Raw genomic sequence first — 55,397 nt, forward strand, 5'->3', positions numbered from 1 at the left:
CCGCCCACCATCATGTCGGCCCTGCGCGAGCCGCAGCGCTGGGCCACCATCGACCTGGAGGTTCTGGGCAAGCTCGGCTCCTATACGGCCGTTGCGCTCTACGAGATCTGCATTCGCTATCGGGACAATCCGAGCGGCGTCACCAGTCGCAAGCCCGTGGCGTGGTGGGTCGACGCATTGAGCAACGGGCCAGGCCCGGAGCGGCGCGAGTGGCGCAAGTTCAAGAACGAGCGCGTGAAGGATGCGGTGGCCGAGATCAACAGCGACACGGACCTCGAGATCGAGCTCATCGAACACAAGCAGGGCAGGCTCATCCACGAGGTCCAGTTCGCCGTGCGGAAGAAGCGCCAGGCGTCGCTGCCGCGGCCCGCCTCGACGCAGCCCGTGGATGCCAACCTGATCCTGCGGGCCGAAACACTTGGCATCCGGGAGATCAAGCTCGAGGGCCTGATCAAGGAGTTCGGCGACGACCGTGTCCGCGATCAGATCGCCGTGCTGGAACGACGCGCCGGCAACAAGAGCCTGCGCGCCGTCGACAACGCCTTCTCCTACCTGCGCTCGCTGCTGCGCAACGAGGCGGAGCCCGATGCACCGTCGGGGCCGGTCGCCGCCGCCCCTTCGCTGCGCGCGGCCCCGCCGGCGCCTCCCTCGCCCGCGCAGCCCGCAGCCTCCGACGGTTCGACCTGGTTGCGCGAGCAGATCGAGGCCATGAAGAAAGAGGTCGCCGCACTCGAGCCGGCGCAGCTCAACCGCTGGGTCAATCGGGCCCTGCAGGATCTGGCGCGCAAGGGCGCACTGAATGCGGTCATCAGTCGCAGGGCTGCGCAGGGAGACGTCCTTCACGGCCTCCTCGGATCGGCGGTGGTCTACGCCTACGCCGATGCGACCTACGGCCCGGACTGGAAGGTCGATCGGCAGCTGTTCGACGCACCGGCCGGCAAATAGGCTCAGTCCACCTCGGCTCAGCCGCCTGACGTCAGGGCAGGGCGGTTTAGGTGTGTGCGCTCACTCACGGATGAATGCCCGTAAGAGAAGAGTGCATGATCCCAGGTGTCGCGTCCCGCGGCGCGCGCAGCCCTTGACGCCTGAGCTAGTCGCCGATGAGGTGGAGCACGATTTCGCGCCGATGGGGCCGCAGGCGGTGCTCCCACAGATAGATCCCTTGCCACGTGCCAAGCGCCAGTCGGCCACCCTGGACAGGCAGGCTGAGCTGGACCGCGGTGAGTGCCGAACGAATGTGCGCCGGCATGTCGTCCGGCCCTTCTTCGGTGTGGCGAAAAAGAGGATCGCCGTCAGGGACCAGGCGCGCGAAAAAGCGCTCCAGGTCCGCGCGCACCTCGGGGTCTGCGTTTTCCTGCACGAGCAGGCTGGCCGAGGTGTGGCGAACGAAGAGGGTGAGCAGACCGCTCTCGATCCCGCAACCATCGACCCAGCGGACCACTTGCTGCGTGACTTCCACAAGCCCTCGGGCGGCGGTCTCGATCTTCAGCGTCGTGCTGTTCTGGCGAAGCATGCCGCAGCATAAGGCGCTGGCGCGATCGTGTGCACCACGCCGGCGTGCCGCTGCGGCACGGCGAGGGGAGGGCGCGCGTCGGCCGGCATTCGCGCCGGGCGGTCACACTGGAACTTGCCGCGCACAACAAGGCACGAACCTGGTTGCCAGCGACGACGGAACCCACAAGATGCCGGAACTCCTCATCACGTCGGCGAAGGACGACGAGACAGGTCGACCTCAAGTCCCCGCCATCGCGGTCGTGGCGCGCTGCTGCAGATGAAAAGCAAGCGTCGCATGGGTGATGGCCCAATCCCAGGGAATTCCCAGGGGAATCCCGAGGGAGTCCCGAACCTACACGGACGCCCCGATTTGCCAGGCAGTCGGTTGATGATGGTCCGAAGGGTTCGCACCCGGATTGATGTTTGGCGCGGGCAAAGGTTGAAATCCCGCTGCCCTCGCAGGCAGATCAAGCGTCCAGTGGCACCCCTCTTCCAAAGTTGGCCGGGCCGAGCAGCCTTGCCGATCGGCCTGTCGTCGGCGCCGCGCGTTGGGTGAAGTGAAAAACTTCTACTCAAGGGGCGGGTCGTCGCCCAGGGATTTCAGCTCGGCTTCGAGTTCCGCGATCTTCGCCTCGGTGAGCTTCTTGTCTCCGACCGCCTTTGAGGGCGGATGGCCGCCCTTTCTGGACTCCGGTGATGAGGCCTCGCTCGCCTTTTCAAGGCTTGCCAACTGCTCGCGCATTTCAGCAAGCTCTTTCTCGATCACAGGTGCTGGCCGCTTCGTTGCCATCATGGTCACCTTGGGGCAGTGGGCTTGCACCTTTATACGCCGGGCGATCTGCCCGCGCCACATTCGGCCGGCTCGGCTGTCCGCGCATCCCGTCCCCCGTGGGTCCTCTCGCCTGGCGTCGCGCCAGCGGGACTTTCGGCGCGTGCCCAGGCGACTCGCGCCCATAACGGGCGCCGCAGTTGTCTACTCTACGTTAGGTGGCCCATTCACGAAGGTCCAGCTTCGCTCCGCACCACCGACAGCTTGGCGCCGCGCAACACGGCCACACGGGTGAGCGACCTACAGCGCTGTGGCGTGTACTCTTAGGGTCCCCCGCGGCTGGTGAACCATATTTCAGTTCGACAGTCCGCCGGCGCTGGTAGAGGATGGTCGCGGATTCATCGCAGCCCGCCAGATCTGGTGGTTCCTCGATGCCGGCGGGCTGTCCTTTCCCCGCGGCTGGGCCCTTCGCTGTGGTTGAACAGGTTGCCGTCCACGGCATCGCTCAGCGGTAGCAGCCGACCGTCCCGGCTTCGGAACACCCCGGATTTTTTCAGCAATGGAATGGACGCCCCCGGCCGCCTTCAGCAGCGCTGTGTCAGAGTGGAAGCGTTAGCCACCGATCCGAAGTCGCTGCTGCCGGAGTTCGCGGGCGGCGCCAGCCAACAGATCACAGGGCCGCAGGTCCAGCGTCACATATCCCCGCCGGGGCGGCGGCCGCCGCTGAGCATCGGGCAGGCCTCGCGGCCGAGCCAGCCAGCCTCCCGTACGACTGCTATGGGTAAAGCTAACGGCTCGTCGTCGCACCCCCGAAGCTGTCAGCAGCCAGGGCGCCATCGCGTCCCGCAATGAATTGTTCACGGGCAACCGCTACTGGATTGCGGTGCCCATCGGTCTCCAACCTCTTCATTGCGCATTTGGCGACATCGTCGGCATCAACTCGATCATCTGCCAGCCGATGAAACTCATCAGAGAAGGCAAGCAGCCATTTCTCCTCTGGTGTAAGGGTTCGCGGGTCCCAGACGAGCTCCTGGGGAGCATCGGGGTTAGTGCTTCGTTGAGGGCCTTTTGCTGGGCTGCGGGCCTCGATAGAAGAAGACCGTATCGATGCGGCGAACTGCCACGCCTGCCTATGATCTTCATCGAACTGCGTTTCAGAAGGGGCTGATCGTTGACTGGCCGCAATGACCTCCAGATCCGCCTGTGTGATAGGCCCCGCTCCTTTTGCGCGGGACGTGAGCGCCAAGTCCAGGGAAAACGCCCAATTGGTCGGAACATGCGGGTCCTTGCTGAGCATTCGTGCGGCAAGCTTCGCCGCTTTCGGCGTCAACAGCTGCACGCTCTGGTAACAATCCTTCCATAGCTCGGCGTCGTCAGGCATGGCGTTCTCCCAGTGGCTCGGCCCCAACGACACGCCGCGTGGAGCCTACGACGTGTAGGCACCCGGCGCTACATCGCGTGGGCTTCCTCGGATTGCGCCCCCGCAGCATCTCTAGCGACGGCTCTTGCCAAGACCCCACGCGCTGGTCCTGTCCTCTTTCCTGAGTTGCTGGCTACCTCGTCACCGATGCGACCGGCACGCTCCGATTGTTCGCCTCTTAACGTCGCGCGCCGGGACAGTGCCCCGGCGTGGGGTGCGCGGGTCCTCCACACTCAATGGCGGCGCGAGTTCCAACTTCTCAGAGATGCGCTCGCGGTACTCACGGGCACTGCCGTTCGTTGCCGTAAACCCGACAACTGCGGTTTTGACAGCAATGAACAGCGATGACCACCTTCGACGACCTGCAGTTTCGCCGGCCCGCGCTCGCGAAAAGTTATCTCGTGCTGCTTGATGCCCAACCCCGTCGTTCCTGGCCATGTTTGCGTCGGTTTGTCACCCCCCGAAACTCGAGGACGCTGGCCCGAGGCTCTTGGTCCAGGCGCGCTACCAGGCGATCGGCGCCGCTCCGTAGGCGACGAGCTTCGCGTTGACCGCTTCGAACGGATTCGGCCCGTTGATGAAGCCGGGGGCCACCGGGTGCGGCAGCGCGACCTCGCCGGCCCGCGTTTCCCAGGTGCCCGCCTGGGTGGCCGCGAGCTTTACGCCTTCGTTGGCGAGCAGGTTTTGCGCAAGTTGGCCGAGGCAGAGGAAAACCACCTGTCCGCTCGTTCGCGTCGCCATCGATCGCAGCACCTGGCCGACCACCGGCCGCCAGAAGGGGATGTGGCCGCGCGTCTGCTCCGGCGCGCCGCCGGACTGGTAGCGCGTGATGGTGAGCCCGGCATTGAGGAAGAGCACGCCCTGCGTCCGCTGCAGCCTGTCGAAGAGGGCGCGCGGCGATTCGAGCGCGACGGCGGGCGTCGCGATGTGGCGAACGAAGGTGGTCCAGCTCATCTTCAGCACGGCCGGATCGTTGGTGCGCGCCGCGACCATCATGCGCAGCAGCACGCGCAGGCTGCTCGCGACCGACGCCGCAGGCAGACCCCAGGCGTTGATGTCGCCCTGCTCGAAGGAGCGACCGGTCGCGCGGCTCAGCGCGGGGTAGGGGTCCTGGCCGATCAGGACGCAGCGCACCTTCGCGGGCGTGAGGCCGTCGAAAGCGCGGAACACGTGGGCATCGGCGCGCGCGCCGGGCAGAGGCTTGTCGCGCCGCGACGGGTAGATGGGCTGCAGGTCGTCGTAGGTGAGCGCGCTGCCAACGGCAGTCGGGTTGGGGCTGGCGCCGGCGAGCACCGAGCGCCAGGCGGGCGCGAGGTCGTTGCGCCAGTTGATGGTGAAGTCGTTCAATGCGTCGCGCAGGAGGGCCATGGTGCAGCTGCGTTCACGACCAGAGGTCGCGCAGCCCCTCCTTGATCGTGTCGGGGACGTTCTTCTGCGTGTCCAGCGCGTCAAGGTAGCCGGGATCGTCGACGACGCTCAGCGCATCGATGGCGAGCGGCATGACGGTGGCCGAGAGCTTCTTCGTTTCCGCGAACACCGGCCGCATCGCCGCGGCCCGCAGCGTGCGCCCGCCGGGCACGCGCACTGGCAGGTTGGCGCGCAGTTCGACGCCGGTGTCGAGGATCTCGTCGAGCGCCAGCCGCCAGGTGTTGGCGCCGGCGCGCGCCATCGCCACAGGCGAGATCGGTTGCGGGCGCTCGGCCCTGCGCGCGAGCGCGGGCAGACCACGCAGTGCGCGGGTCAGGCGATCGCCCGCGGCGGAGAGCGTGAGGTTGCGCGTCAGCGGATCTTCGGCCGGGTGCGCGAGGAACAGCATGCGGTTGGCGCCACCGACCTTGAGCGTCTCGCCGGCAAAGCCCAGCTTGCGCATCAGCGCCGCCTCGCCGATGCGGCCGACGCCGTTGATCATCACGAGCGCGAGGTCCGACTCCTTGGCGCGGACAAGTTGTTGGTAGGGGTCGCCCGCCGCGCCCTCGACCACGACGAGATCGGCGCGCTTGCCCACCTCGATGGTGCCGACCACGCGGTCCCAGTCGAGCAACCCAGCCGCCTCGCGCGTGACCATCGCGACCAGCTCGCGCGCCGTGAAGATCCCGCCGTTGGCCTCGCTGAAAATGTGCGCGACCTTGAGCTCGTTCAGGAGGTTGCGGCTGCCCGAGGGCGCCCAGTCGCAGCCGAGCGAGATCGGCACGCCCGCCGCCTTGGCCGCGGCGATGTCGGCGGTGCCGCCGTACAGCAGCATGTTGCTGAAGGGCGACCACACCATGCTGCCGCCGTTGGCTGCGAGGATCTCGAAGTCCGGCGCCTGCAGCGCCGCCGCGTGGATGCCGCAGAGCGCGGGCGTGATCGCCCAGCTGGCGCCGCCGATCTGTAGTGACTGGAAGGCGCGGCGCGCGGTCGCGTCGGTGCCTTCGGAGAGGTGCAACAGGTAGCAGCTCTTCTCCTTCTTCAGCCGCGTGAGAAAGGTCTGCGCGTCCTTGGCCGCCACGTCGGGCACGCGCGTCGAGGCCGCGGGCAGCGATGCTTCGTCGTCGGTGGCCTCGACGTTGCGCACCACGCCGCGGAAGTAGCGCCGGATGCCCGATTGGTTCGCCAGCGTGATGCCCTGGCCCGTGGTGGTGCCGCCGATCAGCGCCTTGGCCTCGACGTAGCGGCAGATGGACGCGAGCAGCTCGGGCGTGGCCGCGAGCGTCTGCATGGGCGCGGAGATCTTGCTGTGATACTCGGCGTGGCGGCCCCACTGGCCGCGGTTGCTGAACTTCTTCGGCACCTGCCACAGCGGCAGCACGTTGTAGGGCATGTGGTTGTGCAGGTCGATGAAGCCGGGGTAGATCGTGCCGCCCGTGTCGGTCACCGCCGTGTTGCCGAAGCCCGTGGGCGCCGGCGCCTGCGCCTCCTGCACCGCGACGATGTCGCCGTTGTGCGTGTAGACGCGGCCGTTCGCAATCACCTTGGCGTTACCGTTCATCGTGACGACGCGGCCTTCGAGCACGATCCTCGGGCTGTCCGCGGGATCGATGGGTTTCCTGGTGGCCATCGTTCAGTCGTCCCTGCCCACGGGCCGGATGTTGATGCCGTGCGAGCGGTCGAGCCGCCTCGCTCCTGAGCCGATGGTGGCGCGCGCGCCGCCTTGCGGGCTCGACGACGGCCCCTCGGTCTGCGCCCAGTTCGCGATGCCGTTCTGCAGTTGCAGCGAGTAGTCGAGCGCGAGCGCGTTCGAATCGAAGGGCGTGCCCGACTTGATGTTGCGGAAGTACAGGCGCAGCGTCGCCGCGGTTGCGCCAGCCGGCGGTATCGCCGCGCGCGTCGGCCGCGAGAGGTCGGTCTGCACCTGTGCCGTCGAATGGCACGACAGGCAGGACGAGCGCGGGTTGTCCACGGGCCCGTTGAGCCGCTTCTCGAAGCCCAGGTGCTGCGGAATCTGCAGTCCAGCATTGATCTTGGTCTGCTGCAGGGCCTGGCTCGTGCCTACGCGCGTCGGATCGTTGCCCCACATCAGGCCGACCGGCACCAGCCGGTCCCACGGCGTCGCGCCCGGTGCATTCCCGTCGTAGACGAAGGTGCCGAAGACCCAGCCGGTAGTCGAGGCCGCGCGGCTATCGCGCACCGCCACGTCGACCTGCAGCAGGCGCAGCGTGGGCCGCGGGTTTGTGTTGCGGCTACGGTTGATGTCGGCCTGCCATTCCACCGAGCCTGCGAGGTACGGCACCTGACTCACCGGCGCCTCGGTGAAGATCAGCTTGACGCTGACGGCGCCCACCGGAAACTTCGCGACACTCGGGTTCGGTGCGTCGGGGTCCTTCCACACGCGCCCCAGCGTGTAGCCACCGCGCGGGTTGTAGACGCTGACGGCCCAGTTCTCGAAGGTGCCCGTCTGGGTCGGGGCCAGTTCGCCGGGTCGCGAACTGCGCTCACGCGTGAGCCCCCGCACGAACTCGCGGCCGGCCGCGCCGATGTGCATCCACGGAGCGTGGTACCAGCCGCGCGTCGTGTTGTCCTGCACGACGAAGTCGACTTGCTTGTTGCCCTCCAGCGCGTAGTCGAGCACCGCCTTGATGTATTCGTTGGGCTGGGTGCGGAAGTCGAAGCTCATCCACGGGCGCGAGCCGACGGCGGGCAGCGTCTGCGGGTAGTCCTGCTTCAGCTTGAAGACCGGCCCGGCCCAGCCCGCTGGCGGCGTGTCGCGGGCGTCGGGAAACTGGGCCGACGCTGTCGCGCAGCAGAACGACGAGACCGCGACGAGTGCGGCCCAGGAGATGCGGAATGTCATGAGCGTGCTCCTTGTTGTCGTGTGAGTCGTGTCAGCGGCGGGCGTCCACGCGCCGCTTCTGCAGCAGTTCCTCGCCGCCGAAGCCGAACAGTTCGACCACCTTGGTGCCGGCCGGGTACGGCACGACCACCGGCGCTCGCGCGCGCAGGGCAAGGCTGGTGCCCGGACGACCGTCGAAGAGCAGGTCCAGCCGCGTCAGCCCGGCGTGGCGCACGGTGATCTCGCGCGCAGTCTTGCTCACCTCGACGATCAGGCTGCTTCGGCGCTGCTGCTTGAGGAGCTCGAAGCAATGGGCCAGCAGGTCCGCGTTGCCTGCAAGCAGGTCGTCGCGCGTCATCGCGTACGGCGTGCCGGCGATGCCGACGTCCTCGATCGGCAGGCCTTCCGACGGGCCCGCGCGTGTGGCGCGACGGAACGCGAAGGACATGCCGATGCCGTCCGGCAGCGTCGGCAGCTCGAAGTCGGTGCCGGCCATCAGCGGGCGCAGGTCCTCGTAGTCCCAGACGTTCGCGCCGCCGGCACCGGTGGCCTCGCCGACGCAGACGAAGGGGCCGATGGCGTTGTCCACGAAGCCGGCGCTGAACAGATCACCGGAGGAGTAGGTGGTTGAGTCAGCCACAAGAACGACCGGCCCGCCGTATTGCTGGCCGATCGCGTTGCACTCAGCGAAGCTCGTGATGGGCAGCGGCTGCGAATACAGCTCGCCATTGCGCACCGCCGCTTCGAGCGACTCCTTCCACGGCCCGAGCTCTTCTTCCATGCCCGGCAGTGCGGCGAGCGTGCGTGTGAAGGCAGTGCACAGGATCGAGAAGCGCGTCGGATGGATCGGTTTGGGCGTGAAGAGCTGCAGCGCCGATTCCGCCGCCAGGATGTAGCCGCCCGGGTTGCCGCGCACGTCGATGATGAGCCCGTTGTCCGGCAGCAGAGGGATGAGCCGCTGCAGCTCGGGGATGAAATCCTCCGGCGGGACGTCGAAGCCGTAGATGCGCAAGTAGGCGATGGCTCCCCCCGGCTGGGCCAGCGACACGGCCTTGAGCGTGCCCGTGAGCTCGGTGGCAACCACCTTGGCGGCCGGCGCCTTGCGACCGGACGACGACTTCGGCGCCGGCTGTGCACTGGCCTGCTCGCCGGTCAGCGCACCGGGCGCGAAGAGCAGCATCTTGGCGCGGCGCGCGATCGCTGCCGCCGGATCGACCGCGCGCGTGCGACGCAGGCGCGCGGCCGCACGGCCGGTAGGGTCGCCCGGCAGCATCTCGTCGATCTCGCCCGGGTCGACGACGCGCCAGGGAATCTTGATCTCCCGGGGCGAACCCGTCGGAGTGCCGTCGGCCGCGGTGCCGCGGTAGCCGACCACGACCCAGTATTCGTCCGGTGGCGGGCCGTACTGCAGCGAGCGCAGCGTCAGGCTCTGGACCGACCACGCGCGTTGGCTGTCGGTCCGTCCGCCGACCTCCTCGTCAGCGTGCCTGCGCACGGCCTTGTCGATCGGCACGCCGTTCCAGAACTCCAGCACCACGCCTGGCCTGAAGGCCGCGTCCAGGCCGGCGGCGACGCGGGTGACGACGTAGGTCGGCGAGGCGGCAGGGCCGAACATCTCGACCAGGAAGGGCAGGGCCGCAACCTTGGTCGACAGGCTCGCCGGGCCGGCGTAGCGCGTGTGCGCATCGCGCAGCCGCGTCACCACGCCCGCCAGCTCGATGTGGAATTCGTCACTCGACAACCGGTCGATCTGCGTGCGCAGGATACGCAGCCGCTGCACCGGGTCGACGCCGTAGCGCGCGCGCTTGAGCGGCAGGTGCGCGAACACACCTTCGATGACGCGCTCGACACCGTCGACGAGCCTCAACCGCTCGGCCTTCGTCAAAGAGGACGGTGAGAGAAACGGCCCGGTGAACGCGCCGGCAGCGCCCCCTGAAGGCGCTCGCCCGGCCCGTGTGGGCGCCGGCCCGCCGACAGCACCCGCCGCCTTTGCGGCGCGCGCAACGCGTTTGCCGCTTGCAGGCGCGATGGGCGCAGAGTCGACGATCTCGGCGAGCGCGATGCCCCGCTGCGCAGCAGCCAGCCGGTCTCGGACCATGATCACTCCTCCAGTTCGCAGGTTGGCGATTTGCGCCGAGGGACGCCCACGCCACCTCAAGCTCCCCGACGCGCATCGTGACGTGCCGCGGACCGTGGCGCATCAGACAAAGGGGGTATGTCCGAAGCACAATCGCCCAACTGCAGCCGGCTGCATAGCTTCGCGATGAAGAAGCAAGCCAGTGGAGGAATGCGTGACGGGGGGTCGCTCGGCACGCGGTCCGCAGACAAGGTGATGCCTCCCAAGAATTCCGAAGGGCTGCGCTGAAGGCACGGAATGCGTGACTCCCAGTGAGGGCGAAGATGCGCGCCGCACACTTCCCGAACTCGCGCGGCTGCCACGCAGCGCACCGCACTCATGAACCGTATCGACTCGTTGCTGATGCTGCACCACCTGCAACCGAGCGTGGCCATCCCGCGAGAGCAACGGGGCAGGTTGGTGGTGGCACCGTGCCCCACCCTCTGATCACGATCCATCACCCATGCCACGTCACTGGAAAACCGCGCATCGACATATTGACCGACAACGCTTGACATGCTGCACCGACAATGCACCTGCCGACCACGCGGGGTCCGGTCGAAGCCGTGGCGAGGACGGCGGCCAGAAGCCTGACCCTTCATTGCGTATGATCTCAGGCACTTCTGCGCCTGCGTACTGGCCGAACAAATGAAGCTGGATCCGTTCATCCGCGTCGATGAAGTACCGTTCTCGGCCACGAGAGAAGAGATCGTGAAGATGCGGGGCAATCCCGCGAGAACGCACCGAAACCTGGTCGGCCTCAATGAACTCGACTACGAAGCGGTCGTCTTTCGTTTCCAGGACTGCGGCAGGCTGGAAGAGATCACCATGCAAGCTCCTGTGGTCCATATCGGCAATCTGTCCGTGCCATTCGCTGCGCTTGCATCCTTCGTCCGAACCAACGATCCGTCGGCGTTCGGGAAGGCAGGCTTTCTCATTTCCCCCAAGTTCGGGTTTGCCTTCGATGCAGACGAGCCATACTGGGTCACCGCGCTTGCCGCGCACTGCCTCGACGCGTGGCGCGCCATATGAAGGCGGTGGCGGTCTGAGCGCGGTATCGCACCGCCCGGCTTGAAGCCTTTCGGACCGTCCGGGGTGCGGCGGTAGCCGCCTACCGGAGCGAATACTGCAGACTACTTCAGCAGCCGGCGGCCAGAAGCAACCAGTCTCGACGGCGCCCAGAGTCGACTGGAGAGGTCGCCAATCACGCTCTCCCGGCCAAGGCGCGCATTCGATCCGATGCGGTCAGCCCTTGATCAAGGTCAAGGTCGAGCCGCCGAACACGCCCAGAATGAGACCGGCCCTTTTATGACGATTGTGGAGGAGCTTCATGGACGACGAGATCAGACGCAAGATCCTGGCGCTGCTGGATCAACATCGAATCATGACGGTCGCGACGCTGCGCCCGGATGGCTGGCCGCAGGCAACGACTGTCGGCTACGTGAACGAAGGCCTGACCCTGTACTTTCTCTGCGGACTGGACAGCCAGAAGGCGAAAAACCTGGCGCGAGATGATCGGCTCTCGCTGACGATCGACCACGACACGTCGGATCTGATGGCGATCACCGGCCTGTCGATGGGTGCACGTGCGCATGCGGTGGATGATCGGGCCGAAGCGGAGAAAGTCTTGCGCCTGCTACCTCTGAAATACCCCGAGGCGGGGCCGCTGCCGATGAAGATGCCGACCCCGGACGAGGTTCGCCTGTTCCGCGTCACGCCCTCGGTCATCTCCGTGCTCGACTATTCCAAGGGCTTCGGGCATACAGAGCTCATCACCTGCTGATTGCGTCACGCCTCGGCGCGCAAGGCGTGATGAACCTCTTCCTCGCCGACGTCACGCGCCGCTGCGAACCCTGAGATCTGGCGGGCGCGGTGGACATGGATTGCGACAAACCGGAAATCACTCAGCTGCGTCATGGGCTCTGCCTCAGGAAAGCGCGCCAAGTATGCGGCTCGGCACGGCCCCCACTCCGGGCTGTGGCTCTCCAGCACATCGGCGTCGCCCGCCAGAGTCGCGCGTGGAAGCGCATGCACCGGCTCGCCAGGCAACTCCTGCTGCATGACAAGCACAGATACCTTGGGCCGGTCTCGAAGGTGACGCGTATGGGCGGCCAAGTCGCTGACATGAATGACCAGGCATCCAAGAGATGGCTCCACCGCGAACGGGGTCATGGAGACAAACGGCGCTCCGTCATCACCCACAGTGCCTAAGGCGGCCGTGCGGCGCGAATGCAATAGCATCCGCAGCTCGTCGGTCAAACTGGATTCACGAGGCATAGATCCCCCCTTAACATTCGCGGCAAGCGCAATGATTTCTGACCGAAGCTTAGCGAATCAGGTAGTGGCAAGGCGACGAGCTTGACCTGGAAGCCGCGTGGCGTGTTCAGTTCTCGTTCGCGAGAGTCGCCATCGGAAGGATGAAGGCCAGTGGGTTGGCGCTGAATGCAGTGAATCCGTAATGCTCGTAGAACGCGGCTGCAACCTCACCCTTGGCATCGACAATCAACGCGAAGACGCCCATGCCCGACTGCATTGCGCGCAGCCCCTGCATCCCACAGCAGTGCCGTTCCAAGCTGCCTCTTCTGAAACGCCACACTCACTGTAAGACGGCCAGTGCGTACCAAAGGAACGAGGGGATAGCGCGGCAGTCTCTTCGCCAAGGCTGCGCCGCCGTGGGCGGCTTCGCGAGGGCTTGCATGTGAGTGGCCGCTGGAGCGCGACCCCTTGACCCTCGTGAACGAGCTTTTCTTTCTCTAGCGTGTGCGCCTGCGCGCAGAGGCGCTACGGCCGCGGCCTGCTGGCCGCCGAGGCGCCGACGGGTCGCGGATGCGCCGTGCTGGTGGGGTGAGCCGCGGGGCATCTGCCTTCGAAGCCGCCTCTTGACCGACGCATAGCTCGCCCCGGGCCGCTGTCCAGGGCTTCGGGCAACGCCTCCGTCCTCACCCGGTCCTCTCTTCGATCGGCTGCGGCCTCCGGGCGGCCCCTGGACATCGGCCCCTGCGCTCGCTTTTCATGCGCCGAGGCGGCTCCGAAAGCAGATGTTCAACCACCGCGGCACACCCCGCAGAAAGGCTCAGCCATGCATGCAAGCTCTTCCACCCGTCAGCGCAATGCGGACAACCGAACAGCCACGGGCGTTCCCCCCGTACCCCCCGAGGGCTCACCCAAAGCAGGCGCTGATGACGACAGGAAGTCAGTGAGTGGCAGCGGCGGGCGGATGGACGTGCGGCAGATCGTCACCGACCGCATCGTGGCCATGCTCGAGAGGGGTGGCAACGTATTCCGCGAACGCTGCACAAGGGCGGCCTCGCGCGGCATGCCGCGCAATGGCAAGACCAGGGAGCCCTATCGCGGCGCCAATGTGCTGCTGCTCTGGGATGCAGCGATCGAGCACGGGTATGCGTCGAATGTCTGGCTGACCTACAGGCAGGCATCGGCCTTGGGCGCGCAGGTTCGCAAGGGCGAGCGCGCGGTGATGTGTGCGCACTTCGAACGCAAGGCACGGAGGAGCCGCGAAGGGCCGGATGCCGATGGCGCTGCGTCGATTCAGGATGGCGAGGAAGAGGGCAGCGCGGAGGGCTCGTCGCGCGGTGGCGTGATGCTGGCCAGGCCGTTCTGGGTTTTCAACATCGCGCAGATCGACGCGCTGCCCACAGACGTCGTTGAGCTCTGCGTCGATCCCGTCAAATCCCCGCAGGGGCCGGTGGAGCGTGCGTTGCGCCTCCTTGGCGGTTGCGATGCGACGATCCGGCATGGCTTCGAGCGCGCGATGTACCTGCCGCAGCTCGACGAGATCCGCCTGCCATGGCCGAGCCGCTTCACCAGCGCCGAAGCTTGCTGCGCCACCTCGCTGCACGAACTGGTGCATTGGACCGGTCATCCGAGCCGGCTGAATCGACAGTTCGGAAAACGCTTCGGCGATGCGGCCTATGCGTTCGAAGAGCTGGTGGCCGAGCTCGGCTCGGCGTTCGTCATGGGGCACTGCGGCCTGGTCGACGCCTCCATCGAGGGGCATGCGGCCTATCTGGACAGCTGGCTGCAGGTGCTGAAGAACGATCGCACGGCGATCTTCACGGCGGCGCGGCATGCCGGCGCGGCCTACGAATTCATCGTGGGGAGGGAGATGCCGCCCCTCGGCCCGGCCCCCTTGTCGCGCTAGGATTCGCCGTGCAGCACCTCATCCACATCACCGAAGAAGCCCGGGGTCGAGGAGCGAAGGGGAAGCGCCGGCCGTTGCAGGGACACGCCAGGAAACGGCGACCGCGCCGGCATGACACGTGCCCTTGCACGCATGGACACAAAGGCGCTGCAGTGCCGCGGTTCCGGCCCTCTTCGAACTGTGGGCGATTCGTCATCCCGGTTCTCCTGCAAGGGGCGAGCTGAGGATGATCCTCCTGGCCAAGGTCCGCGGATTGACGGTCACGACCCAACAGCCCTTGAAGTCGCCGACGTTTCGCGTCGCGAGCCTGGCGCCGTGGCTATCAGCCTGTGCTCGCTTGGATTTTCAGCTTGGATTCTTCTGCACCTGATTGAACTGCGCCGCGGCGTTGGGGCCGTCAACCTGGAGGCGGCAGCCGACAAGGTGCGAACCCTTCCACACCGTCCGCGCCGACCCAACGAGATGATCCATGTCGGCGATCGGCCCCGCTGCTGTCAATCCCACCACGGCAGCGTCTTCAGATCCCTGCAAGCGGTAGACCGACGTCACATCCACTCAGAGCGCGATGTGAGGATCTACATCGAAGGTCGCGACGCCGGAAGGGGGAAGCAATTTGCGTCTCGAATTCTGAGGTTTGCGATGTTCGCGACTGCCTCTACAACAACCCTTCGGGTTGGCCCACGTGCGCCAAGCGTGCTGCCCGGTCGGCAAACTGGGGGGCATTCAGATAGCGCAGAGTCCCGCGGGCTGGGGTCTCTTCAAGCTCCAGTCGCTGCACCGCCTCACGAAGTTGAAGAACATCAGCATCGTGATCTCCATATCGAGCCTGCATGCGCACAAAGAGGTGCTGCAAGCGAGCGTGATCCTTGCTCATCGATCGTCCTTATAGGATGGGAAAGTTGCTGGCGGGATTCACCTACCTCTCACGCCTGCTCGGTAGGATCGACTCTATGCGTCAACAGCTGACAGGGCGCTGACGCTTTGCGGCCCTGTCCGTGCGGCTCAATGGGGCCCAGTCGGCATGGCCGGGCAGATGGGTACCACACCGCACGATGCCGGATGTTGCCGCATTGGAAGTCCGACCTTTCGCGGCAGTTGATCGAAGCGAGCAGGACGACGAAACGGATTGAGATCACACGACGATGGTCCTTCCGAAGCCGGCAGTGATCCTGCGGTTCTTTTTATTGCCCTCGACTGTCTGTTGTTCGGCACGCCGAACGTTCGGCTCGCTGTGCGGTTCTCGCAGCAAAGTGTTCGGCATGCCAAACAATCAGGGACGACCGTGGGGTGTCGGTATTGCGGTGATCCGTAGCTCGCGCTGCGCGATGATGAGAGGGGTGTTAGGCCTGCCGAACGCTGAGTCCTTGCGCCGCTTTGAGGGCAGGATAGACTGCCGTCAGACTTTGTTAACAGCCATGGCGTTGCGATGACCAAGACCTCTCGATCGAGCGTGATTGGGACCCGGCTGTCGTCCGATACGAGATCGCGGTTTGCAGCGCTGGCCGCGCGCCATCAGCTCAGCGAGTCGGGTCTGCTCGCCAAACTGGTCGACGAAGTGCTGAAGACCGACCGCGCTTTGGCGCGCGAATCGGGCGAGCAACGGATCGCGCGCGATTCGACTGTCGACGGTGTTGCAGAGGATCGCATCACGCTGCGGCTTCGCAACGGCGATCGAACGCTGGCGGCAGAGCGGGCTGGTGCCCGTGGCATGAGGACCGGGAGTTACCTCGCCATGCTGATCCACAACCATGTTCGCGGCACGGCGGTGCTGCCGCCGAACGAGCTGGATCTGATCAAGGCGACCGGCGCGCAGCTGGCTGCGCTCGGGCGGCAGCTTCGGATGCTCGGCATGCCGAACACTTTGGCGGAGCCGGCGGCGTCGGAATTGCGCGATGCGATCGCATTGGCCCGGCGGGAGGTCGAGGCAGCACGCGAGGCAACGGCCGCCGTGGTGCGCCGGAACCTGATCAGCTGGGAGACCGGCAGCGAGGTTGGCAATGCCTAAGCAGACCGTGAGGTTGGGGCGAAGCGGACGCGGGCCGATTGGCGGCTCCCGCGACATGGCGCTGGACATCGTGAGCTACGGACGGCGTGGACCGAGCGGCACGCTGCGCTTCGGAGCCGACCAGATCGCGCAGATCCAGCGCACGGTGGGCCGCACGCCCGAGGTGATGGTGAAGGTCTCCGGCGGCGGGCGGGACGTCGGTGGCGTGGACGCGCATCTGCGCTACATCGGCCGGCACGGCAAGCTGCCGATGGAAACCGACGGGGGGCTGAGAATGCAGGGGCGAGGCGCAGCCAAGGAGATCGTGGCCGACTGGCAGCTGGACCTTTGCAGAAGCCAGTACAAGCCCAAGCCGGCCGATGCTCAGAAGGACACCCGTGCGAAGCTCGTCCACAACATCGTCCTGTCGATGCCGGCGGGGACCCCTGCGGAGAAGGTGCTGGCTGCGGCGCGCGTGTTCGCGCGCGAGAACTTCGCGCTGCAGTACCGCTACGCGATGGTGCTGCACACCGACCAGCCGCACCCGCACGTGCACCTGGTCGTCAAGTGCGAGCACGAGTTCGAGCCCGGCAAGCGCCTCTACATCCGCAAGGCCACGCTACGGCAATGGCGAGAACAGTTCGCCGCGCTGATGCGCGAACAGGGGGTGGCGGCCAATGCGACGCCGAGGCAGGTACGAGGCCAGATCCGCAAGCCGTATCGGGACGCGATTCATCATCGGCTCCGCGCACTTCGCACGTTCGCGCAGTGGCCGACCGGCGAGCGGGCCAAGCGTCGGCCGCCCAAGACCTCGACTTTCATGCGCGCCAAGCTGGACAGCGTGCTCCAGGTCCTCCGGTCGGGCCGGGGCACCTTGGATGCCGGCAAGGAGGCAATGCAGGGCACCCGGAGAGACGTGGAGGCGGACTGGCGCGCAACGGCGGATGCGCTTCGAAGGCAGGGCGAAGCGGAACTGGCCGCACGGGTGGATCGCTTCGTCGCGCGGATGCCGGCCGTGCAGACCGATGCGCAGCGGATGGCTGCGCGCTGGAAAGAGCAGGCCAGAAGCCGAGGATTGGAGCGCTAACCGGCATCAGGGAGAAATTGAGGTCATCGACAGAGGTGTCGTTCTGAGCGGAACCAGGAACCGATCGATTGCTGCGTTTGCGGGACAATTCCAAAGATGGAGCATGCCATTCACTACAACATCGTTTCTGCGCTACGTGGCCCAGATGAATTCAGTGCCGACACTCTGGCTACCGAGAGACAGGCAGAGGGCCTACGCGATGGGCTCTGGGCCGCACGCCAGCCAGCATGATTGCCCGCAAACCAGCCGGCAAATCGCAAGCTGTGTCCCCCAGGGAGGTGGGGCGCGCAAACCTGGAGGCATCGTTTGCCGAGGTGGTGAGTTTCATCGAACAGGCTCGGCAGCGCGTCTACCAGGCGGTGAACACGGAGCTTGTCGGCCTGTATTGGCAGATTGGCGAGTACATCAGCAGCAAGCTGGCCGCGGCCGAATGGGGCGAAGGGGTCGTTGAGAGCTTGGCGCAGTACCTGGCTCGGACCGTGCCCGGCGTGCGCGGGTTCTCGGCGCAAAACCTGTGGCGTATGCGGCAGCTCTACGACACCTACCGCGGGGACGAGAAACTCTCGTCACTGGTGAGAGTTTTGCCGTGGACGCACAACCTCATCATCCTGGCTCAGTCCAAGCGGCCTGAGGAACGCGAGTTCTATCTGCGCATGGCCGTGCAGCAGCGCTGGGGCAAGCGCGAGCTGGAGCGCCAGTTTCGTCTGGCGGCGTTCGAAAACGCCGTGCTGAGGCCGCCGAAACTCTCACCAGCGGTGAGAGAAATTCATGGCACAGCAGCTTCTGATGCCTTCAAGGATGCCTACGCGCTGGAGTTCCTGGATCTGCCCGCCGGCCATACCGAGGCTGACCTGCACCACGGCTTGCTGACTCAGCTTCGCACCTTCCTCATCGAGCTTGGACGTGACTTCTGCTTTGTCGGCTCGGAATTTCCGCTGCAGGTGGGCGGGCGCGATTTCGCGCTGGACCTGCTGTTCTTTCATCGAGGCCTGAACTGCCTGGTTGCCATCGAACTGAAGGTGGAGCGCTTCGAGCCCGAGCACCTGGGCAAACTGAACTTCTACCTGGAGGCACTGGACCGCGACGTTAGAAAGCGGCACGAGAATCCGGCCATCGGGCTGCTGTTGTGCGCAAGCAAGGACAGCGAGGTGGTGGAGTACGCGCTGAGCCGTACGCTTTCGCCCGCCCTGGTGGCCCAGTACCAGACGCAGTTGCCGGACAAGCGGCTGCTGGCGGCCAAGCTGCATGAGTTTTATGCGCTCAATGCGCCCGAAGCCGGCCCCTCAAGCCCGGCCCCGAAGGGGCGGAAGAAGCGAGGAAGTGCAGCGTGATGGTGCAACTCCGGCACCTCACACTCCGGACTGACAGAAGCTGCGAATCGCACAGCAGTATGGAGGAACACGGAGCGACAGCCCGTTCTTGATCTTGCCCCCGTATTTCAGGACACGGGCTATTCGCAATGTAGCGTCTGCTCGATCTGAGCAAGGCGCTGGTGGGCAGCGCGATGCTGCCTGAACTCCCTGAGTGATTTCTTCAATGCCGTGTGCGGATGCACCTCATTGAGGTGCTCGAAGGCTGCGGCCATCTGCGCCATCACCGTTCTCGCATCGGCAAGGTCCATGCGGCTGACGTAGTCGCGCTTGAACGTGTTCACGAAGCTCTCGGCCATGCCGTTGCTCTGGGGGCTGCACACGGGCGTGTTGACCGGGCTCAGGCCCAGTTGTCGAGCGATCTGTCGAGTCTCGGCCGCGATGTAGGCGCCCCCGTGGTCCGAGAGGAACTCCAAGGCGTGGGTACTGGGAACACCCTCGACGCCGCCGAAGCGCTTCTCCACGGCCTCGATGAGCATCTCGCGCACTGGCTCGCCCGGCAGCCCTTTGCCCTCCCATGCCCGATAGGCCAGGATCTCGCGGTCCCTTCGGTAGCAGCAACGCATGGGCCGCCATCACGCGGTAGATGCGCTTGGCATTGACCCGTGAGCACCAGTGTTGGCCCTATGTCGGTTCACCAATGCGCAGGCACGCCGGTAGCCATAGGTCGGCAACTCGGTAATCTGGGCCTTGATCTCGTCGAGCAAGGTCACGTCGCTTGCAGACGCCGTGCGTCGTGTCCGGGCGTCGGTCGGCGCTTGCTCGTCGCAAGCGGGCACTGGCGTCTGCGCAACCGTAACGCTCGATGGCAGCCTCAATCCAAGCAAGGAACTTGCGTGCCCGTTTAAGCTGTCCAGCGCTCAACATTTCAAGGTATGCCGAAGAACATTTTTGCTGATGGCACAGGCCAGGCGGGTGGATGCGGCCGGATCTACAGGATCCGCGTATCTTCCAGCTGGAAGTGAGAAGTCACCTGCGCGTCAGAGTGCAATGCGAGGATATGCAGTGACGGTCGTGGACGCTGGTAGGGAAATGCAACTTGCGCTTCGAATCCCGAGGTTCCCGATGTCCGCGACCGTCTCTACAACAGGCCTCGGTTCTGGCTTCCGTGCGCCAGGCGTGCTGCCCGGTTGCAAAACAACGGTGTATCGGAATAGCGCAGGGTTCCGCGTACGCGGGACTCGTCGCGCTCCAGTCGCTGCACCGCGTCGCGAAGCTGAAGAACATCGGGATCGTGCTCTCCGTACCGGGCCTGCATTCGCACGAGGAGGTGCTGCAGGCGAGCTTGATCCTTACTCATCGCATCGTCCTTATAGGGTGGAGAAGCTGCCGGCGGGATTGGGATTGAACTGCCACACCTAGTCGCTAAGCTCGACTCTATATCTCAACAGCTGCCAGGGTCGGGGTGGTTTTTGTTTCGAAACGCAACTCGCTGCGAAGCGTTCTTGCACATGCATGTCTCGAACACATAGGCGGTGACCGCTATGCGGCCCTGTCGTGCGGCTCTCCGAGGCACCTCGCCAGCGAAATTCATCCGGCGGCGCTCGGCGCGCTGGCGAGCGCCCGGATGCGGCCGCCTCTCGGCGTTCCGACAAGTTGGGACAGGTTGAAGGAACGGGGTGCCGGAAGAGCCTCGTTCATCATCACGCTGGACGATGAGACCATCGGGACCCAGCCGGCATGGCCGGGGCAACCGGATACCGCGTTGTGGTCGATGCCGGACGTTGCCGCATTAGAAGATCCGGAGAAGACGGCCTACGGGGCAATCCAAGTCCTCTACGCGCTGCGCCGCAGACTCGAGTTGTTCGTCAACCTGCCACTGGCCAAAGGCGACCGGGCGTCCCTCCGAGCCGATGTCCGGGACTTGGCGACCATGAGATAGCACAGCCGCGGCAGCCCCGCCTGCTCTCAAGGAGCAAACGCAGGCTATGCACAGCAGGGTTGCCAGTTGCTGCTCTACAGGCAAAATGGCTTCGGGCCGGTCACACTTGGGTCATATCGGCTTACCAAGCTTGAGTCTCGATTCAACACGAGTTGGCAGAGGCTCATCGCTCCATCCCCTTTGCCTGCCGTATCGGCGCGAGTGCCTGCGCTTGGCGCTTGCGACGTCCGGTCGCGTAGCGCTCGGCAGCTTCACGGCGACGTGTGCCGGCGGAGGGGACGCGGACTCGCCGGCGGCGCTCGGACCTGGGTCCGCAGGTCGAACTCATCCTGCCCTCACCGGCGCGCTGCTGACGCGAGCGATTGGCTCACACGCATGTCAACGGCTTGACACAACACATGGCCAGCATCGCGCGCATTCCATCACTCGATCGAGGAATGACATGCGTTCGATCCCATCCGCCGTGCGGCGCGCTCTCACGCCGCTCACCGCGTCCTTGCTGCTGAGCGCCGGTGCCGCTCATGCGCAGATGCTGATCGGCTGGGCCCAGATGCCGGCCGCCACCTTCGCGGACGGGCCGACGTCCGGGCAGTTCACCGCGCCCAACACCTACGGCACGAATGTGCCGCCATACGTCGGCAAGCAGCCCGTTCAGGGCTTCTCGGGCGTGCTCGACGGGCCGCGCAAGGACGTGTTCCAGTTCTTGGTCGACAACGGCTTCGGCTCGCAGGCGAACTCGGCCGACGCGCTGCTGCGCAGCTATGCGCTGCGCATCCTCTGGCGCACGCCCAAGGGCGGCCGAGGCACGATCGAGCCGGCCGACCTGGGCAGCGGCAAGGTCCGCCCAGGGTTCGACGCGCGCACCCGACTGCAGTTGAACGATGCACACCGCAAGCTGACGATCCCGATCCAGGCCGACTACGCGAACTACTACAACAATCCAGCCAAGGCGCCGGTCGACCCCGGCATCCGTGCCGCCCGCCTGCTCACCGGCGCCGACTTCGACGTCGAGTCGTTCCGCCGCGACCGCGAGGGCAACTACTGGTTCGGCGACGAGTTCGGCCCATACCTGATCAAGACCGACGCGAACGGCACCGTGCTGCGCAGCGAGATCCCGCTGCCGGGCGTCTACGCGCCGCAGCACAAGGACGTGATCGCGGGCAAGGTGACGGCAAACCTGCCGAGCTCGGGCGGCTTCGAAGGCATGGCGATCAACAAGAGCGAGACCAAACTCTACACGCTGCTCGAAGGCCAGGTGGCTGGCGATCCCGACAAGACGCGCCGCATCAACGAGTTCGATCTCGCGCGAGAACACTACACCGGTCGCAGCTACGCCTACCCGCTCGATCCGAACGGCACCAACATCGGCGACATGGTCGCGGTCGACGATCGCCGCTTCATCGTGCTTGAGCGCAACGGCAGCACGGCCACCTCGCCGAATCCGACCCCATTCAAGAAGGTGTTCCTGATCGACCTGCAGGGCGTGCCCGACGGCGGCACGGTGCGCAAGACCGAGCTCGTCGACCTGATGAACCTCGCCGATCCGTTCGACCTGAACGCCGACGGCCAGAGGACCTTCACGTTCCCGTACACGACGATCGAAGACGTGCTGATGCTTGACCCCCGCACGCTACTTGTCGTCAACGACAACAATTTCCCGTATGGCGGTGGACGCGAACTGGCGTCCGACAACACGGAACTCCTGAAGATCCGTCTGCCGTTCTCGCTGGCGAACGACGACGGTGATCAGGGTCATGACCACGGCCACGGCCACGGCCACGGCGGTCGCGATCGCGACCATCGCGGAGGAGGCTACGACTGGGACGACGACTGAGCACAGCCACGAGCGGCGCATCGTCAGTGCGTCGCAATCCGTTCCAATGATGCGTGCCCCACAACAGCGACGGAGGAGGATTTTTCGATGAAGGTACGTATCGCCACGTATAACCTGGAGAACCTGTTCACGCGCCCGTCGGCGATGCTAGAGGATTCCGAGGCCGGCCAACAAGCGATCGAGGATCACGCGCTGTTGAACGGCATCGTCCAGAAGGACAGCTACACGGCCGAAGACAAGGAGGAGTTGCTGCGCCTGGACAAGCGCTACCGGTTCTCCGCCCTGAATCCTCCAAAGAACGCGTTGTTGCAGTTGCAGCAGATCCGAGGCCCTCTCTTCAGCCGCCAGGGCGGCAGCCTGCACGTGAAGCCGAACGGCAAGCATGATTGGACCGGCTGGTTCGAACTGCTGCGCAAGGATGTGACCTGGCTGGCCGTGTGCAACACCGGGCGGGTCATTGCGGAGAGCAGTCCCGACATCCTCCTGTGCGTGGAGGTCGAGAACCGGCCCTCGTTGGAGAGGTTCAACGATCAGGTGCTGGGCGGGATGTACAAGCGCGCATTCCCTCATGTAATGGTGATCGACGGGAACGACGCGCGCGGGATCGACGTCGGGATCATGAGCCGCTACCCGATCAACGTGATGCGCTCGCACGTGGATGTTGCGGTAGACGGTTCCCGGGTGTTCTCGCGTGACTGTCCCGAGTACGTGATCGAGCTGCCAAATCAGGAGCGCCTGGTGCTGTGCCCCAATCACTTCAAGTCCAAGCGGGGCGGCAACGACGACGACGCCCAGGCGCTGCGCACGCTGCAAGCCACGACGGCTGCGCAAATCGTGCGCAATGCCGAAGCGACGATCAGCCAGTACGTGGTGCTGGGCGGTGATCTCAACGACACCCCCGACAGCGCGCCGTTGAAGCCGCTGTTCACGGATGGGTGGAAGGATGTGATGCAGCACGCCTCATATCCGACAGATCGCCCGGGAACGTACAACACTGGGACGAAGAATAACAAGATCGATTACCTGATCTTCTCTTCTGCACTGTGGCCGAGTGTCTCCAGCACGGGGATCGAACGGCGCGGCTCCTACCATCCGAATACTTGGGCGCCATTTGACACGGTGAAGAAGAAAGCCGACGAGGCATCCGATCACCATCTTGTATGGGCCGACATCGAGATCGGCGGCGCAGCCTAGCGAGTTCCTCTGGTGAGCAGGATTGCCTCGGGGTAGATTTCGAGGGATATTGGAGGGCGATCCTGTGTCGATCTTCGACGCGGTCTCTGACTGAAGAACGCGCTCGACTAGAGCCTACGTGCTGTCGGCGATGGCTGCTGTCGGCCGACCACGGACCGAGCTGTCGAACGGCTGCTACCGCTGCACAACCGCCGTTGATCGGTCGATGACGAGGGGCAGCAATAGGCCCATTCCAGAAGTGTGTAGCGCTAGATTCGATGCCCCAAACAGAGATCAGATCTGCCTCGAAGACCTTGCCCCTGAACGTAGCCGTTCATGAGCTGGCGACCTGCATACGACATGGGTGACAGCGACAAGGGGGCTGAGAACGGCCTGCCCTGAAAAGCTCAACGGAGATCGATGGCGGGCAGTATGAACTCAGCGCTTCTCGTCCTCCCAGTCCACCCAGTCCACCGGATGGGTCTCGAGATATCGGCTGACGGTGGCGCCGATGGTCGGAAAGAACGCCGCTTCCCCAAGCCGTGCGAAAAGCCCGAAGCGCTTCAGCTTGTCCTTGACGGGGTCCTTCATCTCGGCAAAGCACAAATGAATGCCTGCCGCGCTCAAGGTTTCGATCAACTCGGCCAGCATGTCTGCGGAGGTCACGTCCACGCTCGTGACCGGTTCCGCCGCAACGACCAGCCAGCGCACTGGCGTAGGCGATGAAGCCACGGCGTTGAGCACCCGGTCGTGGAACAGCTCGGCGTTGGCGAAGAACAGCGGCGCATCCCAGCGAAATAGGACCAGGCCGGGGATGAGACGCGCGTCGGGATAGCGCGTGATGTCGTGGTAGCCCTTGACGCCGTCGGCGCGTCCCAGAACCGCGGAGTAGGGGCGCCAGGCATCCCACAGGAATTCGATGATCGCAATCACGATGGCCAGGCCGATGCCCTCGATCGCGCCCAGCACGGCCACGCCGACGGTACAGGCGATCGAAAGCCAGAACTCCCAGCGCTGGATGCGATAGATTCGTCGCAGGTCGGTGACCTCGATCAGGCCGATAGCCGATGCGATCACGACTGCAGCCAGTGCGCTGGTGGGCAAGTTTTTCAGCAAGTCCGAGGCCACGACCAGCAGCAAGGCAACGGAAAGTGCTCCCACGACGCCGGTCAGCTGCGTCTTGGCGCCTGCCGCCTCGGCCACGGGGGTGCGTGACGAACTGCTGCTGATAGGAAAGCCCTGAAAAAATCCGGCCGCCAGATTGGCCGCGCCGAGCGCCACCATCTCCTGGTTCGGGTCGACATAGGTACGCGTGCGCGCCGCATAGACACGAGAGAGCACGCTGGTGTCGGCAAACGAGACAAGAGCGACCGCGCAACCGCCGATCAGGACGGGAACCATGTCGGCGGTAGTGATCCACGGGATGGCGAACGCGGGCAGGCCTTGTGGAAGGGCGCCGAGGACCGACACCCCAGCGCGTGCCGCAAGGTCCAGCACGCCAACGACAACGGTCGCTCCCACCACGGCGATCAGGATGCCCGGCAAGCGCTTGCTGCCCTTGAGCAGCAGGATGACCGCCAGGGTGCCTGCGCCGACCATGAACGTGGTCCAGTTGGTCTTACCCTCCAACACCGCCGTAGCGATAGCCCTTAGGTTTCCCAGCGGTCCGTCGCCCTCGATCGAAAAGCCGAAAAGCTTGGGCAGTTGGCTGATCAATACCGTCAGCGCGATGCCGTTCATGTAGCCGTAGCGAATCGGCTTGGAGAGAAGCTCGGTGACGAAGCCCAGGCGCGCGACTCCAGCGAGGATGCATACCGTCCCCGACACGATCGCCATCAGGCCGGCAAGTGCGACCGCGCGATGCGGGTCGCCGCCGGACAGCGGAAGGACGACGGCGAGAATGACGGCGGCCAACGAGGAGTCCGGGCCCAGCACCAGAATCCGACTGGGTCCGAACACGGCGTACGCGAGCAACGGAACGATGGTCGCGTAGAGGCCATAGATGCCGGGTACGCCCGACGCCTGCGCGTAGGCGATGCCGACGGGCACCAGCATCGTGGTCAGCACCAATCCTGCAACGATGTCGTGCCGCAACCAGGCCACTTGATACCCGCGCAGCGTGCGGAGTCCCGGCAGCCAACGGCTCCACCCGGTCTGATCGGCGGCCTTCGCCCGCCGCGCAATCCGGCCCGGTTCCGGGAGGGGGGACGAAGGATCCAAATTGCTCATACGCCGTTGGCCACTTGGTGGACAGTGCAGAGGCGCGTAAAGAAAGGCAAGGGGGAAGATACCGGGCGCTGACGGTTGCTTTAAAATTATGGTGTAAATCATTTACACCATATTGGCAAATTCTCAATGACTGACTTTGGCCCGACCAACAACGAAATGACTTCCACGCCCAATGACGCAACCGACCCGGCAGTGGTCGGCTCCGCGGACCAGCCACCGGCAGAGTCGACAACTCCTGCCGCAACGGCGCTGCCTTCGAATCCGCCAACCGCGGTGTCGGTGGCACGCAAAAGGCCGGCGGTCAAGAAGGCGCCAGTGCGCAAGCCCAAAGCAGCCGCGACGAAGAAGGCGGCCGCCAAGAAGGAGGCGTCGGTCAAAGTCGGCGTCGAGGCCGTCGCACCCAAAGAGACGACGTCGGCGAAGAAAGCAGCATCGAAGAAGGCAGTTGCGAAGAAGACGCGGCCACTGAAGGCCGTCGTCGCGCCGCCTCAGGTTACACGGCGTGCTGCTCCCCGTAGGGGGTTGACGACGTCTTTCCAGGCCACTTCCTCCGAGTCCGTGCGCGACGCAGCCAAAACCAAAGGCAAGCTCGTGCGAGACAGCTTCACGATGCCCCAGCAGGACTTCGGTCTGATTGCCATCCTCAAGGACCGCGCGCTAGGCTTCAAACGCCCCGCCAAGAAGAGCGAGCTTCTGCGAGCCGGGCTGTATGCGCTTCAGCAGCTCACCGACGCCCAACTGCGCGGCGCGCTTGATTCGCTGGTACCGCTGAAGGCTGGGCGTCCGAAGAAGTAAGCCATCCGAAGCCCGCGCCGCATGGTTCGGAATTTCGTTGGGGTGACCTCAGGAGGTTGCCGAAAGCAGAACAATCCGAGCTTCGACACGAGGCCACCCGATGAGGGATGAGCGGACGCATGGGTAGACAATGTTTCCATGGCGCACAAAGGACCTCCCGCTTTCCAGCCCTTGACCGGCATCTATGAGCCGTCGGCGATCCAGCAGTTGCCGGACGGGCGCTTCCTTGTGGTAGAGGACGAAAAGCGCCATCCCTTCAGTTTGGTGGTGATCGGCGCCGATGGAAGTGTCGACTGTACCGAACTGACTGCTGGACTGTTTCAGATCTTCAGCGACTTCTGGAAACTGGATGATCTCGAAGGACTTGCTTTGGACCGAGCAGGTTTCGTCTACGCCATCACATCGCATTCCCGAGATGACGAAGGCGACGAAAAGAAGTCTCGTGAACGACTGGTTCGGTTCCGGGTCGAGGGGAGTCGGGTTGCGGACCCCAAAGTCGTCGACGGATTGAAGCGCGCCCTGACGGCGAAGCATCCTGAACTGGCCACGGCAGCGAAGATCCGGGATGTCAAAGCCGGTGGCGGGCTCAATATTGAAGCGTTGGAGATCAGCCCGGACCAGCAACGACTGCTGATCGGCTTTCGCAGCCCATTGCACGACGGCCGCGCGATCATCGCCAGCGTCGAGAATCCACGTGGCCTCTTCGAGGCGGATGAGGTACCTCGGCTGGCGGCTGATCTCGATGAGCTGGATCTGGGCGGCCACGGAATTCGCGGGTTGTCTTACGTCCCCTCCATCGGCGAGTACCTGGTCATCAGTGGGCCGGTTTCGCGCGAGCCGGGCCAGTTCGCCCTCTGGCTCTGGAATGGGTCAGGTGGTGCAGCGCAACGTGTCGCGGTTCCAGGTCTTCAGGGTCTGGAGCGCGCGGAAGGGGTGAGCCCGGCCGTCATCGACGGGGTGGTCCGAATCATCATCGTCAGCGACGACGGGAATCGAGAGGCAGGGCGATCAGCGAGCTATCTGCTGTTGGACCTCGATCAACTGCAAACTACTCCTTGAATGCTTTGGCTCCGGTAGCTTGCCCCCAGGTCAAGGGGCCTCAGCAGATATGGATCGTCGTCCGGAGACAGCGTGATCGGCGAATGCGGCGAACGTACTGAACGGAACGGACTTGCCGTCATGTCGGTTCCTTGCGACCCTCGAAATAAGCAGCCAGGCGCATCCGTTCCTGCACGAACGCGGACATGCCGTCGAGAGCCGCCTTCCAGTCGCCGATGCGGCTGGCGCGCTCGATGTGCTCGCACGCGGCTGCGAACGCGGGCGCACCGACCATCTTGCCGGCGCCCGCCATGCGGTGGGCGAATTGGGTGACTTGCGCGAGGTCGCCGGCGCCCACCGCCTGCCCGAGTTCGGCCGAGTCGTCCTCGCAGGTTCGCTGGAAGGCTGCAAGAACCTCGGCCACCACCGACGTGTCGCCGCCGCATGTCGCCGTCAGGAGCGGCTGGTCGATCCAGCTACATGCCGGTCGCGAGCCGCGCAGCCTGCAGATCTGGTGGGGTGCTTGGCGATCGAGGATCCAGGGTTCAGCGTCTTGACCTACGACTCCTCGATCGCTTTGATGTAGTTCATGATGTCGATCGCCGGCATTTGCAATGCCTTCTGACGATCTCGCTCGGGCAAGGTATCGCGCACGAAGTCGATCTGCTTCCAGTTGGGAAACGGCGTCTCCTTTCCTGGCGTTGGTATGAACGGCGAACCTGAGACTCGCCGAAACTTGGGGATGTACCGAGGACAGTTCAGGAAGATCTCGCTGACGGCGACCCGGACCACGAACTGGGCTTCGGGGTACTCGGAGATCAGCGGGTCATCCTTCGTCACGGACGCCTCACCGCTGATCCTCAGGCGGTTGGGCTTCTCGAAATCGATGAACAGGATGCCGACCTTCGGATTCGCCAACACGTTGCCCATGGACAGGTACATGCCGTTGCCGTCATAGCACGGGAAGGCCAGCGTGCGCTCGTCTACGATCTTGACGAAGCCCACCGGACCCGCCTTGAAGGAGCAGCTTGGCTTGCCCGAGCCATCGGACGTCGCGAGAAAGAAGAAGTCCTTCGTTGCGATGAACGCGGTGTCCAGAGGGTTGAAGGTATCGTGGAGGTTATGGGCCTCGATGACATCCGCCAGCCGGCGCGTGTCGAATGCGTCCTGCAACTGGCGCTGACTGTCGTGATAGATGCTCATGCGGTCCTCCGCTCAGGCAGACATGGCCTGCGCCGCGGCGGGATCCGCCACAGGGGTGACCTCCACCATGTCAGCCGCCGGAGATGTTTGGACGACGACAGCTTCCCGCCGGGTCTTGTTCAAGAGCAACTGCGTCACGTCGGGCCGCGAATAGTGGCCGCTCGGATCGGCGGCCGCCTTGGCCAGTGAGATCAGCCCGAGGTCGATGTCCGCGACGACGAAGCCCTCTTCGGTCTCGGCCAGGTTCGTCCCGAGCGGAGAGCCGTCTGGCCCAAAGATGCGTGCAAAGCCGCCACCGGCGAGTAGCAGCTGTTTCTTCGTCTCATCGGTGCATAGCACGTCGACCATGGGGCTCGATACCGTCGCGCACGGCGCGATCACGAAGCATTGGCCCTCGGCGGCATAGAGCTGGCTGGCGCCATTGTTCACCTCCGGGCCGAGCGCGTAGGCGCCACCCCGGTAAAGGGAGAAGCTCGGCCAGGCGGCGCAGTGGATCTGCTCGTTCTGCGAATACATGGCGTACTTGGAGAGCGGCTGCAGATGCTCCCAGCAGCACAGCGAGCCGATGTTGCCGATCTCTGTTTCGCACACGCTGAGGTCGGAGCCGTCGCCCTCGCCGAAGACGGTGCGCTCGACGTGGGTGGGCTTGAGCTTGCGGCGTGTCTGGACGACGTTGCCCTTGTCATCGATCAGGAACTGGGCGATGTAGAGGCTTCCTCCTGCCTTCTCGCTGAAGCCCGATGAGATCCAGATGCGGTGCTTGCGCGCGGCATCCTTGATGCGCTCGAACTCAGGCGATCCGATCACCAGCGAGTTGTCGTGGTAGCGCTGCACGAACTGCATGCCCCAGGCCGGCGAATCCAGCCAGATCCACCAGGGGTAGCCTGGCAACCAGGTCTCGGGGAATGCCAGCAGCTGGATGCCTTCCTTCGCCGCGCGGCCCATCAGCTCGATGGTCTTGTCGATCGTGGCGTCGAGATCGAGGAACACGGGGGCGGCCTGAACCGCGGCGACGCGTAGCCGGGGGTGGGTCTTGCTTGCCATGATGGAGAACTCCGGTGGATTTCGAGCGTGATGCCCAAGAGGCTGAGGGGGTTGTCCCCGCCTCGTCAGCAGGGTGACCGAAGACTAGGGCGGCTTCGGCTTCGACGCTTGTCCGAGCGTTGCAGCGTTCTTGTCCAAAAGTCGCGCATCGTCGGATTTCGTTTCTGGCATGCATTCGGCACAAATGCCGCCGATCGACACCCCTCCGGCGTCGCCGTACCCGTCTTCAAGTTGAACGGTTTTCCTTCCTCCGCCGCTCTCAATCGCCAAGGCTGTTGATGGTGCCGATGGGGGCGGCAGCTTTGCGCAGCTTGCGACAATTCGTCAGAGTTGCGTGCCTTCACAGCGCGCTGGTCCGAGGTCACGGCCACGGGAGAATTGGCTCCACCCGGCTCGCGCAGAGCAACCTGCAATCGGGCTGATCGGTGCCAAGCAGGAATGATTGAGCTCGAGGCCTGCTTCGCTTGCTGGTGATGGCTCGACGACGCGGTCGAGGCGCTTGCGATTCAAGGTTTTTTTCTAGGACACAGGCGGAAGAGCAAGAACCCGAGCGCAGAAGACGCTGAGCCCTAGTCGGGCAATTGCTGGAGTTCGGTCATCGTCGCTCGCAGGGTGCCCAACGCTTTCACGGCGGCAGCGAACTCGCCCACTTCCACGCCCTCATCGCTCAGGCTCTGTAGTACGAACTTCTCAAAGGCGTCGCCGATCTTTCCCTCAAGCAGCTGGTGATCTTCGAGGATCAAATTTCCCAGCAGCAGCAGCTCCGCTAGCGCGCGGGCAGGCCGGCGATGAGAGCGTTCGAACTCGGCGCGCAGTGTGGCGATCTCATCACTGGTGGCCGTCATGAGCGTAGTTTGCTCCAGCCTTCAGCCATTCTCCAAACGAGATATTCCGCAAGCGGTTCGCAGCAGCTTGCTGGCAAAGGATGTACTGATCTAGGCCGGAAGTGCAGCGGACAAACACCATCGCTCGAAACATACTTTCCTATCCAAGTCTTGCTCGGGCCGACGGATGGAAACTAAAAAGCTGCTCGCGATTGTGGAGGTTGCACAAGCCAGACGGTTTGTATGTCAGGCTCCCGGCTGTGGCCGCACTGTTTTTCGGCAGCTTCATGTCGTCTTCCACAGCGGAGGAATCCTCGTACTGGGCGCAGGCTGCTACCGAAAGATGCTCGGCACCGAGGTCTCGGCTGGGCCGCTGCACAAGACTCCCGATATCCGCCGTCTCACCGAGCGAGAGTGCAGCTTGCTCGCAGAGAATCCGGCTCAGCTGATGGCGGAGTTTGACGCGGGACATGCCTCCGCCTTCGGCGCTCTATCGGCGCGTCCGGGCCCGCGCGACGCCAGCCGGCGCGCACGAATTCCTCACTTGCCCATTTGGACTCGACGTCAGTTTGGTGCGCAGGCGGAGAAAGAGGTTGAAGCGCAATACGGACGGAGCGCGGACCTCAAGGGCTGGCGTTCGCTGGTCGACCTCCGCATCAAGGAGCTTGCGGACAGGGTGACCGCGTCGAAGGCTTAGCGGCCCGGCAGGTGCTTGGGTGCAGATCTGACTCAGGATAGCGGGTCCGCAACCTGCCATGACTCAAGCAATTGTTGGGCTGCTGCCGTTTCAAAGACACCTTGTTAAGGTGGAAGCGTCCCTGCCGCATGACGGCTTGTCCTCCGGCACGCCTACCTGCAGTGCGCGCGCAGACACCTTGCGTGCGATCTTTTAGCCGGCGTGCAGGTCCATCGGATAGTGAATGCCGGCGTACACGCGCGAGTCGCCGGTCTGGCGGCCCATCTTCTCGTACATGCCATCGGTGCTTCGAAGCAGCGCGTCCATCGTGCGGCCGACGGCGCCGGAGATGCATGCGTGGTTGCTTGGGTACGACGGGAAGTTCGGCACACTGATCGGCAGCGTGATCTTCGAGTCGGCCTGCGTCGGTCGCCCTGCCGGGCCGCTACCGCTCGGCGCCACCCAGCGCTAGTATTGCCGTATGCAACGCTTGCTCATTGCGCTGGGCGTGCTCCTTGTCGTCGCGGGCCTTGCCTGGCCCTGGCTCTCGCGGCTGCCGTGGGGGCGCCTGCCGGGGGATTTCTCGATCGAGCGTGAAGGCTTCAGCTTCCATTTTCCGCTGATGACCTCGCTGATCGTGTCGATCGTCCTGAGCCTTCTCCTCTGGTGGTGGTGGCGCAAGTAGGCCCTCGATCCCTCAGGGCGTGTTCTCCCCTGAAGGTCATCTGGCTACGCGTGCTCTCCACGCCGCCCAGCCCCTCGCGGGCGCGGTTGGCAAATCAACTGCTGTATTCCCGAGCTGCCAAATCGGCCTGAACCATAGAACCACTTCTCCACAACATCGGGTTAGCAAAGTCCGAGAGGCAGTGCGAATTCAATCGGTGGATGCAACGGTTTGGCTGAACATCTCAGCCGGCGTTTGGAAGCCGAGGGTCTTTATCGGCCTCTCGTTCAATTGTCTCGCCGTGGCGCGGAGCTTGATCGGTGAGTAGCTCGAGATGTCGATGCCCTTCGGCAGATATTGCCCGAGCAGCCGGTTCGCATCTTGTGACCAGCTATCTCCTTGCCTCGTCTAGCGCCAGGGTTCCAAGCGACATGCCGCACTCGACCCAGATAGCGGGGCGCCTTGCAGAAGTCGGCAAGCGCGCCATCGACTTCCCACACGTAGAAACAATCGCGGTCGAGAAGCTCTTCGTAAATGCTTTCGAGCTCGTCGAGCAACGTGGGCTCGTAGGTTTGGGAGGGCGCCACCTTCTCGTGCGTGTAGATTGAGTACACGCCCTCAATGTCTTGAGGCTTGGCGAGTCGGCATTTGCCGACCTATTCTGCGAGGCCCTCAACACTTACAAGGGGGGCCGAACTGCATTCGTCACGGATGGACCTGCGGCCTTGGTAGACAGGGCCGTTGTAGAAGCTCTCCCATGCAGCCACCGAGGGAAACTCGATGATGACCGTTCGGCGTGGCGACCAGTCTCCCTCGTAGACCTTGTGTGCGCCTCCGCGCGCCAGGTACCTTGCACCAGCTGCTTCGAGGGCCGGCTTAACCTGGCGCATGACGTCTTGGTATCGCTCAGATGCGAGGTTATGGTGAGCAGAATGCACGGGGGATCCTCCTCTGTTTTCAGCGATGCCTACAATTTCGACTTGGCGAAGTAAGCGCCGTTCTGGCGGTGGTCGCAGTAGCCGGCCAACTGGCTTGGATGGCTATGCGGCACTTTGAAATTCGTTCGTCGCGATGACGTAAGCCGACTAAAAGATGAAGCGCGGCGAGTCGATCCGAGGCGTGGTGCTCTTCTAAGCGATGAGTTTCAAGCTCATCTCGGAGCATGTCTGCTTCGGCGGCGTGCAGCGCTTCTACGAACACGCGTCAGAAGTTGTCGGCTTGCCGATGCGCTTCTCGAGCCGATGCACTCGGCGGGCGATTGCGTTTTCGGCCGATCGGCGCACACTCTTGCGACGATCCGGGCCACCTGGGCCTGGCGGCCCGAGCGCCCATTCACACACGGCTGATCCGCCATCCGGCAACCAAACCCCGGGAGAACGATCTTGGACATCCCCACTTGGCTGCGAGGGATCGGTTTGGGCCAGTATGCCGAGCTGTTCCGGTCCAACGACATCGACGACACGCTGATTCTCCAACTGAGTGGCGACGATCTCAAGGAGATGGGCGTCGTCTCGCTCGGTCATCGCAAGAGATTGCTGGAGGCCATTGCGGCCCTTGGCCGTGCGCCTGAATCGGCGACACCTGGAGCCGTCTCGCCCGGACGTGTCGCAGACGCCCCCGGCTCGGCCGCCGAGCGCCGCCACCTCACCGTGATGTTCGTAGACCTTGTCGGCTCCACCGCACTCTCGACCCAGCTCGATCCGGAAGACATGCGCGAGCTGATCCGCACGTATCAAAACACGGTCGCCGGGGAGATCTCTCGCTTCGAGGGCCACATCGCGCAATTCCTTGGCGACGGCGTGCTCGCCTATTTCGGCTGGCCGCGAGCGCATGAAGACGACGCCGAGCGTGCAGTGCGCGCCGGCTTGGCCGTCACGGCCGCGGCTTCGCAGCTGATAACGCCCGCCGCAAAGAACCTGCAGACGCGGATCGGCATCGCCACCGGCATGGTCGTCGTGGGCGATCTCATCGGCGAAGGATCGGGACAGCGCCACGCGGTCGTGGGCGAAACACCCAATTTCGCGGCCAGGCTGCAGGGAATTGCCGAGCCCGGTACGGTGGTCATCGCAGATTCAACGCGCCACCTCGCAGGTGATCTGTTCGTGCTGCGCGATATCGGGGCGCAGACCTTCAAGGGGATCTCCAAGCCGACGGCCGTCTTTGCGGTGGTCGGAGAGCGCACGCTCGAGAGCCGGTTCGCGGCGAGACACGAGGGCGAAGTGACAGCGATCGTCGGCCGCGATCAGGAACTCGCCTTGCTGGTCGAGCGCTGGCGACAGGCCAAGACAGGCGAAGGCCAGGTGGTATTGCTCAGCGGCGAGGCCGGCGTTGGCAAGTCGCGAATCGCGGAAGCCGTGATCGAAGCAGCGCTCGCCGAGCCGCACTTTCTACTGCGCTACCAATGTTCGCCATACCACGCGGACTCCGCGCTCTATCCGATAATCCAGCAACTCACTCACGCGGCCGGCTTCACCGAAGACGACAGTGCCGAACAACGCCTGGAGCGACTAGAGGGACTGCTGGCCATGGCCACCGACGAGGTCAGTGCGGTTGCGCCGCTGATCGCTACGTTGTTGGGGCTCGATCCGACCTCGCGTTACGGCGCGAGCACGCTGACACCACAGCAGCGCCGCAATCGCACACTCGCTGCCCTCATCGACCAACTCACCGGGCTGGCCAGTCGCAAGCCTGTGCTCTGGGTCGTTGAAGACGCGCACTGGATCGACCCGACGACGCTGGAGATGATCGAGCTGGCGCTCGATCGTGTACAGGGAGCTCGCGTGCTTACGCTGATCACGTCGCGCCCGACGTTCGTCGCATCCTTCGGAAGTCATCCGGTGGCGACGCGGCTGGCGCTGAACCGGCTCGGCCGCGCCGCAACGCAGGCAATCGTCACCCGCATCGCGCGTGGCAAGCGCCTTCCCGAGGTCCTGCTCGACGAGATTGCCGCCAAGACAGACGGCGTTCCGCTTTTCGTCGAGGAGATGACCAAGGCGGTCATCGAGTCGGGGGTGCTGCGAGAGGACGTGGATGCGTACCACCTGGACGGTCCGCTCAGCGCGCTCGCCATCCCCACCACGCTGCACGACTCGTTGATGGCGCGGCTCGATCGGCTGCAGCCGGTGAAGGAGGTGGCCCAAACCGCCGCGGTGATCGGCCGCAGCTTCGACCACCAAACCATCGCGGCACTTTCGGACAAGCCCGCGGACGAACTCGCCAGTGCAATGCATCAGCTGGTGGAAGCCGAGTTGATCTTTCGCCGTGGCACGCCGCCGGAGGCGACCTATCTTTTCAAGCACGCCTTGGTCCGCGATGCCGCCTACGAGAGCCTGCTCAAGGCCAGACGGTTCACGCTGCATGCGCGATTGCTCGACGTGCTGGAGCGTCGGGGCGACGCGGCAGCCGAGGTCATGGCACAGCATGCCGAGGCGGCCGGCCTCACAGAACGAGCCATCGGCTACTGGGGGCAGGCCGGCACGCAGGCACTGGCGCGGCCGGCCTACAAAGAGGCGATCGTCAGCCTGGAGAATGCCCTTCGCCTGTGCCGCACGATGGGCCACGGGCTGCCCTGGAAGCGCCGCGAGCAAGGCCTTCACCTGCAGATCGGGCAAGCGCTGATCGCGAACCAGGGGTACAACGCGCCGGCTACGCTGCATGCGTTCGAGCGTGCACTGGCGCTGGCCGAGGAGATCGGCGATGTGTCTTTGCAACTCCCTGCGCTATACGGCCAATGGATCGCCCGCTATGTGAGCGGTGGGACTGCGCAGGGCGCCGAGCGTTACGCCGCACTCGCCGCGGCGCAAGCCGAGAGCGGGCCGAAGCTCGTCGGGCTGCGCATGCTCGCAGTCGAGCGCTTCTTCGAGGGTCGATTCAAGCAGGCGCTGGTGCTGTCCCGCAAGGTGCTCGACAGCTACGATCCGATGGCGCATCGCGATCTCGGCCTTCGCTTCGGCCAGGACCCGCGCGCCGCGGCCGCAACCTGGGAAGGATGGAATCTTTGGCACCTGGGCTTCCCCGATCAGGCTGCGCTGACAATCCAGGACAATCTGAGTTGGAGCCGAGAGCTCAACCACGCCAACACGACTGCGTATGTCTTGTGCTTTGGCGTCGCGGTGACCAACATGCATCTGCGCCGGCCGGAGCGCGTCAAAAGCGCCGCGCGCGAAGCGCTGCGCCTGGCCGAAGAGATGTTGCTGCCACTTTGGCATGCCCTTGCTCGGACCTATCTCGGCAGCGCCCTGTCGCAACATGACGCTGCACGCGGACTGGAGGAAATCGAGGCTGGCTTGGGTGAGCTTCACCAGCTGGGGATCGGATGGATGCGGCCATTGCATCAGATCATTGGGGCGGACGCCTGTTCCCGCGCCGGCCGACACGAACAAGCCTGGGCGCACAACACAGCGGCCTTCGCAGCCTTGGCCGATAGTGGCGACTTGTCTTTCGCCGCCGAGCTGCATCGTACGCAGGCGGCGTTGCTGCTGCGCGCCGATCGCGGCGCGCACGAGGCCGCCGAGACAGAGCTCAAGCGCGCACTGGAGATTGCGTATCGGCAAGAGGCACTCATGCTGCAACTGCGTGCCGCGCGAGACCTTGCGCGGCTGCTGGCCGAGCGCGGCGAAAGACAGCAGGCCGCCGACCTGCTCGAACCCATCTACGGTGCCTTCACCGAGGGCTTCGATACACCGGACCTTGTCGAATCCAAGGCGCTGCTCGACGAATTGCGGAACTGATGCGCTGGACCGCTGCGGCGGCTGACCGCGCTGGTACCGCACGCACATTCGTTGCAAGCCGCCTGTTCTGCTGTTCATGGGTCGTAGCTCCTCTGGCAAGGCGCGCCGGCTCCCCTGAGGCCTGGTGCCGTCGCTCCAGCGACAGTACCTCCTTCGCCGAGCACATCCGTGTCGCGGCAAGGGCCGTCGCCTCGCATCCAGCAGGTCACGAGGTGCGTGACAAACACTGGGCAGGCGACATATTCCGATGGGCCTTGCCCCGCTGGAGCGCGCGCCACCATCGTGGAGGTTCGGCCTGACATGAATCTGGCTGACGGCATGACTTCTCGCGCTCGAGAGACATCAATGCGGGAGAACCGGGTTGCCGCTCAGGAGCTTTCGGCCCACGAGCGCCGGGTGGCGATGAATGTTGACAGCACCGTCTGGGAGTGTGGTCAGCTTGAATCGCTGATTGCCTCTCTCGATGCTGCTGCTCGCCAGCCACTTCCAGGTTACGAGCAAGACAGGCTGCGCGGCGAACGCAAGCGTGCAAGAGACCGTCAATTCGCGCTCCGTTGCGGATGAAGGACCGTGGTCAGCGCGCCTAGCTCGCGCATCAGTAGCGCGAAATGATGTTGTAGCGGCCTCCCGTCGACTCCACAAAGACGTGACCCGAGGTGCGCCACTTCACCTCCAGTGGTTCAGGCGCTCGCATCAGGAATGAAGCAGAGTTGCCCGCGTTGCGCGCAAGCGTTATATGCGGAAGGTACGGCCGAGAATCCACGGGCAGTCCGCTGCGAACGAGCGTTTCGCTCAGCGCCGCATGCAGGTCGAGGAGCGCTGCAGGCGTGTGACTCGCGGTGAGCGCCACGAGGCCTCGGCCCCAGAGCTCGATGCGGTCAAAGGTGAGCTGGACCGGTCGAGAGGCGACGGCAAACGCGCCGATGAGCTCCGGCAGTCGGCCTCGAGGCATCTGCCCGATGAAGTGCAGCGTGACGTGGATGTTCTCTCGCGGCGTTGGGCGCGCAGTAGCTGGCCAAGGCAGTGACTGCTGCACCTTCGCGACGGCGTCCAGTTCACCTCCACCTGGCCATAGCGCCAGGAATAGACGGCTCGCTGGCAATCTCAGAAATTTGGACGGCACGCCGGAGCCAAGGTTATCCGCCGGGCGGCCTGAGCAGTTGGAAGTACGAATCCGGGGGAACTGCATCCCGTCCCTCGCAGCATGCTGCCAGAGCAGCTTCTTCGGCCTCGTCAAAGAGGTGCGCCAGCCGGCCTTCCTCCTCCGAGAGGCAATCTTCGGCGTCGGACAGCGCAAGACATTCACCGGCTCGCCTGAAATGGGCCTTTGCAATGTCCCAGGGGTCTACGCCGGCGCGTTTGAACACTTCCTGGGCGGCCGCCACTCCGCGCGCCCGCTTTTCGGGGGTTGAACCTTCAACATGTACAACCATTTCGGTCATCACACACCTCCAGCGCGCGTTGGCCGCAGCTGCCTGCAGCAAGCGACACGCGAATCCACATCGCTGGGCATATAGCGGCATCCACACTGTACTGCGGTTCGGCCGAGCGGCTCTGACGCGCGGATCTGCGGACCGCTATCGCGGAAATAGCCCCCGAACTCACCTTCTGGGCGCGGGGCCGTGGCCAGCTTCACGGAATGCGCTTGATCGCGTCGGCATTCATCGGATTTTCGATGGTGACGTTGAAGGTCGGCGGATCGTCCTCGCCGGATGTCGAGCATCAGCAGTGTTTCTCGGAACTGCCCATTCGCATGTCGCCATAAACTGCCCGAGCGGCCGCCGACACCGAGACCCTTGGCATGCAGAGTTCGCCTCCGGGCGATCATGCAGGATGTGTTCGAACTGACAGGGCTTGATGCGCCTGTGGGTGCTCTTTGCCGGGGGATGCGCTGTCTTCAAACACGTTCCTCGCTTGCGGCGGAGCCAGTGTGATGCCGATCACGGTACAGTTGGAATCGGAGCGGGCCCAGGTTCGCCCGCCGTGCATGCGCGCAATGGCCGCGACGATGGCCAGGCCCAGGCCGAAGTTTGCGCCGTGGCGGGTGCGCGAAACGTCGGCGCGGTAAAGCCGGTCGAACAAGCGGGGAAGGTCTGCCGGGGCAACCTGCGGACCTACGTTGCGCACCCCGAGTTGCGGAACCTCATCCTGCGTTTCGAGAAGCACCGTCACCACGGTGCCCGGGCTCGCGTAGCGCATGGCATTGCCCAGCAGGTTCGCCAACGCCCGCAGCAACAGCGGTTCGTCCACTGCGAGCACCAAGTCACCCTGCACCTCGATCGTCAATTCACGCTCGCTGGCCACGGGTTCGTGGTAGTCGAGCATGTCCTGGATCAGCGCTCGAAGGCTCGTTGCTCGGCCAAGGCGTGCCGTGTCTCCCCCGTCGGCACGCGCAAGAAAAAGCATGTCGTTGATCAGCGTGCCGATGCGCCGCAGCGTTTCGAGATTCGAGACCAGCGTGCCAGTCAGTTCTTCCACGCCACGCGGCCGGGACAACGCCAGCTCCGTCTTGCCGATCAAGGTGGTCAGCGGCGTACGCAGCTCGTGCGCCACATCGGCATTGAAGGCCTCCAACTGCGCCCGGCTCGAACGCAGGCGGGACATCAGTTGGTTGAAGTTCGCCACCAGCGACGAGAGTTCGTTGCTGGATGGTTCCAGCGCCAGGTGGCCCGGCATGGCGCTCCTGCTCATTGCCTCCGTCTGGGCGGCCAAGCGGTCCAAAGGGCGGAGCCCATGGCGAACCGCAAGCATGGACAAGGCCCCCGCCAGGGCCGCACCGATGAGCGTGGCCAAGGCCAGCATTTCGCGCAGCGAGCGCGCCAACTGGATGTCCTGCGCCACATCGATCGTGAAGCTGCCGTGCAGCACGGGGGCGCCGGCCTGCGCCGAACGCAGGCTGAAGCTGCGCGTACGCTGGTGGACGGAGAGCTGGTGCGGCTCGGCTAGTGGGTCCGCATAGAAGACGTTGCCGTCGGCATCGAACAGTTCCAGGCGGGTGCCCGGGCGCCTGGCGGCGTTGTTCTGCAATAGCGTGGCAAAGCGGTCGTCACCCGGGCGCAGCAGGAGCAGCGAGGTTTCGGTGAGCTTGTTCACCTTGAGCGTCAACAGACGCTCCTGCGCTCTCACCTGATGCGCAGACATTGCGAAATAAACGCACACCGACATGAGGCCCAGCAACGCAGCTGTCAGCAGCACCAGCCGCAACGAGAGGGCAGAGACGATGGAGGAGGGTGCTGTCTTGCGCGCAAGTTCCGGCTCGGGCCGCTGCTCAACTGCGATCTTCGAGTACATAACCCACTCCCCGTACGGTATGGATCAGCCTCAGGGGAAAAGCATCGTCGATTTTTGCGCGCAAGCGCCGGACCATGACTTCCACCATGTTGGATTCCGTGTCGAAGTGGATATTCCAGACCCGCTCCGCCAGCGTGGTGCGCGTGACCACTTGCCCCCTGCGGCGGATCAGTAGCGAAAGAAGCTGGAACTCTTTGGGACTCAGTTCGATGCGTTTTCCTTCCCGTCGGACCGAATGTGCGACGAAGTCCAATTCGAGATCGGCCACGCTCAGCAGGTTCTGCTCGACCAAGGCGGAATTGCCCCGCCGGATCAGGGCGACCACGCGGGCTTGCAACTCCGAAAAGGCGAACGGCTTGACCAGGTAGTCGTCGGCACCCGCGCTAAGGCCTTTGACGCGGTCGTCCACGCGGTCGCGGGCCGTGAGCATGAGCACCGGCGTGTTGCCATGTTCGCGGATTCCCTTGAGCACCGCGAAGCCATCGAGCCCCGGAAGCATGAGATCGAGCAGCACCACGGCGTAGCTTGCCGCCAGCGCCATCGCGCGGCCCTCCGGACCGGTCTGCGCCACGTCGACGGCATAGCCGCTCTCAGTCAGGCTCTGGCGCAGGTAGTCCGCCACACCCGCGTCGTCTTCAATCACCAGCAGTCTGTGCATCGCGCATTTCCGTCGTAGCCGTGCATTGTCCGGCAGCCCTGCATGGCGCCGGATTACGAAACTGTAATCAAAGCGTGATGCGGCTGTTACCTGGAATTGAAAGTATCGCTCCAGGTTCAAGCCGGCGCGTGCTAGCGGTGTCGGTGCCGGTACACACGAAGGCTGCAGATCAATCCAATGTCAGAAGCATCCACTGTGCAACTTTCTTCGCCGATATCGCTTTCCTTCGGCCGTCGCCGCTTTCTCCGCCAGAGCATAGGCATTGGCGCGGCCGCCGGGCTGCCCTGGGGCCTCGCCGATGCCCAGCCGATGCCCGGCGGCACGGTGGTGCCACGCTTCACCACGGCCGCCCCCGGCATCCTGACCAAGCGCGTCGAGCGCACCGGGGACGTACTGCCGGCACTGGGGCTGGGCACGTTCCTCACCTTCGACCTTCTTCCCGGCGCGCCGCGCAGCCACCTGGCGGAGGTCGCACGGCGCTATTGGGACGCTGGTGTGCGTGTGCTCGACACATCTCCGCTCTACGGCAGTGCCGAGACGACGGTCGGTGATTTCGTCAACGCCACGGGCAACAGCGACCAACTCTTCATCGCCAACAAGCTCTGGGTCACCGGCGAATTCCTGGCGGACGAGGGCCATGCTTTGAAGAGCCTGCGCGAATCGCAGTTGCGGTTGTGGCGAAGCAGCTTCGATGTGATGCAGTGCCACAGCCTTGTCAATGTCGATGTGGCCGTTCCGCTCATGAATATCTGGAAGAAAGAAGGTTTCACTCGTCTGGTGGGAGTGACGCACCACGAGAACGACTACCACGAGGTACTGGCCAGGTGGGCTCAGCGAAACGTGGTCGACTTCGTGCAGGTCAACTATTCGATCGCCAACCGCAATGCGGAGCGCACCGTGCTCGCTGCCGCGCAGCAGCGCGGCGTGTCGGTTCTGGTGAACATGGCCATGGAAAAGGGGCGGTTGCACAAGGCGATCGGCCACCACCCGCTGCCGGACTTCGCACGCGAGCTTGGGATCCAGAGCTGGGCTCAGTACTTCCTGAAGTTCGTCATGTCGCACCCGGCAGTCACCTGCTGCCTGAGTTCCACCGCCAATCCGGCCCATGCACAGGACAACCTCGGCGCGCTGCAGGGCCCCATTCCGGACGCCGCCATGCGCGAACGCATGGCGCGCCACGTCGAAGGGCTGCCGGGCTTCAGCCAGGTCGCGTCCCTCCCGTGGTATCCGGACAAACAGCAGCAATACCAGGGCCTGATCCGGCGCGCGCAGGCCGCACAGCGCGCACGCACCTGAATACGGCCGGTCCTTCATTCATCCAAGTCCACAAGGAGCAACAAAAATGCAACGCAGAGACTTCCTGGTCGCCGGCAGCGGCGCCGCAGCCACCCTCGCCATTGGCCGCCTGGCCCAGGCCCAGCCCAGCGCTGCAGAGCTCCCCGCAGCCTTGACCGAACGCGGCTCCGTCATGCCTACGCGTGGCCGCATCGTGCGCAACAGCCTGCCGGTCAACGAGGGCGGGGGCGACCTGCGCTATCGCACGCCGTTTCGCTTCGGCATGGGAGGCACCCAGATAGGCAATATCTTCGAGGCCATCAGCGATGCGCAGGCGCAGTCCGTATTGCAGGCAGCCTGGGACGCCGGTGTGCGTTACTTCGATACCTCGCCCTTCTACGGCTACGGCCTGAGCGAGTACCGGCTTGGCCAATTTCTGCGCGGCAAGCCTGCGGACAGCTACATCGTTTCCACCAAAGTCGGCCGCGTGCTCAAGGCGTCGAAAGGTGCCTTACCGAATGCGGCGCTCTGGGCGTCTCCGGCACCTTTTGCGTACGCCTACGACTTCACCGCCGCGGGCGCGCGCCGCTCCGTCGAAGACAGTCTCCAGCGCTTGGGCATTCCCAAGATCGACATCGTGTTCATCCACGATCTTTCGCCGGACAATTCCGAACTCGACAAGCCTTGGCAGGCGTACTTCTCGATCGCGGCCAAAGGCGCGATGGCCGAGCTGACCCGCATGCGCGAAGAAGGCTCGATCCGCGCATGGGGCTTTGGCATTAACACGCCCAATGCGGCAGTGCTAGCCGCTGAATCGGATGTGCCGACGCCGGACATCGTGCTGCTCGCCTGCCAGTATTCGATACTCGATCACCAGGGCACGCTGGAGCGCACCTTCCCCGCGCTGCAGAAGAGGGGCATCTCGGTCGTGGTCGGCACGCCGCTGAACGACGGCTTTCTCGGTGGGCGCACCCGCTATCACTTCAGCGACCAGATCCCCGCCGGTGCGATGGAAAAACGGGCGCGCATCATGGCGGTGGCCGACCGCTTCGGCATCGACGTGCGCACCGCTGCGCTTCAGTTCGCGGCGGCGCCTTCCATCGTCTCCGCCGTGATACCGGGCGCGCGCGCGCCGGGCCAAGTGCACGCGAATGCCGATTCGATGAAGGTCGCGATTGACGCCGAATTCTGGGCCACGCTCCAGCGCGACGGTCTGATCGCGCGCTCGGCGCCGCTGCCGGCCTGAACTGGTGGGGATGTTTTGGCCCAATATGACAAGAGCTTCGATATGGACTCGCCGCTGACCTGGACTCTATGAAGAATGTCGCCGACGACTTCGTCAAACACGCAAGCGCGAGCAGACTGAGCGCGCACTCGCCTCTTCAAGTGATCTGGCAGATTTACCTAAGTCGTTGATGCGCAGCGCCTCGGGGTTGAGTCCTTGGCGCCGATCGACAGCGCGACGACGTGCGAGCCGCCGAACGCCCCCCCGCTGGATGAGCGCGCCTCTGGTGCCTCGCTTGGGGCCCAGGCACTAGCGGGCGTATGCTCGGCTGCCGAAAGGAGCAAGCCATGGGCACAAGCGCAGCACGCTTCATCCTCCTGCTACTTCTCTCATTGGTCATCGGGACCACATTCGGTGTCTGGGCGGGTTACAACCCGGTCAGCCTGTCGGCTACCGCATACGTGGAGCAGGAGCAGAACGCCATCCGCTCGCTCAATACCCTGCTGCCAGCCATGGGGCTGCCTGCATCGTGTTGGCTGCCTGGCTGGCATTCCAAGCGAAGGGGGATGCGCAAACGCGATACTTCTTGATCGGGGCGATTGTTTGCCTGGTGGCCGCTGCCTTGGTCACGCGCTTCGGCAACCAGCCGATCAACGCCGAGGTGATGACTTGGAGTCCGCAGAGTCCCCCCGCACACTGGGCGCAACTTCGGGATGCCTGGTGGCAGTGGCATGTCGTGCGAACGCTGGCCGGAATTCTTGGACTTGCCCTAACGCTGCTTGCGCTGCTTCCGCGCTGGGGCCTGCCGCGTGGCCATACCGCCTGACGGGCCGCTAGTAGACGCAACTGCATCTCGCTTGAGCGACCCTGTGTCAGTTCCGTTCAGCATGTCGCTGGCGACTAGGGCGGATTGCCTGCGCTGGGGAGCTCGAACGACTCTGAAGGTAGGCACTCAGCTGCTCGGCGGCTTCGGACAGCAGTGCAGACGGACGAAGCAGCCCCAGCGGTGCCAGCGGCCGTGCTGGCCCAATCGCGACTTCGTGCAGCTCGCCGGCTTCGAGCATGGGCCGCGCGAAGTTGACTGGCATGAATGCCAGCAGCTCTTCGTGCCGAAGTAGCCAAGAAACCATCGTTGGCGAGCGCGTGATCACCGAGTGCGTGCGTGGCGGATTGGGGAACGAGCGCGTCAGCTCGTCGAAGCGTTCTCGCGCTGGCGTGCCTGAAGGGAACAGTAGCCAGGTCTGTTCTGCGAGCACCTCAGCGCTAGCCCGCCGCCTACCTTCAAGCCGATGACCTGCACTACACAGCACCGCGAACCGGTCTTCGAGCAAAGGGACAAACAACCAGCCCTCGGGAATCACGGCCGGCCGTCGACAAGCAACCAAATCAGCCTCGCCGCGCGCAACCGCCAGCAGCTGATCGTCTCCCTCTGCCTCCGTCAGATGCACGGCGATATCGGGGTGGACCTTCCCGAACTCCGATAGGGTACCAACGAGCAGGCCATGGCTCGCCGAAACAGACGCGACGAGTCGAACCAGGCGCAGACCCTGACGCTGTCGGGCCGCAATGACTTCAGCGGTCTCGGACAGCGCGAGCAGCACGTTGCGCGCCACGGGCAAGAGACCCTCGCAGGCCGGCGTCGGCCGCACGCCCCGCGCATGCCTGTCGAAAAGATGCGTGTCGATCAAGCGTTCCAGGTATGCAAGGGTTTGAGTGACCGACGACTGGGTCAGCCCTATCGCATCGGCAGCTCGCTGGACGCTTCCCAGCTCCGCCACCTTCAGCAGCACTTGAAGATGTCGGAACTTCCCGCGCGCCATCAGGTGGTTGAGCAGGAGGGTGGCTGAGTGGTCCAAGATATCGAACAGTCTAATACATCACGCCAAATTTTAATTGGCGGCCGATAGCTCTTCGCAGCAAGATTCTTCCTACACGAGGTGCCACCGAGCCTTCGCGACCCGGAGACAACGTGCCATGAAGACCCTCTTGCGTCTTATCGCAACGGCTGCTTTTGCCAGCTTGGTTGGAGCAAGCGCCGTTCACGCGCAGTCGCATGACTGGCCCACGCGACCGGTGCGCATCATCGTTCCCGCACCTCCCGGCGGGGGTTACGACAACACCATCCGCCCGCTGGCCCAGGATCTGGCGCTGCAGCTCAAGCAGCCGGTTGTGATTGAGAACAAGCCGGGTGCGGGCAACATCATCGGCACCCAGGCCGGGGCCACCGCACTGCCCGACGGCTACACGCTGACGATGACCGGCATGCTCAACACGATCGCGCAAGGCATCTACGAGCGCGTCCCCTTCGACATCGTGAGCGACTTTGCTCACATCGCCGCCATAGGCGCCGGCGAGCAATGGCTCGTGGTCAACAGTCAAGCCGGGATTTCCTCGTTCACGGATCTGATCGCGCAAGCCAATCGCGAGCCCGGCAAGATCAGCTACGCGACCTCCGGGCAGGGCTCGACCGGGCACCTGCTCATGGAGTTGCTGCAGCGCTCCACCGGAACGACGCTGACCCACATCCCCTACAAGGGCGGTGCGCCTGCCTTGCAAGACGTGCTCGGGGGGATCGTCCCCATAACGGTCATCCCGCAGAGCGGTGCCTTGCAGCACGTCCAGTCCGGCAAGCTGAAGGTTCTAGCCGTGTCAAGTGCACACCGCAGCAAGGACCTTCCGCTGGTGCCGACGTTCGAGGAGCTGGGCCACAAGCAGCTCACCGTCACTTCGTGGGTCGGCCTGTCGGCACCGAAAGGCACGCCGCCGGAGATCGTCAGCAAACTCAGCGCCGCCCTCCGGTCCAGCTTGGCCAAGCCCGAGGTGGTGGCAAAGATAGAGGCGCAGGGCCTGACGCCCATGGTCTCGACGCCGGACCAATACAGCCAGCTCGTAAAAGGCGATACCGAACGCTGGGGCCAGCTCACGCGCAGCTTGAAACTCAAGGCCAACTAATTACCCAAGGTCGGCAGACACCGAACGACGACCATGCCTTTCCTGACGTCCGCAGGTCGGCGGATCTACTACGAGCGCCACGGCACCGGCCCAGCGATCCTTTTCCTGCACGGTGCCGGATCCAACGCCGCCACGTGGTGGCAGCAGCTGCCGGTCTTCTCGAGCCGCTACAGCTGCCTGACGATGGACATCCGGTGCTTCGGGCGGTCGGTTGCACCGACTAGTGAGTTCGACCTGGGCTTGATGGCCGACGACGTCCTGGCCCTATTCGACGCAGAACAAGTCCATCGCGCAGTCGTGATCGGCCAGTCTCTGGGCGGAATGATCGGCCTTCGGGTCGCCTTACGACACCCGAAGCGCGTCGCCGGCTTCGTCGCCTGCGACAGTTCGATGGCCATCGACCATCCGGCCCTGCTGGAGCTTGTCTCGAAGCGGCTGCATTCGGCGCGCGGCGTCAGCATCGAGCAGCGGTCGCTCGGTAAGTGGTTTGTCGAACAGCATCCGCCGCTCGCCGCGCTCTATGCCCAGATAAATCACTTCAATCCGAGCGCACAAGCGATTCCCGCCGAGCAGTGGCAGGATGCGCTGGCATCACTTCTCGCGCCAGCTGCTTTAACGCCGGTCGACGCCTTGCGCGAGCTTGCTTGCCCGACCTTGTTCTTGGTGGGCAGCGAAGATCCCCTCGTGCCCGCAAGCGTCATGCACGAATGCTCGGGCCTTGTGCCTGACAGCGCTGTTGTTGTTATCGAACAGGCCGGGCACTCCGCGTATTTCGAGAAGCCGCAGGAGTTCAATCGCCTCGTCATCGAGTTCATCGCTGGACGCGTCGAACTCGCCAGCGATCGCGCGCCGACTTTGTTTCAACCCGGCCTGACGGCCGCGGCGTCAGCCGCGCAGATCAGGGATCGAGTCCAGTAGCACGGCGTGCCGATCCTGCTCTCGCAGCCTTGCATTCCACATCAGGAGACATCATGACCCGGACCCACCGCCAGCTGCCACTGCTGGCCCTTGCTGCGGCGTGCGTGGCCATGACAGCCTGCGGAGGAGGCGGTGGCGAAACCACGACTGATCCAGCGGCGCCCCTTGACATCAAGGTGCTCTCCTCGAGGTCGGAACTCGTGAGTGGCGGAAGCGCACTTGTCGAAGTGCCTCTGCCATCCGGAGTCGCGGCGTCGCAAGTGAAGCTCATGCGAGGGTCGACCGACGTGACCAGCGTACTTAGCCCATCTGGCACCACGGCGCTGCGTGGCGTCGTCACCGGCTTGCCCGAAGGCTCCACGGAGCTTCGCGCCGTGGACGCAGCCGGCGCTGTCCTCGCCACGGTCACTGTCAAGAATGGACCGATCACGGGGCCCATCTTCTCCGGACCGCACCAGCGTCCGTGGATCTGTGAGACGGAGACATCCGGCCTGGGCCCAGCCCCGGCAACCGGGCCGTGCCAAGTCGCCTCGCGCACCGACTGGTATTACAAGAACACAGCCGGTAGCTTCCTTGTGCTGCCCGGCCTGACAGGCAGCTTGCCGACTGACCTCGCAAAGACGACCACCATCGACGGCATCTCTGTGGACTTCATCGTGCGCATCGAGTCCGGGACGATCAACGAATCCATTTACCGAATTGCGATCCTCGACGATCCGAAGAACCCCATAGCGAACCCGTGGTCGGCAGGCGGCAAGAAGCCCGGCGCTGGCTGGAACGGCAAGCTCTTCTATCACTACCTGGGCGGCGCAGCGCCAGGGTATCGGTCGGGGAGCAACTCGATCACTTCTGCCCTGCGCCAAGGTGACAGCATCATCACGACAGATGATCCACTGTCGCTCGGCTTTGCGGTGGCGTTCGGCACCCGCAATACCTTCGGTGTCGGCCAAGACGATGTGGTGTCCGCCGAAACGACCGCGATGATCAAGGAGCATTTCATCAAGAACTTCGGGCTGCCGAAGTTCACGATCGGGTCGGGGTCCTCGGGCGGATCGATGCAGGTCCAACTTATCGCCCAGAACTACCCGGGGCTCCTGGACGCAATCGTCGCCGTGCGGAGCTTCCCCGACCAGGTCTCGATCACCAAGGACGTGCTCGACTGCGGCCTGATCACCAACTACGTCAATTCGATCGGTGGCACGGCGACGCTAGCGATGAACAAGATTTCCGCCATCGACGGCTATCCCGTCAATGGGAGCACGACGACGTGCTTCTCTTTCAACTGGCAGAACTTCGCAAACGTCTGGCAGAACGCTTCCAACTCATCGTTCGACAGCAGCGTACCGGTGGCGCTCCGCTACAACGCGCTCACCAATCCAACCGGTGCGCGCGGCGACTATTGGTCCGGCAACGCCAACAGCTTCGGCACGGACCCGCTGACCGGCTTCGCGCGCTCGGCATATGACAACGTAGGTGTCCAGTACGGACTGAAGGCTTTGAACGACGGCGTGATCTCGAAGGCCGAATTCCTCGACCTGAACGAAGAGATCGGCGGGCTGGATGCCGACGGGAAGATCGTGGCACGCCGCTCAGTGGGCGATCCGGTCGCCGTGGCGGCTGCCTACAAGGCCGGCCGCCTCAACTCCGGCAGGAACTTGACATTGCCTTTGATCGCATACCGCAACTACGTCGACCTCCCCAGGAACATCCACTCCCGCCACCGGACCTTCGCGACTGCCGATCGGCTCGTGAAGGCGAATGGATCGCGGGACAACCTGGTGGTCTGGACGATCGCGGGCAACTCGCCGAGCTCGCCCAACCTGATTCGGGAATCGTTGACGACGCTGAACACGTGGCTCGACACCTTGGCCGCTGACACGACCACGCGGACCTACCAGCAGAAGGTCGTCGCCGCAAAGCCGGCGAATGCGAAGGACGCATGTTGGGATGCGGACGGCAGGCGAATCGATGAAGTGCTCTCGTTGACCCCGACATCCGCATGCAACACGCTGTACCCGATCTTCTCCGACCCGCGCATCGTGGCCGGGGAGTCGAGAGCGGGAGACATCATGGCCTGCCAGCTCAAACCCATCGCCCTGAGCGACTACGCGGTGACATTCACTCCCAGCGAGTTGGTCCGCCTCGACTCGATCTTCCCGAACGGCGTCTGCGACTGGTCGAAGCCGGGGCTGCATCAATCGATGCCTGATGGGGACTGGTTGACGTTTGGCGCGACCCCGGGCACATGGACCAAGCCTTGAAGCCAGACAGCGGCTGCCGCAACCTTCGCACGAGCACCACAAAATCCCAGATCACGAGTTCCTTCGGGCACGATGCCAAATAGTCGGCCCTAAACCACGCCGCACACTGCGTGGGTGGTCGCGAGGCCAGGCGATGCCGATGCTGCAAGCGCGCCAGGCATCAGGTCGGCATCAGTTCCAAGCGAACGATCATGTCAACGCGAGCGCCACCGTCTGCTTGTAAGGCAGCCAAAGGTGCCGGGGCTAGATTCGCTTTGGGTCGCTCTCGGTCTTGAGGCCAGCGCCTCAGGCGACCGCATCGGGGCCGCAAGCGGTCGTCGACCTGATGCCTGGCCCGACGTCGGTGCATTTCGACCACCTGGTCTGCGACGGCTTGTGAGAGCCTCTTGCGACGCCTGGGCGGGGCGCAAACCAGCAGGGGTTCTTAGAACGCAGTGCGGTCGTAGGGAGCGATGGACTTCAGCGGTTGCAGGAATGCCGTCAGGCCCTGGAACCACATCACCTCCTGGAAGTCGCCGCTGATGATCAGGTCCTCGCTGCCCAATCCACGGAGGAACGCTGCCTGGCTGTCTTTGGCCGAAAGGATCGCGAAGCCCTTCGCAGCATCCTTGAAGCTCAAGGTGAACTGGGGATTCGCCGCCAGGCCGGCCGAGGACCGGATCGCGCCGTCGCGGATGACGTAGTAGCGGCCCACGCCGGAGCCGGTGCGGATCTGAAACACAAGGCTCTTGCCCTCGACGTAGCGTGCGCAGTCGGGGTTGTGCTTGATCTGTCGTTTCAGCAGCTGGGTGAACGCCCACAGCAGGAACTTGAACTTGAGCATGGCAGTAGCCTTTGGAAGCTGGATCGTGGATGGGGAATGACTGCCGCGGTCGTCACTCGCTCAAAAAGCGGACTGCGTGGTGCAGGAAGCGCTGTGGGTTCTGGAACTGCGCGGCGTGGCCGCTGTCCGGGTAGATGTACAACTGGGCGTTCGGCAGGTTGCGCGCCATGTAGAACGAGTTGACGGTCGGGATCATCACGTCGTTCACGCCGTTGAGGATGAAGGTCGGCTGCCGGATGCCGCGCAGGTAGGAAAAGGGGTCGTCCTCCGACAGCCTGGGCAGGTACAGCATGTTGGCCTCGATCTGCGCCTTGGCGACCTCCGGTGACGATGGCGGGTCCTGGTCCACGCGCTGGTGGCGCCGCTCCCAGAACTCGCGCGCGGCCTGCTCGGCCTGCGCCGACCGGCCGAAGAACAGGTACAGGAAGTCCTCGAAGACCGGGACCGGGCGTGGTGCCGTGGTCAGCACCTGCGGCTCCATCTCGGGATCGCCCCCGCGCGGCCCCGTACCCAGCAGCATCAGCTTGCGCACCAGCTCGGGGTGGCGCCAGGTCAGGTCCAGCGCCTGGAAGCCGCCGAGCGAGAACCCCAGCACGTCGATCTTTTCCAGGCCCAGCGTGCGAACGAAGGCAGCTGCGTCGTCGGCCATGTCCTCGATGCGGGTGCGCGGCTGGCCACCGGACGAGGCAATGCCGCGGCCGTTGTAGAGAATGACTTCACGGCCTTCGGCCAGCCCGTCCGTCATCAACGGGTCCCAGTGGTCCATGCCACCGCGGAAGTGCTGCAGCAATAGCAGTGGCGGCTGCGAAACGGAGGTGTTGCCCCAGCGGCGGTAGGCGAATCGGGCACCACCGAGTTCCATGAACTGGGTGGGTACGGTCAGATGTGTATGAGACATCGGTTTGTCCTTGAATGGGAGGGTGGAGACGCAGGTCTGGCGTTATTAGCCAGGTCTCGCATCACTTCGCCAGGAAGGCCAGTGCCTTGGGCACGAAGTCCTCGTGGTACTGGAAGATGCCTCCGTGACCTGCATCGGCGTAGACGATCAGCTCGCTGTTCGGCAAACGCTTGGCCAGGTCGTAGGTATTGCTGGTCGGCACCATCCGGTCGTCGTCGCCATTGGCCACGAGGGCCGGCTGCTTGATCACCGACAGGTCAGCGGGGCGCTTCTGCCCCCATGCGCTGAGTGCCTGCAACTGCGCCACGTACGCACCCACGGCGATGTCCTTGTCGCGGTTCTCGGTGCGCTCCTGCAGGCGTTTTAGGAAGGCCTTGCCCGCCTCGATGCCGTTCGGCGTGCGGGTGAAGAAAAGGTACTGCTTCGGGTCCTGGCCGGTGAAAGTCGCGCGCAGCAGGTCGTAGTTCGCCACGCCTGCCACGGTGCTGATGCCCGGCCCGCCCGCTGGGCCGGTACCCGTCAGGATCAGCTTGCGCACGAGCTGCGGCTCTTTCAGCGCGATCTCCTGGGCGATCATTCCGCCCATCGAGAAGCCGAAGAGATCCACCTGCTTGAAGCCTTTGGCCTTGATGAAGGTGATGGCGTCGTCCGCCATTTGTTCGATGGTGTTGGCCGGCGAGCCGGTGGAGGCACCGACGCCGCGGTTGTCGAACGCGACCACGTGGCGCTTCGCGGCGATGCCATCCACCACCGGGGGGTCCCAGTTGTCCAGAACGGCGGCCAGATGGGTGAGCAGGATCACCGGCGTGCCGGCGTTCTTCTGGCCCAGCTCGCGGTACGCGAAGTCAACGCCGCCCGCAGAGACGACCTGCGTTGGCACGCTGTTCCATGTCGCGCCCTGCGCCATGGCGACGCTGGCAGGTGAGATTGCGGCCACAGGCGGCTTGTCGGCCGTGGCACAGGCCGACAGCAGCGTGGCAGAGAGAGCGGTCAGGCACAGGCCAACTCGGGACAGGTAAAGCATGGTGTCTCCGATGGAAAGAGCGATGGAGTGATGATGAACCGAGGGGGCGATCAGGATTGCTGTCGATAGCGGTCGGCAGCGCGTGCCTGCCGGATGTCCGCCAGCAGCCCCTGGCGCGCGCCGTCCAATGCATCCCAGCGCTCGGCCACGTGCAGCGGCGGGATCGTGACCAGTTCGCGCCGGTCGAAGCCGACCAGGGCCGCATCGACCAGTTCGCCGACGTCCATCACCTCGGTCAGCGTGTTGACGTCGATCCCGGCGCGCTCCCAGATCTCGGTGCGGGTGGCCGCTGGCAGCACGGCTTGCACGTAGACCCCCTTGGGAGCCAGCTCCAGGTTCAAGCCCTGCGACAAGAACAGCACGAACGCCTTGGTGGCGCCGTAGATCGACATGCCGAATTCGGGCGCGAAGCCGACCACGGAGCCGAGGTTGACGATCGAGCCGGTGCCCGCTTGCGCTAAGCGCGGCGCGACAGCAGCGGCGAGCCGCGTCAGCGCAGTGGTGTTGAGCGTGATCAGGCGTTCGATGCTCTCCGCCGTCTGCTGCACGAAGCCGCCCGACTGGGCCATGCCGGCGTTGTTGATCAGGATGTCGATGCGGGCGTCGTCACGCAGGCGGGCTTCGATGGCAGCCAGGTCGGCCTGATTCGTCAGGTCGGCCTGCAGCACGTCCACAACAACCTGGTGTTCATCGCGCAGGCGCCGCGCATGTGCGTCCAGACGTGCCTTGTCGCGCGCGACCAGCACAAGATCGTGGCCTCGCTGTGCGAGGCGCTCGGCGTAGGTTGCGCCGATGCCGGTCGAAGCGCCGGTGATCAGGGCGGTGGAATGGGTGGTCATATGGGCGTTCTCCATAGATCAGAGGGCCCCGGGCCGCAGCGGCGCAGCGTTCGGCCCGGCGCCTGTTTGCTTACCTGGCCTCGGCCAGCATGGGGTAGTCGGTATAGCCCGCCGCGCCGCCGCCGTAGAGCGTGGCCGGGTTGAGCTGTGCCAGCGGCGCGCCGCTCTTGAGGCGTTCGATCAGGTCAGGGTTGCTGATGAATGGCCGACCGAAGGCAAACAGGTCAGCCTTGCCTGCATCGAGCTGGACGGCAGCGAATTCCAGGTCGTAGCCGTTGTTGGCGAGGTAGGCCTGCTTGAAGCGGCTGCGCAGCGCGGCGTAGTCGAACGGGGCCACGTCGCGCGGGCCGCCCGTCGCACCTTCGACCACGTGCAGGTAGACGATGCCCAGCGTGCTGAGGTGTTCGACGATGTGGTCGTACTGCAGCTGCGGATCGCTGCTAGAGATGCCGTTAGCCGGCGACACGGGCGAGATGCGAACGCCGGTGCGATCGGCGCCGATCTCCTTCGCCACTGCCGCGACGACCTCCAGCAGCAGGCGGGCGCGGTTCTCGACGGAGCCGCCGTAGGCGTCGGTGCGCTGGTTGGCCCCGTCCTTGATGAACTGCTCCAGCAGGTAGCCATTGGCGCCGTGGATCTCCACGCCGTCGAAGCCGGCGGCGATGGCGTTGGCCGCCGCCTGGCGGAAGTCGTTCACGATGCCCGGCAGCTCGCTCAGTTCGAGGGCACGCGGATCGGAAACGTCGGCAAAGCCGTTATTGACGAAGGTCTTGGTCGCCGCGCGGATGGCCGAAGGCGCGACCGGCGCGGCGCCGCCCGGCTGGACATCGACGTGCGACACGCGGCCCACGTGCCAGAGCTGCACGAAGATGCGCCCGCCCTTGGCGTGCACTGCATCAGTGACCTGGCGCCAGCCGGCGATCTGCTCGGGCGTGTACAGGCCGGGGGTGTCCTGGTAGCCCTGGGCCTGGGCCGACACCTGGGTGGCCTCGGTGATGATCAGGCCGGCCGAAGCGCGCTGGGCGTAGTAGGTCGCGGCCAGTTCGCTGGGCACCAGGCCGGCGCCGGCGCGGTTGCGGGTCAGCGGCGCCATGACGATGTGATTGGCGAGGGTCAGAGGTCCCAGCTTGTACGGCTCGAAGAGCGCTTTCTTGCTCATGTTGGTATTCGTTCTCTTGAATGGATGGACGTGCGGCCGATGCGCGGCATGTGGCCGCCGAGTGAAGTCAATGGCTGGTGGCGCAGGTACTCGTGCGCGTCGTCACTCCGCCAGGAACTGGATGGCGTGCTTGAGGAAGCGCTCGGGGTACTGGAACTGCGCGCCGTGGCCGGCGTCCGGGTAGATCAGCAACTGGGCGTTGGGGATGTTCTGCGCCAGGTGCCAGGAGTTGATCGTGGGGATCATCACGTCCTTGACCCCGTTGAGCACCAGCGTGGGCTGCTGGATGGCATTCAGGTAGGCGTAGGGGTTCTCGCCGGCCAGCGGCGGCAGGTAGGCGGCATGGGCTTCGGTCTGTGCCTGGGCCACCGCCGCAGAGCTGGGCGGGTCCTGATCGACACGCTGATGGCGGCGCTCCCAGAAGGCCAGCCCAGCCTGCTTGGCGGCTTCGGAGCGCCCGAAGAACAGGTAGAGGAAGTCCTCCGCCGTGGGCACCGGTCGGGGCGCGACTTCGAGCACCTTGGGCTCCATGTTCGGATCGCCGCCGCGTAGCCCGGTTCCCAGCAGCAGCAGCTTGCGCACGAGCTGCGGATGGCGCAGCGCCACTTCCTGCACCTGGTAGCCACCCAGCGAGAAGCCCAACAGGTCCACCTGCGGCAGACCCAGCGCCTGGATCACGCGCGCAATGTCGTCGGCCATGTCCTCCATGCGGTTGCGTGGGGTGCCGCTCGACGAAGCGATGCCACGGCCGTTGAAGAGAATGACCTCACGGCCTTCGGCGAGGCCATCGGTCAGTAGCGGGTCCCAGTGGTCCATGCCACCGCGGAAGTGCTGCACGAAGAACAGCGGGGGCTGCGAACTGGAGGTCTCGCCCCACCGGCGGTAGGCGAACTTGTCGCCATCGACCTCCACGAACTGGGTGGGTGCGGTCAGGTGCGTGTTGCTCATGATCAGGGTCCTTTCAAGTGAGACCTATCAATGATGACGGTCATAATCTAACTTGTCAATGGTTTGATGATGAACGACATCAATGTATAGTGGGACCTCCTAGCACAGCGAAAAATCAGTCAGCTCGATATGAAGGTCACCAAGGCACAAGCACAGGCGAACCGGGCGCACATCGTCGAAACAGCGTCGGCGCTCTTCCGGGAGCGTGGCTACGATGGCGTGGGCGTTGCCGACCTGATGGCCGCTGCGGGCTTCACCCACGGCGGCTTCTACAAGCACTTCGGCTCCAAGGCCGACCTGATGGCGGAATCCGCAGCGTGGGGCATTGCGCAGACAGCGGCGCTGAGCGCGGGAGTGGACACCCCGGATTTCGTGCGCGCCTACGT

The 55,397-nt window shown here is 64.6% G+C and carries 53 protein-coding genes and 3 pseudogenes (2 of these 56 only partly in view); 24 read left to right on the forward strand and 32 right to left on the reverse strand.

Annotated elements, in window-relative coordinates; translation table 11 throughout:
• On the forward strand, nt 1-945 hold the 3' portion of the coding sequence (locus tag AC3A6B_RS19305) for a hypothetical protein (RefSeq protein ID WP_487838277.1). 408 nt of this gene lie to the left of the window's left edge; only the last 945 of its 1,353 coding nucleotides appear in the window; its start codon lies off the left edge, out of view; its stop codon occupies nt 943-945.
• A gap of 145 nt (nt 946-1,090) precedes the next feature.
• Here the strand turns inward: AC3A6B_RS19305 and AC3A6B_RS19310 are convergent, their stop codons facing one another.
• The 7 genes from AC3A6B_RS19310 to AC3A6B_RS19340 form a co-directional block, all read right to left on the reverse strand.
• Nucleotides 1,091-1,513 (reverse strand): secondary thiamine-phosphate synthase enzyme YjbQ, encoded by a 423-nt coding sequence (locus AC3A6B_RS19310; protein ID WP_487838278.1) that lies wholly within the window; start codon nt 1,511-1,513, stop codon nt 1,091-1,093.
• Nucleotides 1,514-2,062: 549 nt separating this feature from the next.
• Nucleotides 2,063-2,287: a hypothetical protein gene (locus AC3A6B_RS19315; protein WP_487838279.1), complete on the reverse strand. Its 225-nt coding sequence runs from the start codon at nt 2,285-2,287 to the stop codon at nt 2,063-2,065.
• A gap of 763 nt (nt 2,288-3,050) precedes the next feature.
• On the reverse strand, nt 3,051-3,644 hold the full coding sequence (locus AC3A6B_RS19320) for a hypothetical protein (RefSeq protein ID WP_487838280.1): 594 nt from the start codon (nt 3,642-3,644) through the stop codon (nt 3,051-3,053).
• A gap of 543 nt (nt 3,645-4,187) precedes the next feature.
• Entirely contained in the window at nt 4,188-5,051 is an 864-nt protein-coding gene (locus tag AC3A6B_RS19325) for a uracil-DNA glycosylase family protein (RefSeq protein ID WP_487838281.1), read from the reverse strand.
• Nucleotides 5,052-5,064: 13 nt separating this feature from the next.
• Entirely contained in the window at nt 5,065-6,720 is a 1,656-nt protein-coding gene (locus AC3A6B_RS19330; protein WP_487838282.1) for an amidohydrolase family protein, read from the reverse strand.
• Nucleotides 6,721-6,723: 3 nt separating this feature from the next.
• On the reverse strand, nt 6,724-7,953 hold the full coding sequence (locus AC3A6B_RS19335) for a hypothetical protein (protein WP_487838283.1): 1,230 nt from the start codon (nt 7,951-7,953) through the stop codon (nt 6,724-6,726).
• Between the two features lie 31 nt (nt 7,954-7,984).
• On the reverse strand, nt 7,985-10,030 hold the full coding sequence (locus AC3A6B_RS19340; protein WP_487838284.1) for a S41 family peptidase: 2,046 nt from the start codon (nt 10,028-10,030) through the stop codon (nt 7,985-7,987).
• 666 nt (nt 10,031-10,696) lie between these two features.
• Here AC3A6B_RS19340 and AC3A6B_RS19345 point away from each other — a divergent pair.
• Both AC3A6B_RS19345 and AC3A6B_RS19350 read left to right on the forward strand, forming a co-directional pair.
• On the forward strand, nt 10,697-11,080 hold the full coding sequence (locus AC3A6B_RS19345; protein ID WP_487838285.1) for a hypothetical protein: 384 nt from the start codon (nt 10,697-10,699) through the stop codon (nt 11,078-11,080).
• Between the two features lie 298 nt (nt 11,081-11,378).
• Complete coding sequence (locus AC3A6B_RS19350) at nt 11,379-11,831, forward strand: pyridoxamine 5'-phosphate oxidase family protein (RefSeq protein ID WP_487838286.1); 453 nt, start codon at nt 11,379-11,381, stop codon at nt 11,829-11,831.
• A gap of 5 nt (nt 11,832-11,836) precedes the next feature.
• On the opposite strand, the gene AC3A6B_RS19355 is transcribed toward AC3A6B_RS19350, so the two are convergent.
• Together AC3A6B_RS19355 and AC3A6B_RS19360 are read right to left on the reverse strand one after the other, a co-directional pair.
• The gene (locus AC3A6B_RS19355; RefSeq protein WP_487838287.1) at nt 11,837-12,325 is read right to left on the reverse strand and encodes a HugZ family pyridoxamine 5'-phosphate oxidase; all 489 of its coding nucleotides are present in this window, start codon (nt 12,323-12,325) and stop codon (nt 11,837-11,839) included.
• Between the two features lie 106 nt (nt 12,326-12,431).
• Nucleotides 12,432-12,620: a hypothetical protein gene (locus AC3A6B_RS19360; RefSeq protein ID WP_487838288.1), complete on the reverse strand. Its 189-nt coding sequence runs from the start codon at nt 12,618-12,620 to the stop codon at nt 12,432-12,434.
• A gap of 624 nt (nt 12,621-13,244) precedes the next feature.
• On the opposite strand from AC3A6B_RS19360, the gene AC3A6B_RS19365 reads away from it, so the two are divergent.
• Entirely contained in the window at nt 13,245-14,207 is a 963-nt protein-coding gene (locus AC3A6B_RS19365; RefSeq protein ID WP_487838289.1) for an ArdC family protein, read from the forward strand.
• 345 nt (nt 14,208-14,552) lie between these two features.
• Here the strand turns inward: AC3A6B_RS19365 and AC3A6B_RS19370 are convergent, their stop codons facing one another.
• Both AC3A6B_RS19370 and AC3A6B_RS19375 read right to left on the reverse strand, forming a co-directional pair.
• Entirely contained in the window at nt 14,553-14,762 is a 210-nt protein-coding gene (locus AC3A6B_RS19370) for a hypothetical protein (RefSeq protein ID WP_487838290.1), read from the reverse strand.
• 100 nt (nt 14,763-14,862) lie between these two features.
• Nucleotides 14,863-15,081 carry a hypothetical protein gene (locus AC3A6B_RS19375; RefSeq protein WP_487838291.1) on the reverse strand — a complete coding sequence of 73 codons (219 nt, stop codon included), beginning with the start codon at nt 15,079-15,081 and terminating at the stop codon, nt 14,863-14,865.
• A 552-nt stretch (nt 15,082-15,633) separates the two neighbouring features.
• Between AC3A6B_RS19375 and AC3A6B_RS19380 the strand changes: the two genes are divergently transcribed.
• The 3 genes from AC3A6B_RS19380 (at nt 15,634) to AC3A6B_RS19390 (ending at nt 18,609) form a co-directional block, all read left to right on the forward strand.
• Complete coding sequence (locus tag AC3A6B_RS19380; RefSeq protein WP_487838292.1) at nt 15,634-16,212, forward strand: hypothetical protein; 579 nt, start codon at nt 15,634-15,636, stop codon at nt 16,210-16,212.
• Between the two features lie 55 nt (nt 16,213-16,267).
• Nucleotides 16,268-17,278: a relaxase/mobilization nuclease domain-containing protein gene (locus AC3A6B_RS19385; protein WP_487838293.1), complete on the forward strand. Its 1,011-nt coding sequence runs from the start codon at nt 16,268-16,270 to the stop codon at nt 17,276-17,278.
• A gap of 227 nt (nt 17,279-17,505) precedes the next feature.
• Nucleotides 17,506-18,609 carry a PDDEXK nuclease domain-containing protein gene (locus tag AC3A6B_RS19390; protein ID WP_487838294.1) on the forward strand — a complete coding sequence of 368 codons (1,104 nt, stop codon included), beginning with the start codon at nt 17,506-17,508 and terminating at the stop codon, nt 18,607-18,609.
• Between the two features lie 119 nt (nt 18,610-18,728).
• Here the strand turns inward: AC3A6B_RS19390 and AC3A6B_RS19395 are convergent.
• Together AC3A6B_RS19395 and AC3A6B_RS19400 are read right to left on the reverse strand one after the other, a co-directional pair.
• A pseudogene (locus AC3A6B_RS19395) lies at nt 18,729-19,400 on the reverse strand (integrase core domain-containing protein); the annotation flags it as partial.
• Between the two features lie 329 nt (nt 19,401-19,729).
• Nucleotides 19,730-19,948, reverse strand: a complete 219-nt coding sequence (locus tag AC3A6B_RS19400) for a hypothetical protein (protein WP_487838295.1) — start codon at nt 19,946-19,948, stop codon at nt 19,730-19,732.
• Between the two features lie 1,024 nt (nt 19,949-20,972).
• On the opposite strand from AC3A6B_RS19400, the gene AC3A6B_RS19405 reads away from it, so the two are divergent.
• Together AC3A6B_RS19405 and AC3A6B_RS19410 are read left to right on the forward strand one after the other, a co-directional pair.
• Nucleotides 20,973-22,364 (forward strand): esterase-like activity of phytase family protein, encoded by a 1,392-nt coding sequence (locus AC3A6B_RS19405; protein ID WP_487838296.1) that lies wholly within the window; start codon nt 20,973-20,975, stop codon nt 22,362-22,364.
• An 87-nt stretch (nt 22,365-22,451) separates the two neighbouring features.
• Nucleotides 22,452-23,558: an endonuclease/exonuclease/phosphatase family protein gene (locus AC3A6B_RS19410; protein ID WP_487838297.1), complete on the forward strand. Its 1,107-nt coding sequence runs from the start codon at nt 22,452-22,454 to the stop codon at nt 23,556-23,558.
• 417 nt (nt 23,559-23,975) lie between these two features.
• Here the strand turns inward: AC3A6B_RS19410 and AC3A6B_RS19415 are convergent, their stop codons facing one another.
• Nucleotides 23,976-25,766 (reverse strand): SulP family inorganic anion transporter, encoded by a 1,791-nt coding sequence (locus AC3A6B_RS19415; RefSeq protein WP_487838298.1) that lies wholly within the window; start codon nt 25,764-25,766, stop codon nt 23,976-23,978.
• 126 nt (nt 25,767-25,892) lie between these two features.
• Between AC3A6B_RS19415 and AC3A6B_RS19420 the strand changes: the two genes are divergently transcribed.
• Both AC3A6B_RS19420 and AC3A6B_RS19425 read left to right on the forward strand, forming a co-directional pair.
• Complete coding sequence (locus AC3A6B_RS19420) at nt 25,893-26,561, forward strand: hypothetical protein (protein WP_487838299.1); 669 nt, start codon at nt 25,893-25,895, stop codon at nt 26,559-26,561.
• Between the two features lie 171 nt (nt 26,562-26,732).
• Entirely contained in the window at nt 26,733-27,620 is an 888-nt protein-coding gene (locus AC3A6B_RS19425) for a DUF3616 domain-containing protein (protein WP_487838300.1), read from the forward strand.
• 118 nt (nt 27,621-27,738) lie between these two features.
• Here the strand turns inward: AC3A6B_RS19425 and AC3A6B_RS19430 are convergent, their stop codons facing one another.
• From AC3A6B_RS19430 to AC3A6B_RS19445, 4 genes are all read right to left on the reverse strand, one after another.
• On the reverse strand, nt 27,739-28,026 hold the full coding sequence (locus AC3A6B_RS19430; RefSeq protein WP_487838301.1) for an Hpt domain-containing protein: 288 nt from the start codon (nt 28,024-28,026) through the stop codon (nt 27,739-27,741).
• A gap of 131 nt (nt 28,027-28,157) precedes the next feature.
• On the reverse strand, nt 28,158-28,802 hold the full coding sequence (locus AC3A6B_RS19435; protein WP_487838302.1) for a pyridoxamine 5'-phosphate oxidase family protein: 645 nt from the start codon (nt 28,800-28,802) through the stop codon (nt 28,158-28,160).
• Between the two features lie 12 nt (nt 28,803-28,814).
• Nucleotides 28,815-29,846: a carbon-nitrogen hydrolase family protein gene (locus AC3A6B_RS19440; protein WP_487838303.1), complete on the reverse strand. Its 1,032-nt coding sequence runs from the start codon at nt 29,844-29,846 to the stop codon at nt 28,815-28,817.
• Between the two features lie 569 nt (nt 29,847-30,415).
• Nucleotides 30,416-30,691: a hypothetical protein gene (locus AC3A6B_RS19445; protein ID WP_487838304.1), complete on the reverse strand. Its 276-nt coding sequence runs from the start codon at nt 30,689-30,691 to the stop codon at nt 30,416-30,418.
• A gap of 322 nt (nt 30,692-31,013) precedes the next feature.
• Here AC3A6B_RS19445 and AC3A6B_RS19450 point away from each other — a divergent pair, with 322 nt between their 5' ends.
• Nucleotides 31,014-31,367: a hypothetical protein gene (locus tag AC3A6B_RS19450; protein ID WP_487838305.1), complete on the forward strand. Its 354-nt coding sequence runs from the start codon at nt 31,014-31,016 to the stop codon at nt 31,365-31,367.
• A gap of 192 nt (nt 31,368-31,559) precedes the next feature.
• Here AC3A6B_RS19450 and AC3A6B_RS19455 read toward each other — a convergent pair whose 3' ends face one another.
• Nucleotides 31,560-31,808, reverse strand: coding sequence for a hypothetical protein (locus AC3A6B_RS19455; protein ID WP_487838306.1), 249 nt, complete (start codon nt 31,806-31,808; stop codon nt 31,560-31,562).
• A 19-nt stretch (nt 31,809-31,827) separates the two neighbouring features.
• Here AC3A6B_RS19455 and AC3A6B_RS19460 point away from each other — a divergent pair, with 19 nt between their 5' ends.
• The gene (locus AC3A6B_RS19460) at nt 31,828-32,031 is read left to right on the forward strand and encodes a DUF2905 domain-containing protein (protein ID WP_487838307.1); all 204 of its coding nucleotides are present in this window, start codon (nt 31,828-31,830) and stop codon (nt 32,029-32,031) included.
• 189 nt (nt 32,032-32,220) lie between these two features.
• On the opposite strand, the pseudogene AC3A6B_RS19465 reads toward AC3A6B_RS19460, so the two are convergent.
• Both AC3A6B_RS19465 and AC3A6B_RS19470 read right to left on the reverse strand, forming a co-directional pair.
• Nucleotides 32,221-32,385 (reverse strand): annotated as a pseudogene (locus AC3A6B_RS19465) (IS30 family transposase); the annotation flags it as partial.
• A 281-nt stretch (nt 32,386-32,666) separates the two neighbouring features.
• On the reverse strand, nt 32,667-32,948 hold the full coding sequence (locus tag AC3A6B_RS19470; protein WP_487838308.1) for a DUF1330 domain-containing protein: 282 nt from the start codon (nt 32,946-32,948) through the stop codon (nt 32,667-32,669).
• A 444-nt stretch (nt 32,949-33,392) separates the two neighbouring features.
• On the opposite strand from AC3A6B_RS19470, the gene AC3A6B_RS19475 reads away from it, so the two are divergent.
• The 3 genes and pseudogenes from AC3A6B_RS19475 (at nt 33,393) to AC3A6B_RS19485 (ending at nt 37,304) form a co-directional block, all read left to right on the forward strand.
• Nucleotides 33,393-36,740 carry an AAA family ATPase gene (locus tag AC3A6B_RS19475; RefSeq protein ID WP_487838309.1) on the forward strand — a complete coding sequence of 1,116 codons (3,348 nt, stop codon included), beginning with the start codon at nt 33,393-33,395 and terminating at the stop codon, nt 36,738-36,740.
• A 168-nt stretch (nt 36,741-36,908) separates the two neighbouring features.
• Nucleotides 36,909-37,028: pseudogene (locus AC3A6B_RS19480) on the forward strand (DUF4124 domain-containing protein); the annotation flags it as partial.
• A 12-nt stretch (nt 37,029-37,040) separates the two neighbouring features.
• The gene (locus tag AC3A6B_RS19485) at nt 37,041-37,304 is read left to right on the forward strand and encodes a hypothetical protein (RefSeq protein ID WP_487838360.1); all 264 of its coding nucleotides are present in this window, start codon (nt 37,041-37,043) and stop codon (nt 37,302-37,304) included.
• Nucleotides 37,305-37,335: 31 nt separating this feature from the next.
• On the opposite strand, the gene thpR is transcribed toward AC3A6B_RS19485, so the two are convergent.
• The 4 genes from thpR to AC3A6B_RS19505 form a co-directional block, all read right to left on the reverse strand.
• Nucleotides 37,336-37,929 (reverse strand): RNA 2',3'-cyclic phosphodiesterase, encoded by a 594-nt coding sequence (gene thpR / locus AC3A6B_RS19490; protein WP_487838310.1) that lies wholly within the window; start codon nt 37,927-37,929, stop codon nt 37,336-37,338.
• A complete protein-coding gene (locus AC3A6B_RS19495; RefSeq protein ID WP_487838311.1) occupies nt 37,877-38,182 on the reverse strand; it encodes a hypothetical protein in 306 nt (101 codons plus the stop codon). The genes thpR and AC3A6B_RS19495 overlap by 53 nt, the downstream gene beginning before the upstream one ends.
• Nucleotides 38,183-38,564: 382 nt before the next feature.
• The gene (locus AC3A6B_RS19500; protein ID WP_487838312.1) at nt 38,565-40,031 is read right to left on the reverse strand and encodes a heavy metal sensor histidine kinase; all 1,467 of its coding nucleotides are present in this window, start codon (nt 40,029-40,031) and stop codon (nt 38,565-38,567) included.
• Nucleotides 40,009-40,689: a heavy metal response regulator transcription factor gene (locus tag AC3A6B_RS19505; protein ID WP_487838313.1), complete on the reverse strand. Its 681-nt coding sequence runs from the start codon at nt 40,687-40,689 to the stop codon at nt 40,009-40,011. Before AC3A6B_RS19505 ends, AC3A6B_RS19500 begins: the two co-directional genes overlap by 23 nt.
• Before the next feature lie 309 nt (nt 40,690-40,998).
• Between AC3A6B_RS19505 and AC3A6B_RS19510 the strand changes: the two genes are divergently transcribed.
• From AC3A6B_RS19510 to AC3A6B_RS19525, 4 genes are all read left to right on the forward strand, one after another.
• Nucleotides 40,999-41,985, forward strand: coding sequence for an aldo/keto reductase (locus tag AC3A6B_RS19510; RefSeq protein ID WP_487838314.1), 987 nt, complete (start codon nt 40,999-41,001; stop codon nt 41,983-41,985).
• Between the two features lie 151 nt (nt 41,986-42,136).
• Entirely contained in the window at nt 42,137-43,210 is a 1,074-nt protein-coding gene (locus AC3A6B_RS19515) for an aldo/keto reductase (RefSeq protein ID WP_487838315.1), read from the forward strand.
• Nucleotides 43,211-43,536: 326 nt separating this feature from the next.
• Nucleotides 43,537-43,779, forward strand: a complete 243-nt coding sequence (locus AC3A6B_RS19520) for a hypothetical protein (RefSeq protein ID WP_487838361.1) — start codon at nt 43,537-43,539, stop codon at nt 43,777-43,779.
• Nucleotides 43,719-44,015, forward strand: a complete 297-nt coding sequence (locus AC3A6B_RS19525) for an anthrone oxygenase family protein (RefSeq protein WP_487838316.1) — start codon at nt 43,719-43,721, stop codon at nt 44,013-44,015. Before AC3A6B_RS19520 ends, AC3A6B_RS19525 begins: the two co-directional genes overlap by 61 nt.
• A gap of 46 nt (nt 44,016-44,061) precedes the next feature.
• On the opposite strand, the gene AC3A6B_RS19530 is transcribed toward AC3A6B_RS19525, so the two are convergent.
• On the reverse strand, nt 44,062-45,045 hold the full coding sequence (locus AC3A6B_RS19530) for a LysR family transcriptional regulator (RefSeq protein WP_487838317.1): 984 nt from the start codon (nt 45,043-45,045) through the stop codon (nt 44,062-44,064).
• A 118-nt stretch (nt 45,046-45,163) separates the two neighbouring features.
• Here AC3A6B_RS19530 and AC3A6B_RS19535 point away from each other — a divergent pair, with 118 nt between their 5' ends.
• Genes AC3A6B_RS19535 through AC3A6B_RS19545 form a run of 3 tightly spaced genes read left to right on the forward strand, consistent with a single transcriptional unit; the run spans nt 45,164 to nt 49,320 of the window.
• A complete protein-coding gene (locus AC3A6B_RS19535) occupies nt 45,164-46,141 on the forward strand; it encodes a Bug family tripartite tricarboxylate transporter substrate binding protein (RefSeq protein WP_487838318.1) in 978 nt (325 codons plus the stop codon).
• A gap of 33 nt (nt 46,142-46,174) precedes the next feature.
• Complete coding sequence (locus AC3A6B_RS19540) at nt 46,175-47,059, forward strand: alpha/beta fold hydrolase (RefSeq protein WP_487838319.1); 885 nt, start codon at nt 46,175-46,177, stop codon at nt 47,057-47,059.
• Between the two features lie 53 nt (nt 47,060-47,112).
• A complete protein-coding gene (locus AC3A6B_RS19545) occupies nt 47,113-49,320 on the forward strand; it encodes a DUF6351 family protein (protein WP_487838320.1) in 2,208 nt (735 codons plus the stop codon).
• A gap of 424 nt (nt 49,321-49,744) precedes the next feature.
• On the opposite strand, the gene AC3A6B_RS19550 is transcribed toward AC3A6B_RS19545, so the two are convergent.
• The 6 genes from AC3A6B_RS19550 to AC3A6B_RS19575 all read right to left on the reverse strand — a co-directional run bounded on the left by AC3A6B_RS19550 (nt 49,745) and on the right by AC3A6B_RS19575 (nt 55,011).
• Complete coding sequence (locus AC3A6B_RS19550) at nt 49,745-50,143, reverse strand: helicase (protein WP_487838321.1); 399 nt, start codon at nt 50,141-50,143, stop codon at nt 49,745-49,747.
• A 52-nt stretch (nt 50,144-50,195) separates the two neighbouring features.
• Nucleotides 50,196-51,041 (reverse strand): alpha/beta fold hydrolase, encoded by an 846-nt coding sequence (locus tag AC3A6B_RS19555; protein ID WP_487838322.1) that lies wholly within the window; start codon nt 51,039-51,041, stop codon nt 50,196-50,198.
• Between the two features lie 61 nt (nt 51,042-51,102).
• Nucleotides 51,103-51,948 (reverse strand): alpha/beta fold hydrolase, encoded by an 846-nt coding sequence (locus AC3A6B_RS19560; protein WP_487838358.1) that lies wholly within the window; start codon nt 51,946-51,948, stop codon nt 51,103-51,105.
• Between the two features lie 167 nt (nt 51,949-52,115).
• Nucleotides 52,116-52,904 carry an SDR family NAD(P)-dependent oxidoreductase gene (locus tag AC3A6B_RS19565; RefSeq protein ID WP_487838323.1) on the reverse strand — a complete coding sequence of 263 codons (789 nt, stop codon included), beginning with the start codon at nt 52,902-52,904 and terminating at the stop codon, nt 52,116-52,118.
• A gap of 70 nt (nt 52,905-52,974) precedes the next feature.
• A complete protein-coding gene (locus AC3A6B_RS19570; RefSeq protein WP_487838324.1) occupies nt 52,975-54,063 on the reverse strand; it encodes an alkene reductase in 1,089 nt (362 codons plus the stop codon).
• Nucleotides 54,064-54,165: 102 nt separating this feature from the next.
• Nucleotides 54,166-55,011: an alpha/beta fold hydrolase gene (locus AC3A6B_RS19575; RefSeq protein WP_487838325.1), complete on the reverse strand. Its 846-nt coding sequence runs from the start codon at nt 55,009-55,011 to the stop codon at nt 54,166-54,168.
• A 129-nt stretch (nt 55,012-55,140) separates the two neighbouring features.
• Here AC3A6B_RS19575 and AC3A6B_RS19580 point away from each other — a divergent pair, with 129 nt between their 5' ends.
• Nucleotides 55,141-55,397 carry the 5' end (the start) of a TetR/AcrR family transcriptional regulator gene (locus AC3A6B_RS19580; protein WP_487838326.1) on the forward strand. Its footprint extends 367 nt past the window's final position, so 257 of the gene's 624 nt are visible here — the first part of the coding sequence; the start codon lies at nt 55,141-55,143; the stop codon falls past the right edge of the window.

The sequence above is a fragment of the Variovorax sp. Soil_C_33 genome (assembly GCF_057656935.1).

Excerpts from the sequence above, each read along its gene's own strand:
- AC3A6B_RS19310 (WP_487838278.1), bottom strand. The coding sequence starts at position 1,513 with ATGCTTCGCCAGAACAGCACGACGCTGAAGATCGAGACCGCCGCCCGA.
- AC3A6B_RS19315 (WP_487838279.1), bottom strand. The coding sequence starts at position 2,287 with ATGATGGCAACGAAGCGGCCAGCACCTGTGATCGAGAAAGAGCTTGCT.
- AC3A6B_RS19320 (WP_487838280.1), bottom strand. The coding sequence starts at position 3,644 with ATGCCTGACGACGCCGAGCTATGGAAGGATTGTTACCAGAGCGTGCAG.
- AC3A6B_RS19325 (WP_487838281.1), bottom strand. The coding sequence starts at position 5,051 with ATGGCCCTCCTGCGCGACGCATTGAACGACTTCACCATCAACTGGCGC.
- AC3A6B_RS19330 (WP_487838282.1), bottom strand. The coding sequence starts at position 6,720 with ATGGCCACCAGGAAACCCATCGATCCCGCGGACAGCCCGAGGATCGTG.
- AC3A6B_RS19335 (WP_487838283.1), bottom strand. The coding sequence starts at position 7,953 with ATGACATTCCGCATCTCCTGGGCCGCACTCGTCGCGGTCTCGTCGTTC.
- AC3A6B_RS19340 (WP_487838284.1), bottom strand. The coding sequence starts at position 10,030 with ATGGTCCGAGACCGGCTGGCTGCTGCGCAGCGGGGCATCGCGCTCGCC.
- AC3A6B_RS19345 (WP_487838285.1), top strand. The coding sequence starts at position 10,697 with ATGAAGCTGGATCCGTTCATCCGCGTCGATGAAGTACCGTTCTCGGCC.
- AC3A6B_RS19350 (WP_487838286.1), top strand. The coding sequence starts at position 11,379 with ATGGACGACGAGATCAGACGCAAGATCCTGGCGCTGCTGGATCAACAT.
- AC3A6B_RS19355 (WP_487838287.1), bottom strand. The coding sequence starts at position 12,325 with ATGCCTCGTGAATCCAGTTTGACCGACGAGCTGCGGATGCTATTGCAT.
- AC3A6B_RS19375 (WP_487838291.1), bottom strand. The coding sequence starts at position 15,081 with ATGAGCAAGGATCACGCTCGCTTGCAGCACCTCTTTGTGCGCATGCAG.
- AC3A6B_RS19380 (WP_487838292.1), top strand. The coding sequence starts at position 15,634 with ATGACCAAGACCTCTCGATCGAGCGTGATTGGGACCCGGCTGTCGTCC.
- AC3A6B_RS19385 (WP_487838293.1), top strand. The coding sequence starts at position 16,268 with ATGGCGCTGGACATCGTGAGCTACGGACGGCGTGGACCGAGCGGCACG.
- AC3A6B_RS19390 (WP_487838294.1), top strand. The coding sequence starts at position 17,506 with ATGATTGCCCGCAAACCAGCCGGCAAATCGCAAGCTGTGTCCCCCAGG.
- AC3A6B_RS19400 (WP_487838295.1), bottom strand. The coding sequence starts at position 19,948 with ATGAGTAAGGATCAAGCTCGCCTGCAGCACCTCCTCGTGCGAATGCAG.
- AC3A6B_RS19405 (WP_487838296.1), top strand. The coding sequence starts at position 20,973 with ATGCGTTCGATCCCATCCGCCGTGCGGCGCGCTCTCACGCCGCTCACC.
- AC3A6B_RS19410 (WP_487838297.1), top strand. The coding sequence starts at position 22,452 with ATGAAGGTACGTATCGCCACGTATAACCTGGAGAACCTGTTCACGCGC.
- AC3A6B_RS19415 (WP_487838298.1), bottom strand. The coding sequence starts at position 25,766 with ATGAGCAATTTGGATCCTTCGTCCCCCCTCCCGGAACCGGGCCGGATT.
- AC3A6B_RS19420 (WP_487838299.1), top strand. The coding sequence starts at position 25,893 with ATGACTGACTTTGGCCCGACCAACAACGAAATGACTTCCACGCCCAAT.
- AC3A6B_RS19435 (WP_487838302.1), bottom strand. The coding sequence starts at position 28,802 with ATGAGCATCTATCACGACAGTCAGCGCCAGTTGCAGGACGCATTCGAC.
- AC3A6B_RS19440 (WP_487838303.1), bottom strand. The coding sequence starts at position 29,846 with ATGGCAAGCAAGACCCACCCCCGGCTACGCGTCGCCGCGGTTCAGGCC.
- AC3A6B_RS19445 (WP_487838304.1), bottom strand. The coding sequence starts at position 30,691 with ATGACGGCCACCAGTGATGAGATCGCCACACTGCGCGCCGAGTTCGAA.
- AC3A6B_RS19450 (WP_487838305.1), top strand. The coding sequence starts at position 31,014 with ATGCTCGGCACCGAGGTCTCGGCTGGGCCGCTGCACAAGACTCCCGAT.
- AC3A6B_RS19460 (WP_487838307.1), top strand. The coding sequence starts at position 31,828 with ATGCAACGCTTGCTCATTGCGCTGGGCGTGCTCCTTGTCGTCGCGGGC.
- AC3A6B_RS19485 (WP_487838360.1), top strand. The coding sequence starts at position 37,041 with ATGAATCTGGCTGACGGCATGACTTCTCGCGCTCGAGAGACATCAATG.
- thpR (WP_487838310.1), bottom strand. The coding sequence starts at position 37,929 with ATGCAGTTCCCCCGGATTCGTACTTCCAACTGCTCAGGCCGCCCGGCG.
- AC3A6B_RS19495 (WP_487838311.1), bottom strand. The coding sequence starts at position 38,182 with ATGACCGAAATGGTTGTACATGTTGAAGGTTCAACCCCCGAAAAGCGG.
- AC3A6B_RS19500 (WP_487838312.1), bottom strand. The coding sequence starts at position 40,031 with ATGTACTCGAAGATCGCAGTTGAGCAGCGGCCCGAGCCGGAACTTGCG.
- AC3A6B_RS19505 (WP_487838313.1), bottom strand. The coding sequence starts at position 40,689 with ATGCACAGACTGCTGGTGATTGAAGACGACGCGGGTGTGGCGGACTAC.
- AC3A6B_RS19510 (WP_487838314.1), top strand. The coding sequence starts at position 40,999 with ATGCCCGGCGGCACGGTGGTGCCACGCTTCACCACGGCCGCCCCCGGC.
- AC3A6B_RS19520 (WP_487838361.1), top strand. The coding sequence starts at position 43,537 with ATGGGCACAAGCGCAGCACGCTTCATCCTCCTGCTACTTCTCTCATTG.
- AC3A6B_RS19535 (WP_487838318.1), top strand. The coding sequence starts at position 45,164 with ATGAAGACCCTCTTGCGTCTTATCGCAACGGCTGCTTTTGCCAGCTTG.
- AC3A6B_RS19540 (WP_487838319.1), top strand. The coding sequence starts at position 46,175 with ATGCCTTTCCTGACGTCCGCAGGTCGGCGGATCTACTACGAGCGCCAC.
- AC3A6B_RS19545 (WP_487838320.1), top strand. The coding sequence starts at position 47,113 with ATGACCCGGACCCACCGCCAGCTGCCACTGCTGGCCCTTGCTGCGGCG.
- AC3A6B_RS19550 (WP_487838321.1), bottom strand. The coding sequence starts at position 50,143 with ATGCTCAAGTTCAAGTTCCTGCTGTGGGCGTTCACCCAGCTGCTGAAA.
- AC3A6B_RS19555 (WP_487838322.1), bottom strand. The coding sequence starts at position 51,041 with ATGTCTCATACACATCTGACCGTACCCACCCAGTTCATGGAACTCGGT.
- AC3A6B_RS19560 (WP_487838358.1), bottom strand. The coding sequence starts at position 51,948 with ATGGCGCAGGGCGCGACATGGAACAGCGTGCCAACGCAGGTCGTCTCT.
- AC3A6B_RS19565 (WP_487838323.1), bottom strand. The coding sequence starts at position 52,904 with ATGACCACCCATTCCACCGCCCTGATCACCGGCGCTTCGACCGGCATC.
- AC3A6B_RS19570 (WP_487838324.1), bottom strand. The coding sequence starts at position 54,063 with ATGAGCAAGAAAGCGCTCTTCGAGCCGTACAAGCTGGGACCTCTGACC.
- AC3A6B_RS19575 (WP_487838325.1), bottom strand. The coding sequence starts at position 55,011 with ATGAGCAACACGCACCTGACCGCACCCACCCAGTTCGTGGAGGTCGAT.